The following is a 57,671-nucleotide window of genomic DNA, read 5'->3' as shown; positions in this document are numbered from 1 at the left end:
GCGTATTCGTTGGTCTTGAAGTCGCTCATGCGCACGATAACCTCGCGCGGGTAAAAGGCCGCGGCCACAAAGCCAATGGCCTGCGCCAGCTTATCCACAAAGTAGGCCGGCTTGCTGTCGTAGTGCGCAGTAAGCTGCTCAATCACGTCGCGCGCCTGCGAGTCCTGCAGCTCATCAAACTTCACCAAGGCCATGGGGTGAATTTGAATGGCGTTGTTGATGACGAACTCCATGCGCATCAGCCCCACCCCCTGGCTGGGGTAGCGGGCTAGCTGCAAGGCTCGGTCGGGGTCGGCCAGGATCAGCATGGGCTTGGTGCTGGGCAGCTGCACCTTCTCCAGGTCGATTTCGGTTTCCTGCCAGGCCAACTTACCATCGAACACCTTGCCTTCGTCGCCCTCGGCGCACGACACGGTGATGAGCTGCCCGTCCTGAATTTGCTCGGTGGCGTTTTGGGTGCCCACCACGGCCGAGAGGCCCAGCTCGCGCGCTACAATGGCGGCGTGGCTGGTGCGGCCGCCTTTATTGGTTACAATTACGGCGGCTTTCTTCAGGATAACGTTCCAGTCGGGACTAGTGCTGTCGGTTACCAGTATTTCGCCTTGCTGCAGGCGGTGCCCTTCGGCCGGCGAGCTGATGATGCGCGCCACGCCCGAGGCAATCTGGTTGCCCACGGCTTTGCCGGTGGCCAGCACCTTGTGCTTTTCGGTTAGGTGGTACTCGTGCAGGCGCAGCGCCCGCTGCCCGTGGTGAATGGTTTCGGGCCGGGCCTGCACAATGTAGAGCTGCTGATCGTGCCCGTCTTTGGCCCATTCAATGTCCATGGGCATGCCGTAGTGCTCCTCAATCTGCAAAAACCAACGGCCCAGCTGCTCCACCTCGGCATCGGTGAGCACGTACACCGACTGCTTTTCGGCGGGAGTATCGGTGTTTACAATGCCGGTGCCCTGCTCCACGTAGCGCATGGTCTTGGCTTTGTCGCCGAGCTTTTTGGTAACCAGCGCCCGAAAGCCGCCGCGCAAAGCGGGCTTGAACAGGTAAAACTCGTCGGGGTTGACGGCGCCTTGCACCACGTTTTCGCCCAGGCCCCAGCTGCCGGTCAGGTAAATAAAATTATCGTGCCCGGTTTCGGGCTCGATGGTGAAAGCCACGCCGGCCGAGGCGAGGTCGGAGCGCACCATCTTCTGCACACCCACCGACAATGCCACGCGTAAGTGGTCGAAGCCGTTTTGCAGGCGGTACTTGATGGCGCGGTCGTTGAACAGCGACACGTAGCACCGCAGGCAAGCCTGCAGCAGCGCCTGTTCGCCCTGCACGTTCAAGAACGAATCGTGCTGGCCGGCAAAACTGGCGGTGGGCAAATCTTCGGCGGTGGCGCTGCTGCGCACGGCCACTTGTATTTCGCGGTCGTAGGAGGCGCATAGCTCGCGGTAAGCATCAATAATAGAAGCAGCCACCGGCGCCGGAATGCGGGCCGAGCGCAGCAGCTCGCGGGCCTGCGCGCCGATTTGCTGCACATTGCTGTACTCCTGCTTGTCTACCTGCGCCATAAGCCTGGCCAACGGCTCGCGCAGGTTGTTCTCGTCGAGGAAAAGCCAGTAGGCCGCCGCGGTGGTGGCAAAGCCGTTCGGCACGTTGATGCCCTGCGGGGTGAGGCGGTTGAACATTTCACCTAGGGAGGCATTTTTGCCTCCTACCAGCGCAACCTTATCGTTGGCCAGCTCGCGGAAAAAAAGCGCGTAAGCTTCGTGTGACATGGCAGTATGGGGGAATAGTTGAGGTGCCGAAAACAAGTTGCTGCCCGCCCACTACTGCGGCGCGAAGCAGCCCTAGGTAGCGCATGGGGCAGCGGCGCCGGGCAGCTATGCCGGGGCCGATTCAAAGGGGCCGCGCCGGCATCTGGCTATAGCAATCAATTTACCCCACCAACCCATACAATCACAGCGAGTTATGTCAGCCACTTACATGATTTACATCATGCTTGGGCATCACCCCTTCCCTGCTCAACCAACCAGCATCTTACCCTAGGCCGAACGTATTACAGACCTTAACCAGGGGCAGGCTTTGCTTAACAGCAGCAAAGCATCAAAAGCCGCTAGACCGCTCTTCCCAACGTCAACAATAAGTCTTAACCCGCGTACAAAGCAGGAGCCCGTTTCTACTTCCCCACCCCTATGCTACTCCTGTTGTTGGCGGTTCTGGTGCTTGTCGCACTAGGCGCCTTGGTTGCTTACAAAGCACTATTGCATGCGCAACCCGGTACAGCGCCACGCACTACTTTCAGCCCAGGCAGCCAAGCCGACTACTACTCTTTCCGGGATTTTTACAACGGCTACGGATATACCAAAATACCCCGGCAGTAAATCTGCCGGGGTATTTTGGTAGCCGAGCGTAATTGCTACTTCCAGAGAATGAAAGCAGCTACGAATGCTGCCCCAAACAGGCGCTAAACAAAAAAGCCCCGCAGTGCGAGGCTTTGGAGTGATTCCGCTGGGATTCGAACCCAGGACCCATACATTAAAAGTGTATTGCTCTACCAGCTGAGCTACAGAATCGTTTTCTTTGTGGTTTCAGCGACCTGCTGTCGTTGATTGTGGCACAAAAGTAGTAGGTCGGATTTATTGATGCCAAACTTTTCGGCAAAAAAAGTCGTGCTTTTTTGGCTCCTGTGGGCTTTTTCCAGCCAAGTAACTCAGGCTCAGGAGCAAATTTTCCTCACAAAAAAAGCCGACTCTCTTTTCAACGCGGGTAAGCCCGCGGAGGCATACCAGCTTTACAAACAGGTGCTTGGCCAAGGGCAAGCCAGCCCGCAAATGCTGCTGCGGCTGGCGGCGGTGCAGGAAAGCCGCGACCAGTACCCTTCGGCGCTGTACTACCTCAACCTGTACCAGGCGCACTACCCCAGCACGGCCGTGTGGCGCAAAATGACGGAGCTGGCCGTAACCCACCGGCTCACGGGCTACCCAAGCACGTGGCGCCAGCAGGTAGCGCTTACTTTCCGCCGCTATTACCCCACGGTGCTGCAAAGCTTGCTGGGGGTTGCGGTGGCGGCGGGTACCTTGCTGGTGCTCCGCCGCAGAGGTGCAGCGCGCGGGTGGTGGCTCCTCTACGGCGTGTACCTAGTGCTGGTAGGCGCCTTTCTGAACGTGTTCGATACGCCCGCTACGGGCCTGGTGTGCAGGCCGCGGGCCGTGCTCATGACGGCGCCAAGCGCAGGCGCGAGCTGGCTGAGCACCGCCGCCGCCGGCGACCGGCTGCTGGTGCAGGGGCGGGAAGATATCTGGATTAAGGTGCTCTGGCGCGGCCGTACCGCCTACATCCGGCAGCACGATTTAGTGCTCATCAACTAGCCCGAACCAACCCTAGGTGCTACCCGGGGCAGCACCCGTTGGGGGCTGAAACAGCCTGGCCCGGGGTGCTATTGGGTTGGTGCCGAAAATTAATGAGTCCTGCCAAAGCCAAGCCGGCGCCCCACCTAGGGGCGCCGGCTTGGCTTTGGGGTATGCGGCACGTAGGCTTACCGCACCGGCGAGTCCTTTTCTTTTTTGAACTCGTTGAGCACCAGCTTATCCATAATGCTGGCGGGCAGCCACTTGTTCAGAAACACGGTAAGCTTGCCTTTGCCGGTAAGCACCAGTGTAGGGCGCCGCTGTTGCACCGCGCGCAGGATGTGGTCGGCCACTTCTTCGCTGGTCATCATGCGGGCTTCGTCGCGCGGCGACTCGCCTTGCTGCGAGCCATCGGCGGCCAAAGCGGTGTTGCGGATGTTGGATGCGGTAAAGCCCGGGCACGCCGTGAGCACGTGCACGCCCTGGGGCATGAGCTCGGTGCGCAACGATTCGAGGAAGCCGTTCATGGCAAACTTGGAGGCCGAATAGCCCGTGCGGCCCGGCAGGCCACGGTAGCCCGCAATGCTCGAAATTCCCACGATGCTGCCGCGGTTGCGCTGGATGTGGGGCAGGGCGTACTTGGTAGTGTAAACCGTGCCGAAGAAGTTCGTTTGCATCAGCTTGCGGATTACCTCCACCGAAGCATCGGCAAAGGTGGCGCGCATGGAAATGCCGGCATTGTTGATCAGCACATCGAGCTGCCCGAACGCTTGCACCGTTTCGGCCACGGCGCGCTGGCAATCGGCTTCGTCGCCCACATCGGCCCGAATAGCCAGGTTGCGGATGCCCAGCGCCTGTAGCTGCTGGCTGGTTTCCTGCAGACGGGCTTCGTCGCGGCCGGTGAAGGCTATGCGGGCACCGGCGCGCCCAAAAACCACGGCGCACGCCTGGCCGATGCCCGAGGTGCCGCCTGTAATAAGTACTACTTTTCCTTGCATGCTTGGTGGCTGGCTGTGCCTTTCACCTGGCGAAGGCGCAGCCCGGCAAAGCTACAGGCTTTTTGGGAGGTGGCCGGGTAGCAGCCGCCTGGCTACGGCAAACTTGCATTTACGTTACGTCCAGCTGCATTTAGTCGCTACATTTAGGGGAAAGATTGTACCTGCCTTTACGGCTTTGATATGACAACACCTCTACGCCTGCGGCGCTGGTCGTCGGCTTGGTTTTTACCCGTGGCCTTGCTCTGGGCCGGAAGCGTACAAGCACAATGCCCCGCGGCGCAAAGCGCCTGCACGCCGGGCTCAGCACCTAGCACGTCGTACGCCTTCAACATGGGCATTTTCAACGTAACGCTGGGGAACATCAGCAACACAACGCTGGGCGTACAGGAGGGCTACCGCGACTACGCGTGCACGCTTGGCACCACCCTGGTGGTGGGCCAGGATTACCCGATTGCGGTACGTACCAACAGCTCGGTAAACGAGAACGTGCGCGTTTGGATTGACCTGAACAACGACGGCCAGTTCAGCAACACGCCAACCAGCAACGGCGGCGAGCTGGTGTTCAGCTCGTTGGGGAAAAACGTACAGAGCGGCACCGTGCGCGTGCCGGCCGGCGCAACCCTTGGCACGGCCCTGCGCATGCGCGTAGCTGCCGATTACGAGAATGCCACCGAGCCTACCCCCTGCTCGACCTCGCAGTACTCCCAAACCGAGGATTACCGCGTAACGCTGCAGGCCAATACGCAGGCACCGGTGGCGGCCCTCGTGGCCGACCGCACCACCACCTGCTCGGGCTGCGTGCAGTTTACCGACCAAAGCACCAACGCGCCCACCAGCTGGCTCTGGAGCTTCGGCGACGGCACTACCTCTACCCAGCAAAACCCCAACAAGTGCTACACCCAACCCGGCACGTATAGCGTTACCCTAACCGCTACCAACAGCGCCGGCACCAACACCGTAACGCGCAGCAACTACATCCGCTACGATAACCAGGTGCCCGTGGCGGCCAGCTGCACGCCGCAAACTACCAATGCCTGCTGCGGCTACGGCATTACGCAGGTGCAGCTGGGTACGCTCAGCAACGTTACCAGCAACTCCAACCTTGGCTACCAGGACTTTACCTGCACGGGCAAAGTAACGCTCACCGAAGGCAACCGCTACCCCATCAGCATTGGCACGGGCACCCAAAACCAGGACACGCGCGTGTGGCTGGATGCCAACAACGACGGGCAGTTTGCGGCGTCGGAGCTGCTGCTTACGTTGCTAAACCAGGCTACGCCGGTAAAGGGCACCATTGCCATTCCGGTTTCGGCCCTCAAAAACGTGCCGCTGCGCCTGCGCATCATGTCGGATTTTGTGGGCTCGGTTTTCAACGCCTGCTCCAACCTGCAGCACGGCCAAACCCAGGACTACAGCGTGCTGGTGCAGGCCAACACCCAGCCGCCCGTGGCCGAGTTCAGCTCCGACTACGCCGGCACCTGCTCGAGTACGGTGCGCTTTACCGACGACAGCCAGAACGCGCCCACCAGCTGGCTCTGGAACTTCGGCGACGGCACTACCTCTACCCAGCAAAACCCGACGCATACCTATACCAAATCGGGCGTGTTTGATGTAAGCCTGACAGCCACTAACGCCTTTGGCGTGCAAACGGTGGTGAAGCGGCGCAACATTGCGCTTACGGTTCCGTGCGTGCAGTATTGCGCCTCCAACGGCACCAACCAGGGCGTTTGGATAACCAACGTGAGCGTAAGCGGCGGGCATTTCACCACGCCGTTCAGCAACACCTCGGGCGCCAACAGCGGCGGCTACGGCAACTACACCCGCGAGGTAATTGACCTGCGCACCGGCCTGAACTATACCCTGAGCGTGGCGGCCTCCACCAACTTTGGCCGCACCGTAACCGCCTGGATTGACTACAACCGCGACGGCACCTTCGACCCGGTTGAAATGGTGATGAACGCTACCACCAACGGCACCACCACCAACGCCTTTGTAGTGCCCGGCACGCCTGCCACCATCGGCTTTACGCGCATGCGGGTGGTAATGCGCCTCAACACCAACTTCGCCTTCCCGTGCATCACCAACCAGCTAAACTCCGAAACGGAGGACTACTCGGTTAATATCACCTCGGCGCTGCCCGCCCGCGAGTCGAAGGCCATGGCGAGCCTGTCGGTTTTCCCGAACCCCACGCCCGATGGCCAGCTGACGCTGCAATTGCCCACGGGCCCAACGGGTACCTACACCGCCACCCTCGAAACCCTCCTAGGTAGCGAGGTGCAACGGCAGGTGGTGCAGCTGGGTGCTGCCAAAGCCGCTACCCTCGATTTATCGGCCGTGGCGCAGGGCGTTTACCTGCTGCGCCTTACCGCCCCCAACGGCGAGCAGGCTACCCGGCGCGTGGTGCGCAATTAATCCGGCCGCCGGCGGCTGCCACTCAGCAAACAGGTGGCAGCCGCCGGCGCGTTTTTTCGCTTCTCTCTTCGGTACTATATGATGAAAACTTTACTCCGCTTTGGAGCTTTGTGGTTTGTACTGGTTTTGCTGAGTGGGGGCTCCGCCCTAGGTTCGCACTTGCTCGGCGGCGAAATGCAGTACAAGTTTCTGGATGCCAACGGGCCGCAAGCCGCCCCGTTTCGCTACCAGCTGACGGTGGTGGTGTACGTGAACTCCGACAGCCCGGCCACGCCCAGCGGCCTGGGCCGGCCCGATGTGGAGGTATCCATCTACAACAAGTCGCAGGGCAACGCCCGCATTCCGCTTACCACCATCAACAGCCCGTTGGCATCGGGGGGGTTGCTGCGCATACCGCGCACCAGCACGGTACGCATCAACCCGAGCCTGCCCGGCGGCTGCACCATTCCGGGCGGCAACGTGCCGGTTACGCTGGCCAAGTACACGGCCGTGGTAAACCTGCCCGTGTCGTTTGATGGCTACTACGCCTTTTACAGCGACATTGCCCGCAACAACGACGTGAACAACATTGTTAACCCGGGCAATACCAACATGTCGTTGTACACGGAAATGGCCCCGCCGCTGATTCCGAATACCTCGCCGGTGTTTTCGGATACGGCGGTGGTGGTGGTGTGCCAGGGCGATACCACTATCCTCATCAACAACGCTTTTGATGCCGACGGCGACCGGCTGATTTACACGTTTGGCACGCCGGCGGCCGGCAACCCGCCGTTCCCGAGTTTTGTGCTGCCGCCCGTGCCGGTTAATTACCTGCCGGGCTACAGCGCCGTGAATCCGTTTGGCCCCGGCGCCGGCAACTACGCTGCCCTCAACGCCAGCACCGGCATTGCCCGGTTTGCGGCCACCACCATGGGCAAGTACGTAGTCGCCATCGATGTGAAAGAGTACCGGCGCATCAACGGCACCGAGGTGCAGGTGGGCACCACCCGCCGCGACGTGCAGCTGGTGGTGCGGCCCTGCGCCCCCAACCGGAGTCCGCAGTTTACGCCGGCCACCCTAGGTCAGCGCGCCTTTACCATTGAGGAGGGCCAGACCCTGAACTTTAACCTGAGCGCCACCGATGCCGACGGCAACCCCGTGAGCCTGCGCGTGAACAGCGGCCTGCTCGACGGCGCGGGCGGCTTTAACGCCACGTTTGCCGGCTTGCCGGGCACTATTGCGCCCGGCGCCAGCACCGGCACGGTTACCGTATCGGGCAACGGCAGCGCCAGCGGGCAGTTCAGCTTCACGCCCCGCTGCGGCGAAGCCCGCCCCAACCCCTACGACGTGGCCGTAACGGCTACCGATGCGGCTTGCGGCTCCAAAACCGTGGCCGAGGTGTTTCAGATTTTCGTGACGAAAACCACAGCCCCCACCGGCCTGACGGGCACCCAGGAGCTCTGCGACCTTTCGCGTACGTACACGTACACCGCCACCGGCCCGGCCCCCACCAACGGTTACAGCTGGCGCGTGCAGGGCGGGGTTATTCAGGGCGCCAGCAACGGCTCGTCGGTGCAGGTGCTGTGGAATGGCAGCGGCCAGGGGCGCGTTTCGGTGCGCAACCGCTCCACGTTGGGCTGCCTGAGCGACTCAGCCACGAGCGTCGTCAACATACTGCCTGCGGTTACGCTGGGCGTTACGCCCTCCTCGCCGACTATTTGCCCGGGCCAATCGGTAACGCTTACGGCCAGCGGCGCCACGTCGTACGTTTGGTCGGGCGGCGGGCAAACCTACACGGGCAGCAGCATTACGGTGTCGCCCACCCAAACCACTACCTACACCGTAACCTCGCCCAATGCGCAGTGCTCCAACGGGCGCGTAACGATAACCGTGAACCCAGCCGTGGTGGCCAATGCGGGCGCCAACCGGGCGCTTTGCTCGGGCGAGCAAACCACCTTAGGTACGGCAGCCGTAACGGGCTACACCTACCAGTGGAGCCCCGCCGTGGGCCTGAGCAGCACCACGGTGGCCCAGCCCGTATTCAGCCAGACGCTGGCCGCCGGCCTGGCCCCGCAAACGCTTACGTACACGGTGGTGGCCACCTCGCCGCAGGGCTGCAGCGCTGCCAGCCAGGTGGTAATTACCCTGAACCCCGCCGCCGCGGCCGATGCGGGCCCCGACGTAACGGTGTGCGCCAACCAGCGCGTGCGCCTGGGCACGGCGGCCCTAGGTGGTTACACTTATCAGTGGAGCCCGGCAGCGGGCCTGAGCAGCGCCGGCGCGGCCCAGCCTACGTTTACGGCGCCTACCGTTAGCACTGCTCAAACGCTGAAGCTATACCTCACGGCCACCACGGCGCAGGGCTGCTCGGCCCGCGACTCGGTGCTGGTGCGCATCAACCCGCGCCCCGAGGCCGATGCTATTCAGGGCAGTAGCTCCGTTTGCCCGCAGGCCGGCGCAGTGGCTTACAGCATCCGCAACCCGCGCGGCACGGCGTATCAGTGGCTTATCGAGGGCGGCACCATCGGCAGCGGCCAGGGCACCGGCAGCGTTACCGTAAACTGGGGCAGCACCAACGCCAATGCCAGCCTGAAAGCGTTTCGCCTGAACGCGGAGGGCTGCTCGTCCGACACGGTGGTGTTTCCGGTGCGCATCAATCAATTGCTGGCCACCGAGCGCCCCACCGGGCCCACGCGCGTGTGCCAGACGGATGGCCCCTTCACGTACCAAACCCAGTTTACCAACGGCTCGAGCTACGCCTGGCAAATTATTGGCGGCACGCAGGTGAGCACCAACCAAGCCACGCTGCAAGTGCAATGGACGCGCCCCGGCACGGGCAAGATCGTGGTAACCGAAACCAGCCAACCGGGTTCGGTGCGCTGCCTGGGTACTTCCGATACCTTATTCGTAACGGTGCTGCCCTCCCCTGCCGCCGCACCCATTGCCGGACCTAGGCGCGTGTGCGCGGGCGCCGGCACGGTAAGCTTCTCGGTGGCGGGCGCCAGCACCTCCACCTTCCAGTGGACGGTGCAGCAAGGCACCAGCGCCCCGGTAGCGCTGAGCGCAGCGGGTACCACGGCCACGTTCGCGGTGCCGGCTCCGGCGGCGGTTACGGCCCCCACCAGCTACACCCTAACCGTGCGCGAAACCAACGCCCTGGGCTGCACCGGCGTGGCCTCCACCATGCAGTTTACGGTGGTGCCGCAGCTTACGGCGGCCGCCGTTACGGGCCCGCGCAGCGTGTGCCCGGGCTCATTTGCCGGCCTGGGTTATTCGCTGGCCGGGGCGCCGGGCAGCACGTACCAGTGGGCCATTACGGGCGGCGCGGTAGTAAGCGGCCAGGGCACCGAGCGGGTGCAGGTCGATTTCGACCCGAACGCCACGGCCCGCAGCGTGTCGGTAACCGAAACCTCGGCCGTGGGCTGCGCTGCCAGCTTCAGCGTAGTGCTCGATAACGCTACGGTAGCGCTGAACACGGCCTCGGTTGATTTGCAGGACGACCGCCGCATTACGCTTGCGCTGAATGTGCCCAACAACGCCAACTCGCCCAACCAAGTACGCATTATGCGCCGCGACGCGGGCAGCACGGCGGCCTTTGCGCAGGTGGGCACCGTGGCCAACACAGCCGCTACTTACACCGACACCGGCGTAAACACCGACGACAAAGCCTACGAGTACCGCCTCGATTTGGTGAATGCCTGCGGCACCACCCTCAGCAGCACCAACCACACCACCATGCGCCTGGAGCTTACCAACGCCGAGCCCGGCCAGGGCCGCACCGAAGGTAAAGTTGCCCTGCGCTGGAGCGCCTACCTGGGCTTCCCGGTAGCCCGCTACGAGGTGTACCGCACCGCCGACGGCGGCCAGTTGCAGCTGATGACCACCGTGCCGGCCACCGCCAGCCCCACCTACACGGCCGGCTTTGCCAGCAGCGCGGCGGGCTTCAACCAGGGCTTCCGCATCAAGGCCATCAGCGCGGAGGCGCAGGCCAGCCAGGCGTGGTCGAACCAGGCTGATGCGGCGTTCGAAAACAAGCTCGGTTTCTACAACGTGATTACGCCCAACGGCGACGGGCTCAACGACGTGTTCTTTATCCGGAGCGTGGAGCTGTACCCCGGCAACAGCTTCGCAGTGTTCAACCGTTGGGGCAAAGAGGTGTACCGCACCAGCAATTACCGCAACACCTGGGGCGCCGATGGCCAACCCGCCGGCACGTACTACTTCGAGTTTAAGCAGAGCAACGGCCAGATTAGCAAAGGCTGGTTTGAGGTGGTGCGCTAACACGCGTTGCTCGACACTACCAACAAAAAAACGCCCCCAACCGGGGGCGTTTTTTTGTTGGGGCTTGCGCCCAATCTCGACTTATTCGTGTACCTAGGCCCTATGCGTTTTGTGCTACTATTTCTCGTGTTGCTGACCGGTTTTCCAGCCGCAAGCCAGGCCATTCATAATCTTAGCTTCGAGCCCGATGCCAACCGCCGGCAGCCGCTGCTGCTGTGGGCGCACAAGGGTGGTCAGGCCATCCGGCTTTCCATCGATACCACGCAAGCCAAACACGGCCGGGGCAGTTTGCTGATTGATGCCACCCGCGCCCCCGAGCCGGTAGGCGCCGCCATTTACACCACCCTCGAGCCCATCGACTCGCTGCGCGGGCACGCGGCTACCATCACGGGCTGGGTACGGACCAAAGGCTTTGCTGGCAAAGTGTGGCTCTACGCCCACGCCCAAACCGCCGGGCACGGCGCCAATCTGGCCTCGCACGACACCCCGCCCGCCGCCGAACTTGCCCCTGCGGCCGATTGGCAGCGCCTGCAAATTCAGCTGCCCGTGGGCGCGGAGGCCGAGCAGCTGCTGCTGGGCCTGCGGTTTTGGGGCCAGGGCACCGTTTGGCTCGATGATTTGCAGGTACACTACAACGGCCGCACGTACCGCAATGCGCCCCTGCCAGGCACCGAGCCGCTGCTGCTGAGCACCACCACCCCGTTGCCCGATTGGAATTTCGAGCGGCGCGGCCCCGCCACCGCTACCCCACCCACGCAGTACCGCTGGCGCCTCGATTCGACGCTGGCCCAAAACGGCCGCTCCAGCCTGCAGCTGCTGCCGGTGCCGGGCGCTGCCGCCCCCTACGCCTACCTAGGCGTAGTGCCGCTCGATACGCTGCACGGCCAAACGCTGGTGGTGCGCGGACACGTGCGTTACTCAGCTGGTCGGGCAACCAATAAACCTCTCGTGCTCTACCACGCCATGCTCACCCACGACGACCGTTCTGGTTGGCCGTTTCGTGAGCGCGAAAGCTTTTCGGCAACGCCGGTAACTGCCGGCGCCCCGGCGGCCAACGGTTGGCAAGCCTTTGAGCTTTCGGTGCCCATTTCGCACAACTCGTTTGCGAAGCAACTGGCCCTGGGCGTGCGCCTCGACGGCGGCGAGCCAATTTGGATCGACAACGTGCAGCTGCTTATTAACGGGCGCCCCTACACCCCGCGGCCACCTAGGGCGGCCGGCCTACCCACGGCGGCCGAGCTGGCGTGGCTGCGCCAGGCCGCTCGGCCCCTGCGCACCGTGCAGCCCGATGGCGGCGACGTGCGCTATTTGGCGGCCTTTGGGCAGCTGGTAGGCGCGGCCGAGGTAATCGGCCTGGGCGAGGTAACGCACGGCTCGCGCGAGATTTTTCAGGTAAAGCACCGTTTGTTTCGCTACCTGGTAGAGCAAAAAGGCGTGCGGGCGCTGGTGCTGGAGGCCAACATGGGCACGTGCCTGGCCCTCAACCGCTACGTGCTCACCGGCGAAGGCGACGTGCGCCAATTGGTACGGAGCCTAGGTGTGTGGAACACCGCCGAGGTGCTGGAGCTGGTGCAATGGATGCGCACCCACAACGAGCGCGCCAGCACCAAAATTCAGCTGCTGGGCATGGATATGCAGCACCCGTACGACGCCATTGCCTACTTGCGCGCGCAAGTACCCGCCAAGCGCACCGACCTGCACGCCCTGCTCACCCGCATCGAAAACCAGGTGAAAGAGCTGCGCCGAAGCGAATCGCCCCTGAACCCGTTTGCCGCCGACAGCCGGCCAGGTGCTGCGCTGCAAGCCCTGCGCAGCCAGCTGGCCGAGCTGCGCGGCGGTTTCGAGATGCAAAGCAAACTGCGCGACGATACCGACCTGCCCGATGTGGCCTGGCAGCGCCAGATGCTGCACCTGATTGAGCAATACAGCACATTTATCAGCCTGAAAAAAGTGTTCGGCAGTGCGTACCGCGATGCTTGCATGGCCGAAAACGTGCACTGGCTGCGCGGGCAGCTGGCCGGCGCCAAGGTGGCGGTGTGGGCGCACAACGCCCACGTAGCTGCCGAGGGCGAAGGCGCCGAGCGCAACCTAGGCGAATGGCTGCGCCGCGCCTACGGCCCGGCGTATTTCGCCGTGGGCATGGCTTTCCACGAAGGCTCGTTTCGGGCCGAGGACCAAAGCACGAGCACCTTTGTGCGGGCCGAGGCCACGGCCGCGCCGGTGGGCACCTACGAGTACTACTTTCATGCGGCCAAGCTGCCGTTGTCGTTGCTCGATGTGCGCAGCCCCGCCCTGGCGCCCGGCACGCAATGGCTCTATCAAAACCTGCTGCTGCGCGACGTAGGCATTTTCGAATCGAAAGCGCCTTTCAACCGCCACAATCTGCGCCGCGAGTTCGATGCCCTGATTTTCATGCCGCGTTCCTCGCCCGCCCTGGCGGCGCCCTAGGTCGCGTAGCGTCGTCATTGGCTTAGCAGTGGTCATGTTCTGTCGCCGCGTCTGCTCGTTTCGAGCCAAGCAAATAGCGTTGGCTTGAGCAGAACAGTTAGTCGCCCTGTGGGACAACGGCCCTAGGTTCATTGGCCCGGCATATCGCTTGGGCTTCAAGGGTTAAGGCAAGGGTTGGTACGAGGATGCAGGCGCAGCCTAAAATCCATGCATTCCGGCAAATCCGCAAAAATCCGTGGGTTATCTTTGCGCTTGTGAATCAAGTAATGCCCAATCCGAAGAAGATCCCCGCGGAGGACCTCCGCGAAGTGGTAATACAAGACATGGTAGCCGAGGGCAAGTGCCTCGTGCGCCACAACAACCTCGTCATTTTCGTGTCGGGCGTAGCGCCCGGCGACGTGGTCGACCTGCGCATCACCAAGTCGAAAAAGAGCTTTCTGGAGGCTGTACCCGTGCACTTTCACAAGTACTCGGAGCTGCGCGTGCAGCCCTTCTGCATGCACTTTGGCACCTGCGGCGGCTGCAAGTGGCAGCACCTAGGCTACGAAACCCAGCTTCAGTACAAGCAGCAACAGGTGGAGGACACGCTGCAGCGGATCGGCAAGGTTGAGTTGCCCGAGATTATGCCCATTCTGGGTTCGAAGGAAACCACCTACTACCGCAACAAGCTGGAGTACACCTTCAGCTACAACGGCTGGCTGACCTCGGAGCAGATTGCCGACGAGTCGCAGCAGTACGACCGCCGCGTGCTGGGCTACCACCTGCCCTCGCGCTTCGATAAGATCATCGACATCCAGCACTGCTGGCTGCAGCCCGACCCGAGCAACCAGATTCGCCTGGCCTTCCGCGATTACGCGCGCACCAACAACCTGCGCTTCGGCAACCTGATGAAGCACACCGGGTTGCTGCGCACGCTCACCATCCGCACGGCCAAGAGCACCGGCGAAATCATGGTGGTGGCCGCGTTCTACCGCCAGCACCAGATGATTCCGGTTATTCTGGACCACCTGCTGGAGCTGTTCCCGGAAATCACGTCGATGAACTACGTGCTCAACGACAAGGGCAACGACTCGCTCGACGGCCTGGAAGTGGTGTGCTACAAGGGTCTGCCCTACATCCACGAGGAGATGGAGGGTCTGCGCTTCCGCGTGGGGCCGAAATCGTTCTACCAAACCAACTCGGAGCAAGCGTACGAGCTGTACAAAATTGCCCGCGACTTTGCCGGCCTCACCGGCACGGAGCTGGTGTACGACCTCTACACCGGCGCCGGCACCATTGCCAACTTCGTGGCCAAGCAGGCCCGCAAGGTAATCGGCGTGGAGTACGTGGCGCAGGCCATTGAAGACGCGAAGCTGAACTCGGAAATCAACGGCGTGCAGAACACCAAGTTCTACGCCGGCGACATGAAGGACGTGCTCACCAAGGAATTTACCGACGAGCACGGTCGCCCCGACGTCATCATCACCGACCCGCCCCGCGCCGGCATGCACGCAGATGTGGTAAACCGCCTCATCGAGCTGCGCGCCCCGCGCGTAGTGTACGTGAGCTGCAACCCCGCTACCCAAGCCCGCGACCTAGAGTTGCTGGCCGACACCTACCGCGTAACGCGCGTGCAGCCGGTAGATATGTTCCCGCACACCCACCACGTGGAGAATGTGGTGCTGCTGGAGCTGAAGTAGTATTTGACTTTATCTATGCGGCTGCTGTTGCTAATCTGCCTGTCTTTAAGTGTTAACTCCAGCTTCGCCCAAGGCTCGTTGAAGAAAACATTACGACAAGATTTCGCAGAAAGCAGAAAGAAGCCTTATTCACTGCACCCAAACTGGATTGCCGAGGATACTTCTAATATCAGCACCAGGGACACTGTCTCTTTCCACAATTGGAATTACTACTTGGCAGCACAAGGGGTTTGTAAGTTTCTGGATTGGTCTTTCACTTCAAGATCAACCATCAGCCAGTCATCTTACTTTCCTTGTGTAGGTCATGGCTATTTTACTTCAGCAATAAATGGCAGTGGATTATATTGGTTCAAGATTAAGGAAGTTTCTGGCAAGACATACCTCAAACTTATGGATCATAAGTACCGGGTATACTGGTTTGAAGTTTTCCGCTCGTTAGAATATGACCCTCAAAACGTTGCTCACCCAGTACTTACTTTGGTGCGTTTGAAACTTAAGCCGGCATAATTTGATGCTTCCGAAATAATTCAGGCACTAAAGCTCAACCCACTCCCGACCTCTGGCAGCTATGAGCTTCTGGTACCCCAACCTCAGCGAAGAGCAAGTAGCCACGTCAGTCCGCGAAAACCGGCTGGCTATTCCGCCCAATTGGTCAACCAAGGTATTTGCCGCGTTGCTTTTCCTGGTGTACTGGGGCCTGTGTGGGTATTTTGTGGGTAATGGCCCTACGGCTTTCTACCGGACGATTGCGCTTTTGCTGTTTCCGTTTTTGGGCTGGCTGTTTTTCTACGCCGTGTACTGCCAGCTTCGCGAAAACCGTTTGACAACCCTCGAAACCGGGCTGAGCGCGGAGGCCAATTGGCAGCTGATCCAGACAGTTTTTGGAGAGTTGAACTGGAACATCCAGCAAAACACCCCGCAGGTAGTACGGGCTTTTACCGATGGCTATATTAGCCAGGTGGGCATTGCTTTAATCCAGCCAAACCGGTTGCTTTTGAACGTTTTGCACATTGGCCACCGCCGCGGCAGACTCCCGTTCTCCTTCGGCCAGAACGAAAAGATGATGCGTCTGCTCGTGTCCCGCCTCAACCAACATCTGGCTGCCGCTTAACACGCCTTGCCGCCCAACCTAGGGAATGGTGCCGCCGGGTGCGGCGACCAACCGGGCAGCTCCCGTAGCAACCAATTCGGCTGTGCAGCAGATATGTGCAGCGGCCCATACGCTATACCCGGAAATTCTGCGGATTTTTGGCGGATAAACAGCGGGCAGATAGCGCGCTGGCAGTATCTGTGAGCCACGCTGCGTATGCGTCGAGTTGAGTATCTGGATAGTGTGAGAGGCCTGGCGGCCTTCTCCGTGATGATTTATCACTTTATCGGTTGGCGCTGGGCCGAAACCCTAAGTTACAAACTGGGTTCGATGGTGTTCAACGGCAGCGACGCGGTTTCGCTGTTTTTTGTGCTTAGCGGCCTGGTGTTATCGTGGAAGTACTTCCACCCCGACGAGTCGGTAAAGATTAACGGCTCCCACTTCCGGCAATTTGTGCTCAACCGCATCGTGCGCCTGTACGTGCCCTTTTTGGCGGCGCTGGCCCTGTACTACCTCTACAACCACCGCGCCGATGACCTAGGGCTGCTGGTGCGCCAATTCGTTACCAACGAAACCCATTGGGTTGAAGAGGCTTTGCTGATCAGGGGCAAGCACGATTTGTACCTGCCGGCCTGGACGCTCGAAGTTGAAATGGTGGTGTCGTTGCTGGTGCCATTCCTGACCTTGCTGCTGCGCAACAGCCGCGTTCTATTCGTGAGCCTGATGGCGGTGATTCTGGCCACCGGCACCATCAGCTGGGCCGTGCTGCATTTTGGGCTGGGCATGCTGCTCACGTACTATTTCCGCGACATCGAGCAGTACGACATCAAAAAAGCCCGCTGGTACCCGTACCGCTACGGGATTTACGTGCTGATTTTCGCGCTGTATTCCATTCGGCACATTACGCGCATTTACCCCCTGGGCGACGTCGCGAATTATTGGCTGGGCCTGTTCCGCCTCGATTTGTTTCACTTTACGGGCCTGGCCGCAGGGGCTATTCTGGCGCTGGTTATCAACCAGCCGCAGCTGCAACGCCTGCTCACCATCCGCCCGCTGTTGTTCCTGGGTCGCATTTCGTATAGCCTCTACTTGCTGCACTGGCTGTTCGTCATCTTCGTGATGGACCGCTGGGATTATCTTGCCTCCCTGATCGGCGGCGAGCGGCGCGTGTACTGGATACTGCTGGCCTTCGTGGTAGTCGGAACCCTCGTTGCCTCCACCATCTTTAACATATTGGTCGAGCGGCCGGCGATTCGCTTGGGTAAAAAAGTGGCCGACCGCTTTGCCCCCAAGCCGACCTACCAAAAGGCTGTTTAACCCGAACTTCAAGCCCTGAGCTTCACCACCATGGATTACGCCAACGACCCCGAGCTGAGCGGCAAATACCTCGGCACCATCACCAAGGACTTTGCCGTAGTAGCCGACACCCTCAAGGAAGCCTCGTACCAGATCCGGCGCCGCGACATTTCGAAGCACCCCATCTTCGTGTTCGCGCGCATACCTGTGCCTTTCGGCTCGCTGCTCATCTCGCCCGACGAGATGGAAACCGAGTGGTACGTGCTAGCCTCGTACCTCGACATTTTCGTGCAGCAAGGCGTGATTTCGCCCGAGCACGTCGAGGACTTTCAGCGCGCCTACAAAGACCCCGACGAGTTCTGCTGTCTGTTCGTGGTTGATGGGGAGTTCACGAAGTTCGTGTTCGTGCCCTACCCCGAGGATTAACCTAGGTACCCACCAGCAAAAAGCCCGCGGCAGCTGCCGCGGGCTTTTTGTTTGCATGCGCTTGTTGTTACTGCTGCTTGCCGAAGTGCGACCAGCCCTGCGCCCGCAGCGGCACGGCGTTGCCGCCCTTGGTGGCCAGAATAGCGCCTTCCGAAGCCTCCGTTATTTTGCCGATGATGGTGATGTCGGGGTGGTTCTTGAGCTTGTCGAAATCGGCGAGCGGTACGGTGAAAAGCAGCTCGTAGTCTTCGCCGCCGTTGAGTACGCACATCACTGGGTCGAGGCGGAACTCGTCGGCAACGTCGTACACCTGCTGGTCGGCAGGCAGGCGGTCGGAGAAGATGGTGGCGCCCACGCCCGAGGCCGCGCACAGGTGCATTATTTCGGATGCCAGCCCGTCGGAAATATCAATCATGCTGGTGGGCACCACCTCCATCTCGTGCAGCATGTGCACCACATCCATGCGGGCTTCGGGGCGCAGCTGGCGCTGCACCACGTAGTCGTAGGGCGCCAGGTTGGGTTGAGTTTCGGGGTCGGCGAGGTAAGCTTGTTTTTCGCGCTCCAGAATTTGCAGGCCGAGGTAGGCGCCGCCCAGGTCGCCGGTTACGCAAAGCAGGTCGTTTACCTTGGCCCCGCTGCGGCGCACGGCTTTGCCGCGGGCTACGGTGCCCATGGCGGTTACCGAAATAACCAAGCCCGCGCGCGAGGCCGTGGTATCCCCGCCGATTACATCGACGCGGTACGCCTCCGAGGCCAGGCGCACGCCTTCGTAAAACTCTTGCACGGCTTCCACCGAAAAGCGCGCCGGCAAGGCCAGGCTCACGGTAATCTGGGTGGGCAGCGCATTCATGGCCGCAATGTCCGATACGTTCACGGCCACGGCCTTGTAGCCTAGGTGCTTCAGGGGGCAGAACATCAGGTCGAAGTGGACGCCCTCCACCAGCAAATCGGTGCTGACGACCACCTCGTGCTCGGCGGGCGGCGCAATAATGGCGGCATCGTCGCCGATGCCGAGCACCGTGCTGGGCTGGTGCAGCGTGATGGTATCCTGGATCAGGCGAATCAGGCCGATTTCGCCGACTTGATTAAGCGGGGTGACTTGTTCTGACATAACGGTAGCACTACGGTGCAAGGGGCGCAAAGGTAGCCCCCGGCGGTGTTTTTGTGCCAATGCCCAAACACTTCGCCTGTTTTGCGTGCGGCCAGCCCCATCGACCTAGGCAGTCGGCCACCGCAGAGGCTGCGCGGCTCGCCTCCATTGTTCAAGCTGAATGAGGTTGTGCCTGAAAAGGCATTTTACGTTTCCTGAACGTCAGGCTGAGCTTGTAATAGCTTACATGTTGCCTTACCCAAACGCCTTCGCACAAAGCCCTCTGCAATCGTTTGCAAAAAAAGCAACCCAACCTTGCTAACGAACGTTAGGAACCATACATTTGTTAGCATATAGCAAATATGGAAACTACGGCTCCTAACCTTTCGCGCAAAGCCCAGATCGACCAAACGGCTACGGCCCTGTTTCGTCGGCGCGGGTACGCTGCTACCAGCATGCGCGAGTTGGCGGCGGCCCTGGGTATTGAGGCGGGTAGCATTTACTCGCACATCCGCTCGAAGGAGGAAATCCTGCACCGCATTTGCTTCCGGCTGGCCGACGAGTTTATGGCCGGTTTGCGCCACGCCACGGCCGATGCCTCGGCTTCGGCGGCTACGCGGCTGCGCCGCGCCATTGAGAGCCACGTGCGCGTGCTTATCCACGATGCCGATGCCTCGGTGGTGTTTCTGCACGAGTGGCGCCACCTCAGCGAACCGGCTTTGTCGGAGTTTCTGAAGCTGCGCCACGATTACGAAGCCGCCTACCGCGAGCTGATTGCCCGCGGCGTGGCGGCCGGCGAGCTGCAAACGCCCGACCCGGCTTTTGCGGCCCTCACCCTGTTTGCCAGCCTCACGTGGTTGCCCAACTGGTACCGCCAAGATGGCAAGCTCGGGCCCGATCAGATTGCCGAGCGCTTAACCGATCAGCTACTGGGCGGTTTAGCCAAGTAATTCCTCACGCAAACTCCCAATCAAGATACCATGTACGGCTCCGTCAGCACCCACGATATCCCGGCGCAGGCAACCACCGGCCTCGAAAACGAAGACCCGCAACTGCTGGCCGAGTTTGAGGCCCGCATTGCCCGCGGCGAGAAAATCGAGCCCGACGACTACATGCCGGCGCTCTACCGCAAGCAGCTCATTCGCATGATTGAGCAGCACGCGCACTCCGAAATCATCGGCTCCTTACCCGAGGGCACCTGGATTACCCGTGCGCCGGGCTTCCGCCGCAAAATGGCCCAGATGGCCAAGGTGCAGGACGAAGTGGGCCACGCCCAGCTGCTGTACTCGGCCGCCGAAACCCTAGGTAAGACGCGCGAGGACATGATTACGGACCTGATCAACGGCAAGTCGAAGTACTCCAACGTCTTCAACTACCCCACGCCGACCTGGGCCGACTCAAACGTAATTTCCTGGCTGATCGACGCGGGTGCCATCGTAAACCAAATGGCCAACGCCAAAGGCTCGTACGGCCCGTATTGCCGCGCCCTGGAGCGGATTTGCGCCGAGGAGTCGTTTCACCTGAAGTACGGCCACGATGCCGTGGTGCACATGGCCACCGGCACGCCCACGCAGCGCCGCATGATGCAGGAAGCCCTGAACCGTTGGTGGCCGCCCATCATGACGTTCTTCGGGCCGGCCGACAAAATGAGCCAGCACACCGAAATCCTGATGCGCTGGAAGGTGAAGATGGCCTCGAACGACGATTGCCGCCAGCAATTCCTCGACATGTACGTGCCGAAGATTCTGGAAATCGGCCTTACCATCCCCGACCCCAAACTGCGCAAGAACGAAGAAACCGGCAAGTGGGAATACACCGAGCCGGATTGGGACGAGCTGCGCCGCGTGATTAACGGCGACGGCCCCTGCAACAAAGAACGCCTGGCGGTGCGCCGCGCCGCCGAAGAAAACGGAGCCTGGGTACGCCGGGCTCTGCAGGCCAAGCAGCAAGCCGCCAAGCACGTGCGGCCTCTGGCCTAAGCATCTGTCGTTGGTCGTTTACGGGCTGCATTCCCGTTCCTACATCCCGCCCGAGCCGGTAAACGATCAACGGTAGATGTTCGCTGCCACGAGCGCGGCGGGGCTTCCAAACCTGCATTCCCCCAGCATTTCCCCGAACCTGGAAGCCCTGCTGCTGCTCTGCGCTACTGCGAATGAGTAAGTGAGTGAATGAGTGAGTTGGCCGTTGGCTTTGCTCCTCGTTTCCGCTCATCCACTCGTTTGCCCATCCACTCATCCCCCTCAATGCTCACCTCTCTCGATCCTCGTATTACGCGCTTGCACCTGCCCGATGCGCCCCCATCCATCGAGCCCAAAGAAGCGTTCGACCAGTTTGAAACGTACGAGGCGTTCCACCAGAAGAAAGAAGGCACCGCCTACACCTACGTAGGTCCGGTGCATGCCCCCGCGGCCGATGTGGCCTTCTTGTTTGCCAAGGAGCAGTACAGCCGCCGCTTTCCGTGCACGGGCATGTGGGTGGCGCCTACGCGGGCCATCAGCCTGACGCGCTACGTGGGCGACACCGAGTCGGTGTACGACTTTGTTACCGAGCATCTGCCCGCGCAAACGGGTGCCGAGCCCGATGAGAGCGTGCAGCAAGCCGAGGCCTACGCCCGCGGCGAGGAGGATTACGCCATCTTCCACCTGAAGAAGCGCGGCAAGGCGCACGTGCATGTAGGCATGGTGCGCGCCGCCTCGCCCGAAGAGGCTCTGCTGCAAGCCAAGGCCGTTTTTGGCGAGCAACGCCCCGTGGTAAACGTATGGGTGGTACGCTGGGCCGATGTGCTGACCTCCGACGAGGACGACCGCGACATCTGGAGCACCACGCCCGAGAAGAAGTACCGCGACGCCATTGCCTACAAAGTGCAGGACCGCATCGACCGCTTTAAGCAGGAGGGTAACAAGTAAGGGGTAACAGGTAACACGTTTTTCCGCTCCGCACCTTCCCGCTTGTCACCTGTTACATGTCACTTGTAACCCACCCCATGAACACCACCGCGCTCAAAGACCTGCTCTACCGCCTCGCCGACGACCAGTTGATCCTAGGTCACCGCAACTCCGAGTGGAACGGCCTGGGTCCGATTCTGGAAGAGGACATTGCCTTCTCGTCGATGGCGCAGGACAAGCTGGGCCACTCGCTGCAGCTCTACACCTTGCTGCACAACCTGGGCGAGGCCGAGCCCGACACGGTGGCGTTTACGCGCAACGCGCCGCAGTTTCACTGCTCGCAGCTGGTGGAGCTGCCCATCGGCGACTACGCTTTCAGCCTCATCCGCCATTTCCTCTACGATCACGCCGAGCTGCTGCGCTTTCAGCTGCTGGCTACCAGCTCGTACGAGCCCCTGGCGCAGGTAGCGCGCAAGCTGAAGGGCGAGCTGAAGTACCACGTGCTGCACGCCAACACCTGGGTAAAGCAGCTGGGCACCAGCACCGAGGAGGCCATCGAGAAGCTGCAGACGGCACTGAACGAAACCCTCCCCTACGCCCTAGGTCTGTTCGAGAAAACCGAGCACGAGGAGGCCATTATTGCCGATGGCGTTTTCGCGGGCGAAGACGCGCTGAAGGCGCAGTGGCTGGAGAGCATCAGCAAAGTATTGGCGCAAACCAACCTCGAGCTGCCCGACCTCGCCACCGTTGCGCCGGTGTACGGCGGCCGCCACGGCGAGCATACCGAGCACCTGCAGCCCCTGCTCGACGAAATGGCCGAGGTATTCCGCCTCGACCCTACCGCCGACTGGTAAGGGCTTAATTATTAATTAGTAATTAATAATTATTAATTGAACGCAGTCGTGGACAAGGCTACCATTCTGACGTGGCTGGAGGTGGTTACCGACCCCGAGATTCCCACGGTGTCGCTGGTCGACCTGGGGGTGATTCGCGACGTGCGCGTGGCCGACGATGGCTACGTAACCGTGCGCATGACGCCTACCTTCTCGGGCTGCCCGGCCATGGACTACATGCGGCGCGACGTGGAGCGCGTATTGCGCGAGCACGGCGTGGCGCGGTTTGCCGTGGAAATGTCGCTGGAAGAAGCCTGGAGCAGCAACTGGGTAACCGAACGCGGGCGCGCCGCGCTCAAAGCGCACCGGTTGTCGCCGCCGCCCATGCACCAGGGCATCGTCGATTTGGACATTCTGGAGTACGCCGAGTGCCCCAACTGCGGCAGCCACAACACCACCCTGCGCAGCCCCTTCGGCCCTACGCTTTGCCGCGCCTTGCACTACTGCAACGATTGCCGCCAGGGCTTCGAGCAATTTAAGCCGGTATAAGGCCGGATTTTAGCTGTTAGCAGGTAGATTCAGGGAATATTCAGGCCAATTCTTGCGTTCTAGCTGCTATGCGTAAACTGCTGACTTTTATTCCGCTGGTAATGCTACTGGCGGCGGCCTCGTGCCGCAAAACTGGCGATACTCCTACTACCGCTGCGGTTGTCGACCCGACCTCGCCCGCGGCTGCCCGTGCCCAGCTCCAGGTGCTGCGCGACTCCGTGGACTCGCGCTGGAAGCAGATGATGAACAGCGACAACCAGAAGTTGGTAGCCACTACCGCTGTGCTGGCCGAGCTGCAACGCCTGCCGGGCGCCAACGCCGATCAGGCCAAGCAACTTACCAAAGCCAACGAACGGCTCCTCGGCTTGCGCTACGACCAGCAAACCATGTCGGTTTCGGAGCGCATAGATGCTTACGACATGGCCCAGGACTCGGTGCTGCAGGCCGTGTACAACCTGGCGCAGCCGCATTACGACAAGAACCAAGATGTGCAGGCCCTGACGGAAACCATTAAGGTATCCGACAGCGAAGTGGCCGGCTACCGCGTGCGCTACGATCAGGCCGTGAAGCTCTACAACAACTACATTCAGATGCACGGACAGTCGCTCAAAAAAGCGGGCCGCAAGTATGCCAAGCTGCAGCCCCTGCCCTTGTTCGAGCTGAAGTATTGACCTAGGGCCACTTTCCGGAAGAACCGACGCAGCCGCTCGAGCCCAGGTGCTTGAGCGGCTGCGTCGGGTTAGTGCCCACCGCAACGCCGTGGTGGCAAACAACCCTGCAACCAATTGGCTGGCTGGCTACTCTTAGGTATACACTTATGCCATCCTAACCTACCCTACCTATGCCCCGACCTGCTCTTTGGCTGTTTGCTTTGCTGCTGACGCAAGCGGCTTTTACCTGCGACAAGAACAATCCGGAGCCAACCAGCTGCGAGGATTGCGCCACCATTGCCACCGTACGCAACCTGACCGGGCTCGACGGTTGCGGCTACGTGCTCGAGCTACCCGACGGCAAACGGTTGGAGCCGGCGGGCCAATTGTGGCAAGATCTTGTGAAGCAAGACGGCGCCAAAGTTATGGTTAGCTACGAGCCGGAATCGCGCGGGAGCATTTGCATGGTGGGCGAGTCCGTCAGGATAACGTGCCTCCGCACCATGCAGTCGGCTGGCAATTAGGCACTTGACGCTTACAAAGCCCTAGGCACTAAAAAGCCGGGGCCCGAATCAAGCTTGATTCGGGCCCCGACTTTTTAGCTTGCTTGCACTAGAGCTGCGCCATTTCCTGCCGCACAAAGTCGGCGAGGCTGCGCAGGTACTCGGTGCTGAAATCGAACCGGATGCCGGCCGCCTCGTAAATCTCGCCGATGGTAGCCGTATACCCTAGGGCCAGGGCGCGCTTGTAGGCTTCGAGGCCGGCTTGCGGATCGTGGCGGAAGTTGCGCCATACCGCAATGGCTCCCAGCTGCGCCATAGCGTACTCCACGTAGTAAAATGGCACTTCGTAGAGGTGCAGCTGCTTTTGCCACAACCACGGCTTGTAGGCCTCAATGCCCTCCCAGCTCACGGTGCGCTGGTTGAACGTGTCGAAAATCTCCACCCACTTGGCCTGCCGCTCGGCCGGGCTGTGCTGCGGGTTTTCGTAAATCCAGTGCTGAAACTTATCGATGGTGGCCACCCACGGGAAGGTTTCGAGCACGCTCTCGAGGTGGGTTTTCTTGGCCCGCCGCAGCTCGTCGTCGTTGCCGAAGAACACGTCCCAGTGGTCCATCGAAATCAGCTCCATCGACATCGACGCCAGCTCGGCTACCTCGCTCGGCGGGTGCTTATCGGCGCCCATGGGCAGGCGGCGCGTCAGGAAGGAGTGCACCGCGTGGCCGCCTTCGTGCAGCATGGTAATCACGTCGCGCAACGACGAGGTGGCGTTCATGAAAATGAACGGCACGCCGGTTTCGTCGAGCGGGTAGTTGTAGCCACCGGGTGCCTTGCCCTTGCGCGACTCCAGGTCGAGGTGGCCCATTTCGCGCATAGTGGTAAGGCAGTCGCCCAGAAAGGGGTCGAGGCGCTGGAATACGGTAATGGTTTTGCCCAGCAGCTCCTGCCCGGTTTCAAAAGGCCGCAGCGGCGCCTTGCCCGAGGTGTCCACGTCGAGGTCCCAGGGGCGCAGCTCGGCCAGCCCTAGGTCGTGGCGGCGGTGCTGGTCGATTTCGTCGATCAGGGGCACCACTGTTTCCCGAATGGCCGCATGAAAATCGAAGCAGTCCTGCGGGGTGTAGTCGAAACGACCCAGGGCCGCAAACATATAGTCGCGGAAGTTCGAAAAGTCGGCGTTCAGGGCCATCTGATGGCGCAGGCCAATCAGCTGCGTAAACAGCCCGTCGAGCTTCTGGGCGTCCTGCACGCGGCGGTCTTGCACGGCGCGCCACGCCTCCTCGCGCTTAGCGCGGTTTGGGTCTTTGAGGCGGTCGGCGGCCCGTTGCAGCGTCATTTCCTCGCCGTCGAGGGTTACCGTCATGGCGCCCACGGTGGCGGCGTATTCCTGCTGCTTGGTGCTGATTTCCGTTTTGAGCGGAATGTTTTCGGCCCGGTAAATTTCCAGCGCGCGGCGTACCGAACGCAAGAAAATGCGGTAGCGGTCCTGGTTCAGCTCGTCGATGTAGGGCGAGGCAACCAGCTTTTCGTTGAGGGCGTGGTCGTAGGGCGCGGCGTTCGGCTCAATCTGGCTCACGAAGTACTGAAAAGCCTCGGAGCGGTTCTGGTCCTGCGTGTCGCAGGTCATGCGGATATAGCGCCACGCCAAATCCTCGCTCAGCACCGATTCCAGCTCTGAGCGGTCGAGCAGCCACGCCTCCAGCTCTTCGGCGCTGTTCACCGGCCGGTCGCGTAGCTCAACAAAATACGGTTCGAGCGCGGCCCAATCGGTTACGGTAAATGCCTCGGGCAAGTACCGGCGGGGCGGCCGGGTGGGCGCCGTAACGTCGGCGGATATTTCCGGAAGGGAGTGAATCATGGGCGAAAAAGCAGCAGCAAACGTTCGCAGCAACAAATTATGTACCTACGCAGATCGGGCCTCTAAGGCTAAAGCGGCCGGGCGCAATTTTCAGTATACGCCCGGCCGCCTAATAAGCGCAGGTAATTACCCGATTTCGATAACCACGTCGTTGGTGAGCGGGTGCCCTACGCACACCAGCACGTAGCCTTGCTTGAGCTCGGAGTCGGACAGGCCCTCGCGCTCGTCGAGGTGCACCTTGCCCGACAGGCACTTGCCGCGGCAGGCCGTGCACAGGCCGGCCTGGCAGCTGTATGGCAGGTCGATGTCCTGATCGAGGGCGGTTTCGAGGATGGTTTTGCCGGGCGGCACTTCCAGCACGTAATCGGTACCCTCGTACTGCACGGTTACTTTGCGGGCCACGATTTCATCCGAATCGTCGGCCGAAACGGTGCCGTGGCCGCCGGGCTGGGCGGCAGCGGTTTCGGCCGAATCGGCCGAAGCCACGAAACTCTCGCGGAAGATTTGGCTGCCCGGTACGCCCAGCAGCTCCAGCGCTGCTTTGGCTTCCGACATCATGCCCTCGGGGCCGCACATGTAGTACTCGGCCTGGGCCGCAGGCTGCTGCTGGCGCTTCTCCAGAATGCGCAGCAGCATGGTGCGGTTGAGGCGGCCCGAGTGCTGGTGCGGCGCCACGGGCTTGGTGGGCTGGCTGAACACGTGCTCTACCTGCAGGCGGCCGGCGTACTGCTGTTCCAGCTCGGCCAGCTGCTGCTTGAAAATCACCGACTCCTCGTTGCGGTTGCCGTACACGAGCAGCACCTGGCTTTGCGGCTCCTGCTGCAGCACGGCTTTGAGGATGGACATAAGCGGCGTGATGCCCGAGCCCGCCCCAATGAGCACCAGCGAGCGGGCCGCGGCGGGGTTGCATTGCACCGTGAAGTTGCCCATGGGCACCATGGCCTCCATGGTTTGCCCTACCTGCACGTTATCAAGCAGGTAGTTGCTCACGAGGCCACCGGCTACGCGCTTAACGGTTACGGAGAGGCGCGGTGCCTCGCCCGGCGTGCTGCTGAGCGAGTACGAGCGACGCTCGGGGCGGCTGCCCGAGCCACAGGGCACAATGAGCGTTAGGAACTGCCCGGGCTGGCAAGCCACGGCCTGGCGGTCGGCACGCTCGAGGTGGATGGTGATGGCGTCGTCGGTTTCACGGGTGAGCTCGACAACGTTCAGGGTCAGATACGGACTTGTACTCATGCGGTTCTCGGCCAGTGGAAGGCGTTCGAAAACAGGGTTCGGTGGAACAACAAGCAGCGCTGCCACAGGTTGCGGCAACGGGCGTGCAAGGTACGGTAAAAGCCGATGTTAGTTTATAGTTAGAAGCTAACACTTGTTAGTTGTGCGGCGCATGTTGTTAGTTGCAGCCGAAAGAGCAAGGCTCGCCCGTCTTTCAGCAACTTCCACCCGCTAATTCCCTGCCCTCTTTGGCTACTTCCCTAACCGAGCTGCTGCAGCGCCACGCCGCCGAATTCGGCCCCGTACTGCCCGTCGACCTGAACGGCGCCGACGTAACCCGCCTCGATTTTACGGCCGGCAACCCACGGCTGCACGGCGCCGATTTGCGCAATACCGAGTCGTTCGACGAGCTCGTGAACCAGTTGCTGGCCGCTGAAAATGCCCGCATCGGCGTAGGTGGCTACTTGGAAAACCGCGTGATTTACCGGCGCAGCCCTACCCTTTTTGGCGATGTTGCCTTGCCCGCCCGCTCCCTGCACCTAGGGGTGGATGTGTGGCTGCCCGCCGGCACGCCCGTGCTGGCGCCGCTGGCCGCCACCGTGCACAGCCTCGCCGACAACGACAACTTCGGCGACTACGGCCCCACCGTGATATTGCAGCACGAATTGGCGGGCACCACGTTCTACTCGCTCTACGGCCACCTAGGGCGCGCCGAGCTGGTGTATTTGCAGGAGGGCCAGCGTATTGCCAAGGGCGAGGCCTTTGCCACCGTGGGCCCCTGGCCCGAAAACGGCGACTGGCCCCCGCACCTGCACTTTCAGCTGATGGCCGATATGCAAGGCCGCCGCGGCGACTTCCCCGGCGTGGCTTTGCCCGAGGAGCAGGAATACTGGGCCGCGCTCTGCCCCAACCCCAACCTGGTGCTGCAAAGCCGGTGGCTGTAAGGTTTCCCGCAGAGGACGCAGAAGGTTAACGCAGAGGGCGCTGAGCTGTTCTGCGTCCTCTGCGGGCTAAAACCGAAACACCACTTAATCGAACTTGATAGCCACTACCGGCTTGATGCGGGCAATGAGGTACGTGGGGATGAGCACGGCCAGCTGCGAGGTGATGAACACGGCCGCGTTGAGCAGCAGAATGATGCGCGGGTCCCAGAAGATGGGCACGCGGTCCATGTAGTAGTTCTCGGGGTCGAGCGGGATGGGGTGGAAAAAGTACTGCACCGCGCAAAAGCCCAGGCCCACCACGTTGCCCCATAGCATACCCTTCACGGTAAGGTTGAGGCCGCGGAAGAAGAACATCCGCCGAATCTGATTGTCGGTAGCGCCGATGGCTTTCAGGATACCGATCATGTTGGTGCGCTCCAGAATCATGATGAATATCGTAGCCACCATGTTAAAGGTCGCCACGAAGATGATCAGCACCAGGAAGATGATAACGTTGCGGTTGAGCAGCTGCAGCCAGTCGAAGAGCTGGGCGTACTGATCGGTAATCTTATCGAGCTTGAGGTCGTAGCGCAGCGAGTTGTAGAGGTTGTCCGATACGGGGTCGAGCTGGCGGAAGTCGCGTAGCACCACCTCGTAGCCGCCCACCAGCGAGTCGGCCCAGGCATTCAGCTCGCGCACCTGCCGGATGTCGCCGATTACGTACACCTCGTCGAACTCGTCGAGGCCGGTTTGGTAGATGCCCGACACCACGAACTTGCGTACCCTAGGTGGATTCTGGATAAAGTAAAACAGGGCATCGTCGCCCACCTTCAGGCGCAGCTTGTCGGCCATTTTGCGCGAGAGCAGAATCTGCTCGGACGCGGCCGAATCGGGGAAGCTCAGGAACTTGCCCGCCAGCATGTTTTGCCGCATGGGCGAGGGGCCGTTTTGCTCGTCGATGCCCTTCAGCACCACGCCCAGCACCTCGTCGCGGGTTTTGATGATGGCGGTTTTGCGCGCAAACGGCTGCGACGATTTAATCTGTGGGTACCGCCGCAAGTCGCGCGTCAGCTCGGCCCCGTTGATGGGCTCCACCTCCAGGGAGTTATTGTTGTCGTACTTGCTGACGGTAAGGTGGGCGCCGAACGAAAATATCTTGGCCTGAATTTCGTTGCGGAAGCCTTCCAGAATAGCAAACGACACCAGCATCACCGCCAAACCGAGGGCAATGCTGATGATGGCTATCTTGGTCACCGACGAGGTGAAAGACCCCGAGTCGGAGCCTTCAATCTTCTGGGATATGTACCGCGAAACGTTCACTGGGCGTAAAGCTACGCGAAGCCGGCTAAGTTTGTGACGCTTTTCACCGCTAGAGTGCCAACGATGATACCCAACAGCCTTTCGGCGCTGTGTGCGCTTTTCCTGCTGCAAGGTCCGGCCTGTACGCCGGCTCGGCCCACAACGTTGCCGGCCTTGGCAAATAAGGCTACCGAGGCCGCCCTAGGTGCCGATGCCCCGGCCACCCGCCCGGCGGCCGCTACGCCCCCGGCCCCGGCCGGGCTGCAAGTGGGCGCTGCGCGCTTCGGCGAGTACCTGCCCCTGCTGCAAGGCAAGCGCGTGGGCGTAGTGGTAAACCAAACCTCGCGGGTAGGCCGGGCGCTGCTGCCCGATACGCTGCTGGCCAAGGGCGTAAACATCACGGCCATTTTCGGGCCGGAGCACGGTTTCCGGGGCGAAGCGGCCGACGGCGCCACCATTAAGGACGGCAAAGACGAGCGCACCGGCAAACCGGTGCGCAGCCTCTACGGCGCCACCAAAAAGCCCACCGCCGAAATGCTGCAGGACGTGGACGTGCTCGTGTTCGACATTCAGGACGTGGGCACGCGCTTCTACACCTACATCAGCACGATGCACTACGTAATGGAGGCCGCCGCCGAGCAGGGCAAGCCCGTGATTGTGCTCGACCGCCCCAACCCGAACGGCTGGTACGTGGATGGGCCCGTTTTGGAGCCGCAGCACAAATCGTTTGTGGGCATGCACCCCATTCCGGTGGTGCACGGCCTTACCGTGGGCGAGCTGGCCCAAATGATAAACGGCGAAAAGTGGCTGGCCGGCGGCAAGCAGTGCCAGCTTACGGTGGTGCCCGTGCATGGCTACACCCACGCCACGCGCTACGCGCTGCCGGTGCGCCCCTCTCCCAACCTGCCCAACCCGCACGCAGTGGCCATGTACGCCACGCTGTGCTTGTTCGAGGGCACCGATGTGAGCGTGGGCCGCGGCACCGATTTTCCCTTCGAGGTGATTGGCGCGCCCACGCAGCCGAGCACCCGGCCGTTCAGCTTCACGCCCAGGCCCAACACCGGCTCGCCCACGCCGCCCCAAAACGGCAAGCTCTGCTACGGCGAGGATTTGCGCAACACCGGCAACGACCTGGGCTTTACGCTGCGCTACCTCATCGACTACTACCAGAAGAGCTCGGCCAAGGACAAGTTCTTCGGCAAGTACTTTGAGCAGCTGACCGGCACCCGCTCGGTGCGCGACATGATTGTGGCGGGTAAGTCGGAAAAGGAAATCCGGCAGGCCTGGGAGCCGGCCCTAGGTCAGTACAAGCAGCTGCGCAAAAAGTACCTGCTGTACCCGGATTTTAAGTAGGCTTTTTTATTGAGCCCGCAGCAGGCGCAGCAGTTGGGCGCAGAAGACGCAGAACAACTCAGCGCCCTCTGCGCAAACCTCCGCGCCCTCTGCGGGCTAAACCCCATCCGAACCAACATGCTCCGAATAGTTTTCATGGGCACGCCCGATTTTGCGGTGCCTACGCTCGAAGCCCTGCACGGCTGGCCGGGCTGCCAGGTGGTGGCCGTGATTACGGCGCCCGATAAGCCCGCCGGCCGCGGCCAGAAGCTCAACGAATCGGCCGTGAAGCAGGTGGCCGTGCAGCTGGGTTTGCCCGTGCTGCAGCCTACCAACCTCAAGTCGCCGGAGTTTCAGGAAGAGCTGCGCAGCTACGCAGCCGATTTGCAGGTGATTGTGGCCTTCCGGATGCTGCCCGAAGCGGTTTGGAACATGCCGCGGCTGGGGTCTATCAACATCCACGCCTCGTTGTTGCCGCAATACCGCGGCGCGGCGCCCATCAACTGGGCCCTCATTCAGGGCGAGCAGGTTACGGGCGTAACGTCGTTTTTCCTGCGGCACGAAATCGACACCGGCGACCTGATTTACCAGGACGAAGTGGCCATTGCGCCCGACGACGATTTCGGCACGCTGTACGGCAAGCTGAAGCAAGCCGGTGCCGCCCTGGCGCTGCGCACCGTACAGGCCATTGCCGCCGGCACGGCCCCCAGCACGCCCCAACCCGACCGCGGCGACCTGCGCCCGGCGCCCAAGCTGCAAAAGGAAACCGGCCGCCTCGATTTCAACCAACCGGCCGAAGCACTGGTGAACCTGGTGCGGGGCCTCTCGCCCATTCCAACGGCGTTTACCAACCTGCCCGATGGCCGCGGCCTGAAGGTGTTTCGGGCGCAGGCCCTGCCGGGCGCCCCCACCGCCGAAACGCCCCTAGGTGCTTGGCTTACCGACGGCCGCAGCCACCTGCGCGTACAAACCGCCGACGGCCAACTCGACCTGCTCGACGTGCAGCTCGAAGGCAAAAAGCGCATGCCCGTGGGCGACTTCCTGCGCGGCTTTAAGCTGGAAATGAGGAAGGAGGAATGAGGCAGGACGAGGTTACTGCTTCTTGACGTCGTTGTTGTGCGTCAGTGCGTAACTGATGCCAACAACGCCAGACGAGGTTACTGCTTTCCCTTTCTTCCTCATTCCTCCTTCATCCTTCCCCCATGATTGCACTTGTAGTAGCCCGGGCCGACAACGGCGTAATCGGCCGCGACAACCAACTGCCCTGGCACCTGCCCGCCGACCTCAAGCACTTTAAGCAGCTCACCTCGGGCCACCCCATCGTGATGGGGCGGCGCACGTACGAAAGCATCGGCAAGCCCTTGCCCAACCGCCGCAACATTGTGGTAACGCGCCAGGCCGATTGGCAGGCCGAAGGCGCCGAGGTGGCCCACTCCGTGCTGGGCGCGCTGGAGCTGGCCCGCCAAACCGACGAAGACGTGTACGTAATCGGCGGGGCCGAAATTTACCGCCAGGCCCTGCCCGCGGCCGATACTGTTTACCTCACCGAGGTGCACTACGCCGCCGAGGGCGACACCGTGCTGCCCGACTTCACGGCCGATACCAGCTGGCGCGAAACCAGCCGCGAACGGCACGGGCCCGACGAAAAACACGCCCACGCGTTCAGCTTTGTAACGCTGCAGCGGCGGCGCTAGGCCCCGGGCACCTAGGGCAGTAGGGCCAACGCCCTAGGTGCCGCCACCCGCCAAATACCTAGGCGGCAGTACGTAACACTGCTGGCACTATCCCGCAAACGGAAACGGGGCCGCGACTAACAAGTCGCGGCCCCGTTTCCGTTTTAGGCCGATTACCGAAGCGTTTAGCGCAACAGCACCAGCTTGCCCCACCCCTTCTTGAAGGCTTGCTCGGCCTTGGAGTTGGTAGTGCGGTGCTCAAATTTGTTCTGGGGGTCGTCCATCACCACGCGGTAGAGGTAGGTGCCATTGGCCAGCTTGTCGCCGTACTGGTCGGTGCCGTCCCAGGCGTACTCCGTGATGTTGTTGCCGATGTGCAGCGGGCCCAGCTCGGCCTGCATGATTTCGCGCACTACCTTACCCGAAATGGTCAGGATCTGAATCTTCATGTTGCGCGGCAGCTCGCTGCCCGTGAGCGTGAACACAAAGCGCGCCCGGCTGGTAACCGGGTTCGGGTACGGGAAGATGTTGGTGATGCTCGACGTATTGATTACCTCGAAATTCACCGCGTAGCGCTGCGCCCCGGCCTGGTTATCGGCCATGTCGCGGGCCTGCACCTCCAGCTTGTACACGCCATCGGCCAGCAGGCCGGGAGTGTAGTACACGCGCGTGCGGCCCGAAGCGGCATCGGGCACAAAGCGAATCAGCGAAGCATCCGTCATCGACACCTGCTGCGGGGCCTGGTTGGGGCGCGTCAGGAATACCTGCACCTTGCTTGGGTCGTCGATGGGGCGGCGCTTGTCCTCGTACTTCACGTCAACCAGGATTTCGGGCCGCGCCGATACGATGTCGCCGTTGAGGATGTGCACGCCATCGAAAGCCACATCTACCACCGGCGGCACCGACGTGTTGGGCGACTGGAAGCTCAGGTTCAGCTCGTTGTTGAAGTAGTACTGCTCGGGCACCTGGCGCGAGTTCACCTGAATGCGCACGGCGCCTTCGCCTTTAAACGTGCGCACATCGAGGCGGAACACGTAAGTAGCCACCGAGTCGGCTTTCAGCACGCGCGCCGATTGCAGCTCCACCTCTTTGCTCTGGCCGTTGGCGGCCGTTTCGCGCACGGTGGCTTTGGCCCACAGGCGCTCCGGAAAATCCACGGCCGATACGTTCTCAAACTTCACCGGAATATCGAGGAAGCCCGAGCTGGCGGCGTCGGCACTCAGCTTGGCCGGGGCGTACACGTTGGCGGGCAGCGTGGGGTGGTCGCGGCGCACCACGCCTTCGGGCAGCGGCGTGTAGGTTACCAGCCATTGCTTGAGCTGCGGGGCCGTGCGGTTTACGCTATCGGTCAGCACGGCTTCGAGCTGCAGATACGGGTACTGCTGGGCGCTTACGCCCGCCAGCGAATATGCCAGGTTGGTAACGCTTGGCACCAGTACCGTGCGGTTGTTCTGGGCATCGTAGCCCACCAGGCGCAGCGTGTAGGCGTCGGTAGCTTCCTGCTTCTTGATGGTGTGGTGAAGCGTTTGCCATTGCTGGGCCGGGCCAATGCGCGTGCTCACCACCGTGCCGGTGCCTGTGCGGGCACTCACGGTAGCGCCCAGGCTGATTTCCTGGCTTTGGCGCGGCGTGGTGCTGCCGGCATCGAAGGTGCGCTCCTGCGCCTGGGCCGGGAAGCCCTTGCGCAGCATCATCACCAGCGGGTCGCCGTCCTGGGCTTGCTTGATGAGGCGCGAACCTAGGGCCTCCAGCTCGTCTTTGAGGGCGGCATCCATGCTGCCGAAGCGCACGGTGTTCATGCTCACCAACGCCACATAGTGGCCGGCCGGCACATCGCGCAGAAACTGCAGCAGCTTGGCCTGCCCGCTGGCGGTGTTGATGTTGTTGCTGCCATCGGCGTAGAAGTGGTACAGCGGAGCCCCATTCTGGCCGCACAGCAGGTAGCCCGAGCCTAGGTTGCCGAGCTGCTGCAGCGTGCGGCCATCGTACACGGCGGCAATGATGTTGGGCGTGCCCGAGCGGATGGAGCCGCAGTTGTCGGTTTGGGTCGAGATATTATCGGTGAGCACGCCGTAGCCGGGGCGGAACGTGTTGCCGCCGCTGCCGCCACCGGCGGTTTTCAGCAGCACCGGCCGCGTACGCTCCTCAAACTGCCAGCGGCCCGAGGGCGCGTCCTGCGTCAGGCCGGTTTTCTGGTTCGAGGCCATTTGCCCGTAGTGGCTTTGCGACCACCCGCCGGGGCTGTTGCCGATGTAGCGGAACGAGTTGGTGGCCCAGCTTTCATCGAGCCCCTGGTTGGCCCCGAAGCGCACGCGCCAGTAGTACACCACCGAGTCGCGCGGGGCAGTGGGCGCCGGCAGGTTGGGGCGCCACTCCACCACATCGGTGGCCTGCACCGTGGTGCTGCGCACGAAGGGCGAGTTGAACGTGGCCACCGTATCGAGCTGAAACTCGAAGGTGCGCGGCTGGGCTTGCGGCAGGTTGCTTTGGGCCACCAGGCGCACGTTTTGCTTGCCCACAATGGCGAAGTTGTGGGGGTTGAGCGCCGTTACGCCGCCCTGCAAAAAGTTGAAGGTGGTGGTAACGGAATTGTTGTTTTCGTTGAGCTCGTCGATAGCGTTCGGGTCGTCGAGGCGCACCGTAAAGGTGTTCAGGCCAAACACGTTGCCGGTGTTGGTCAGCTCAAAATCGAGCACCTGGTTGTTGCGCCAGCCAGCAAACGTTTTGGAGGTGCGCGTGATGGTGCTGCCTACCTGGCGCTCCACCGTCACCTTTACCTCGTCGGAAGTGAATTTGCCGAAGTTGCTGGCAGCAATCTGCAGCTTAAAGCGCTGCGACGAGGCCAGCACCGGGCCGGGGTCGAGCGGCAGCACCTGCGCGCTGTTGGCAGCGTAGTCGGGCTTTTCGGGCGCGTACAACGACACGGCCGGGTCGCCCTGCCACGTGGTGTTCATCAGCATGCTCACCGCGTAGCGGCTGTTGGTGTACTGCGGAATAGCCATCAGGCGCTTGTTCACCTCGGTCTGAATCACCGTTAGCGGCTTGCCGTACCATTGCGGGTCGTTAAACATCAGCTGGTACAGGCGGTCGGCGTAGTCGTTCAGCTCCTGATCGATACCAAAGTCGGAGTCGGCCAGAAAGCCGATAGCACCTTTTTCGGGCACCAGCACCCACGATTCGCTAATGGAGCCGTAGGGCGTGTAGTTGTTGCCCACAGCGCAACCGAATGCCATAAACACGGGGTACTTGCCCTTGTTGGCGTAGCCGTTGCTGGCTACGGTAATGTCTTTGGGATTCAGGTCGAGGTAGCTATTGGAGGCGTGGCCGAAATAAGTAATCAGCGACACGCCTTTGTTGAGTTGCGGCGACAAGTCCACTTCAACCGGGTAAGGCCCTAGGTTGCTGCGGAAGATGTTTTCGACGTTGGCCCCGAACAGCGGCGCCTCGGCGCGGCTTTGGTAGCGGCGCAGGTATCCGTGAAACTGATCGAACTCGTTCTGGCGGATGCCGCCCCCTAGGTGCAGCACGTTCTTGCGCCAGGGCTCAACGCCCAGGGCCTCGTGCTCCTTCAGCTTGTTGAGGTAGCTGAGCACATCGGTGGGCGTTTGGGCGGCCAGGCGCCCGGTAGGTATTCTCGGGAAGTAGGAGTCGTTCTGCCAGTCGGCCGTGAAGAAGATATCGGAACCGCCGCGGGTACTGGCCGGTACCAGATCGGGGAACGTGGCGCGGGCAGCCGTGGAGGCTTTGCGGTAGAAGGTGCCGCCCCAGCCTTCGGTAATCATTACGCCCTTGCCCAGCAGCAACAGGTAGCGGTTGGCCACCGGCGCCGTGAGCATGTACTGCGCAAAGCGCCGCACCGCCAGCGGCGACCGTTCGCCGTAGTGAAACTGGTCGTAGAGCAGGTCGCTGGTTACCACCAGGGTATCGTAGCGGCCGCCGGCGTTGGAGGCGCGGTAGTTGGCGTATTCGCGCACGGGGTTAGCCACGTTGCCCACCGAGCGCATCAGGGCACCGCTGCTTACAATCAGGAAGTTGTGCGAACCCGGCGAAATGGGCCGGAACCGCACGCGCACGGCGGGCATGGGCACCTCGGGCTGCGCGGCATCGGCCAGCAACAGCTGGCGCGTGCGGCCAACGGCCGAGGGGAACGTGAACACGCGCGCATTACCGGCTCCGGCTGCGCCAGCGATGCGCTGCACGTTGGCCGGATCGGTTACGTCGTACCCGATTACCGAAGCCGGAATACTATCAAGCTGGTAGCTGGCGGGCCCGGCCAGGGTAGAGTCGTTGAAGACCTGCAGCGCCGCCTGCCCTGCCTGCCACGTGGCCGTTTGGGGGTGCACCACCCGGATGTAGCCTACCCGAAACTTGTCGGCAAAAGGGGCGGCGGGGTTGCTCACCGCCACTTTGATGCCTACCCGGCCGTTGGCTCCAATGTCGCTGCGCTGCAGCTGGTACCGCACCCGGCGCACGGCATAGGGGCCGTAATTAACTGGTGTAGCCGTAAGCAAACGTTCGGCGCCGTTGCCACCGGCCACGGCCGATACAAGGGTGTTGTGGATCGAGGGCGAAGCCCCTACCAGCAACACTTCTACCCAAGGCATAGCGCCCTGGGCCGAACGGCGGCCAATGCCGTCGAGCTGATACGTGAAGCTGGTGAAATTATCCCTGCCGATAGCACCGCTTAAGAAACCCTCGCCGCTATCAGCCCAGGGCATAAAGGCCACTTGCGCATCGGTTTGGCCGTAGTGGTAGTCGCCGTTGTCGAGCAGCAGGCGCGGCTGCAGCCAGTTGCCGTGGCTGCCGCTGGCCGTGGCAGCGGGCTCGGCCATGCGCTTACCGGCCGAATTGGCCGACCACGTCAGGAAGTAAGCGGCCGTGTCGGTAAACAGGCTGTAGAGCTGGTGTGGCTGCTCGGCGGCCGTTTTGTACATGTCGCGGTCGAGCTTGCCGTCGTTGCGCTGGCCGTAAAACTCGAGGTAGGTGGTGGCGTCGAGCTGGGTCTGGTTGCCCCCGCCGTACATAGCCACCTCCTGCCCGCGGCGCCACAGCTGCAGGCGCCGGGGCTCCACGCCGCTCAGGCCCAGCCGCGAGAGGTAGGCCTGATCGAGGCGGTAGAGGCCGTCCTTGATAATCTTGATCTTGTAATACGTCTTGTTGTGGTCGATCCACTCGTTGCCGTATTGCCGCGATTGGGCCAGCGTCGACTGGGCTGCCCCCAGCACCAACATCACCAGCAACATGCTCCACCGCCACAAGCGGGGTGCGTATAGGTTGTTCATAGCCTTGCTATTCATAAAGCCAGCGGCGGCACCTAGGCGCCACCGCTTCCTGCAAATCCTGTTTTACTTAAATGCGTAGCCCAACGACACCATAATGGAGTTGGCCTGCGAGCTTTGGCCCAGCCGTTCGATGGCCAGCCGCGACAACGCCAGATCGAGGCGCAGGCCGCTCAGGGCCACGCCCACACCCAGGGTTGGCTGCACCTTCCATTCTTCCTTACCGCTAAAGGCCTGAATCTTTTGCACATTGGTGGCCCCGCCGCGCAAAAACAGCAGGTTGCGGTAGCCGATTTCGGCTCCCACGTGCGGCGCAATGCTCACGAAGCTGCTGGAAATAGGCGTGTTGCGCTTGCCGTCGGTGGTAATTTCCAGATCGGTAGCCACCACGGCAGTTAGCTCGCCGGGCAGCTTAAACGAGCGGCTTACGCCCAGCACAAACCGCGGCAGCGTTATCTCGGTGCTGTTGCTAGGCACGAAGTCAAGCGTATCGATGGTGGGCTGAAACTTATCGGCGTTGATCTGCCAAGTGTTGTAGGTGGTGGTGATGTCGCGGGCCATCAGGCCGAAGCGCCAGTTGTTGCGCTCGTACTGCGCGCCGGCATCAATGCCAAAGCCCCAGGCGTTGGCGTAGTCGCCCACGTTGCGGTAAATGATTTTGGCGTTGGCGCCCACCTGTAACCCCTCCACGGCCTCCAGCTTGCGGGCGTAGGACAGCAGCAAGCCGTAATCGGCCACCGAGAAGTACGTAATGCGGTCGTAGGAAACCTGGTTGTACTCGTTCACCAGCGCCCGGGTATCCGGAATATCATCAACCCCTACCCGAATGATGCTGGCCCCGATGGCGCTGCGCGCGTCGAGCGGCATCGAGAAAGCGGCGTAGTCGTTCTTTACGATGCCCGAAAACAACTCCGAGTGCATCAGCACGGCGTCGTACTTGGTTTTTTGGCGCAGCAGGCCGGCCGGGTTCCAGTAGCCGGCCGTGGCGTCGTCGGCCAGGCTTACCTGGGTGCTGCCCATGGCCAGGGCGCGGCCGCCCACTCCTATCGACAGAAAGTCGTTGCTGTACTTGGGGGTATTGTCGCGGGGAGGCTGGGAGGATTGTGCCTGCGCCGCCGCTACCCCCAACAGCGGGGTAACCAGCAGCGCGGTGATAGAACGACGGAAGAAGTGTGTCATAGAATAACGAAAAAGCCTGCTTACCAACGGGCTTTCACAACGCAAGTTACTTATTTCTAGTGCAGCGCTGGGCCCGGGCCTCCTCCTTTCCCACCATGGCAGGTCAGCTGCAAGCCAAAGCCGATTTGGGCTGCAGAAGTTTCAGGCCTAGGTGCATTTTGCTGCCGCGGCCCCCCTGAGCTGCAAGGCTACCCGGCACCTAGGGCAGGCGCGCCGCAAACAAGCAGCTGATTGTCAACGGCCTTTTTAATCGGAACATCGTGAAACAAAAATTATTTTAACCAAGTACCTTGCTTTACAAAGTACCTGCTTTTATATTTGTACCATACTTCACCGACTACTGCCCGCAAAGCCTATGAAAGTCGAAAACACCCAAGTGCAGATGCGGAAGGGCATTCTGGAATTCTGCATCCTGGAAATCATTGCGCGGGGCGAGGTGTATGCCTCCGACATGCTGGAGGAGCTAACCCAAGCCCGCATGATTGTGGTGGAGGGGACGCTGTACCCTCTGCTCACCCGCCTGAAGAATGCCGGCCTGCTCGATTATACCTGGAAGGAATCGAGCAGCGGACCGCCCCGCAAGTACTACACCCTCACCGAGGTGGGGCAGCAGTTCTTGCACGAGCTGCGCCTGACGTGGGAGGAGATTGAGGACTCGATCCAGATCATCCGCTCCAAGCCCAACGGCAGTTCCTCCCCCAGCGTCGCGCCGGCCGGCGCCTCCATCTGACTCACCACCCCTACAGTTGCAGCACTGCGATGAAAAAAAATATCAGCATCAATCTGCAGGGCCTGATCTTCCACATTGAGGAAGATGGCTACGAAGTACTCCAGCGCTACCTGCAGGACGTGAAGGCGTACTTCAGCACTTACCGCGGACACGAGGAAATCGTGGCCGACATCGAAGGACGCATCGCCGAAATCTTTGCCGCCCGCCTTTCCAGCACCAAACAGGTTATCACGTTTGACGACGTGGAGGCCATGGTCGCCAAAATGGGCCGCGTGCAGGATTTTCAGCAGGATGGCCAGCTCGACGATGACGACGATGCCGCCGACACCGCCAGCTACGGCCAGCCCCTAGGTGGCGGCGCCTACGCCGGCACCAGCACCGCCACGGCCCCCGCGCCTACGGTGGTGGAGGAACCCCGCCGCCTGTACCGCGACATGAGCAACCGCCGCGTGGCGGGCGTGGCCGCCGGGTTGGCGCGCTATTTCAACATCAACCCGCTGTGGGTACGCCTCATCTTCGTTGGCTCGCTGTTTTCGCCCATCATCGGCGACTTTGTGGGTGCCTTGCCGGCCATCAGCCTGCTCACCTACGCGGTGCTCTGGATTGCGCTGCCCAAGCGCTACGACGACCGCCCCATGCCCGACGATGACGTGACGCGCAAGCTCTTCCGCGACACCGACAGCGGCTCGATTGGCGGCGTGGCCGCCGGCCTGGCAGCCTACATGGGCATCGAGGTAGCCATTCTGCGCATCGTGTTTGTGCTCAGCATCTTCCTGGGTGGCACGGGCCTGCTGCTGTACCTGATTCTGTGGATGGTGGTGCCGCCTGCGCGCACCCTGTCCCAGAAGGCGCAGATGCGCGGCGAAGCCGTAACCCTGTCGGGCCTCGAGCAAAGCCTGCGCAACCAGGGCACTACGCCCGTCAGTAATCGCCCGGTAGGTGCTTTTATTGAAGAGCTGGGCCGCGCCATTCGGCCGGTAGCCCGGGTGCTGGGCACCGTAGTGCGCGTGTTCGTGGGCCTGATGTTTATCCTGACGGGCTTTGCCCTGCTCATGGGCCTGTTGATTGTGGCCGGCGTGGCCGTAGGCCTGCTGCCCGAGTCGCAAAACATACAGTTGGGCAACGGCCCTGCCTATGCCGTGCTGGCCGGCGTGCCGTGGTGGTTTGTGGTAAGCGGTTTTCTGGCGGCTGGTATTCCGGTGCTGCTGCTGCTCTCGTCGGGCATTGGCCTGCTGATGCGCCGCTGGTTGCTGGGCCGCACGCCTACCCTGATTTTGCTGGGCCTCTGGATGCTGGGCATCGTGGGCTCGATTGCCGGCGGGGTTCGTACCTCGCAGGAGTTTCAGGAAGAAGGCAGCTACACCGTAAACCGCACCCTGGGTGCGCTGCCGGGCAATACCGTTACGCTGGATGCCCGCCGACTTGACTACGATTGGGATATGCAGCCCGAAATCATGTTTGCGGCGGCCGATAGCGGCAACGTGATTGCCTTTACGCAGGAAGTGCGGGCCCACGGCCGCACCTTCGAGGATGCCACCAACACCGCCCGCAACTCCATTGCCTACCGCGCCGTGCTGCGCGATTCGAGCGTGGTACTCGATAACCGCTTCTCGTTCCGGCCGGGCGCTATTTTCCGGGCCCAGGAGCTTGATGTAACGCTGCGTCTGCCGCGCAACAAGCAGTTCCGGATTACGCCTGCTTTCGCGCATTTGCTCGACGATTACAACTTCCTGAACGACCAGCGCCCCGACGATGCATCAAAGCACCTGTACCGCCTGCGCGGCAACCAGCTCGAATGCATCGACTGCACCCCCACCGATTTTCCGCAACCCGACGAAGACGGCGAGGAAAGCTACGAGGGCGAGTTCGACAGCAACGGCGTGCGCATTGACGTGGACACGGACAACGACGAGGTGGATATCGACGTGGACCTGGGCGACATCGACGAGTTCTCGACCGACCCGGCCGATTACGGCGACGCCCGCCGCAACTACACCGAACGCGACTTCAGCAAAGTAGAAGTCAACGGCGCCTACCACGTGGTGCTGCGCCAGGGCAGCGAGTACAAAGTGCACGCCTACGGCACCGACCGCGAGCTGAACCAGCTGGACGTGCACCGCAACGGCGACGAGCTGGTGGTGCGCCCCCGCCGCAACAACCTCTTCGGCAACTGGCGCCGCACCGATGGCGACGAAGTACTGGTGGAGGTAACGCTGCCCACGCTGCGCAACCTAGAGCTGGCCGGGGCCGTGAAAGCCGAAGCCTCGGGCTTCGACGACCTGGGCAGCCTGGAGGTGGAGCAGGCCGGTGCCAGCCACCTGCGCTTCAACGGCAACTGCAACCTGCTGTCGCTCGATTTGGCCGGTGCCTGCAAATCGTCGCTGAGCGGCCGCGCCGAGCAGCTGCGCATCGAAGGCAGCGGCGCCTGCCAGGTGCAGGCCAGCGAGTTTCCGGTGAACAACGCCGAGGTGGAGCTGACGGGCGTGAGCAAAGCCCGTTTGCAGGTAGTGCGCCAGCTGCGCGCCGATGTATCGGGCGCCAGCCAGGTGGCTTACAGCGGCAACCCCACCAACGTGCGCAACAACAAGTCGGGGGCTTCCAAAATCACGCGCGTGGAGGAGTAGCCTCCAAAAACAAAGCCCCGCGCCAGGTATTCAATTACTACGCTACTCCTTAACTTACAGGTGTATCCTTCGTCGGCCAACTGCGTAAGCAGGGGCATGAGACTGAACACCTACCGCTACAACTCGACGAGTTTAGGGGCTCCTTGGTGAGTGAATGGTTGCCCCCGAGGAGACCTTTAACCTTTCGCGCTGCAACTGGAAGGTGACGGTTTCCTCGAACTCGCAGCGGGTGCTCTGTCTGACAGAAAAACAAAACGACGTGCCAGTGCTGGCACGTCGTTTTGTTTTTCCTAGGTAGTTAGGCGCGGCTTTAGGGTTGGGGCTGCGCGGCAGCGCCCGCCGCACCGGCGGGCTTGGGCTCGAGCCCTTTGCGGCGGCCCAGCGCCAGCAAAAAGGCGTAGGCTTCGTCGAACTCGTTGCGCACCTGCCCTTCCAGAATGGCCTCCAGCAAAGCGTCCTTCAGCTCGCCCACGGTTTTGGAGGGCGACAAGCCGAAGGTTTGCATAATTACCTCGCCGGTAATCACCGGCTTAAAGTTGCGCAGGTGGTCTTTCTCCTCTACTTCTTTCAGCTTCTCCTCTACCCGCTCGAAGTTGCGCAGGTAGCGCGCCACGCGCTGGTGGTCCTTGCTGGTAATGTCGGCGCGGCAGAGGGTCATCAGGCGGTCGATGTCGTCGCCGGCCTCGAAGAGCAGGCGGCGCACGGCCGAGTCGGTAACGGTTTCTTTTACCAGCGCAATGGGCCGCAGGTGCAGCTTCACGAGCTTTTGCACCATGCGCATTTCCTCACCTAGGGGCAGCTTCAGATCGGCGAAGATGCCGGGCACCCAGCGGGCCCCTTTGTCTTCGTGGCCATGAAACGTCCAGCCTACTTTCGGGTCGAAACGCTTGGTGGGCGGCTTGGCAATGTCGTGCAGAATGGCGGCCCAGCGCAGCCACAAGTCGGCTCCGGCCTGCACCACGTTGTCGAGCACCTGCAGGGTGTGGTAAAAGTTGTCTTTGTGGGCGTGCTGTCCGCGGCGCTCCACCCCTTGCAAGGCAGCCATCTTCGGGAAAATGAGCTGCAGCAGCCCGCTGGCAAACAGCAGCTTAAAGCCGTAGCTGGGCGTGGGCGCCATGATAATCTTGTTCAGCTCGACGGTAATGCGCTCCTGCGACACAATCTTGATACGCTCCTTGTTGCGGACGATGGCGTCGAAGGTGTCGGGGTCGATGTCGAAATTCAGCTGCGTGGCAAACCGGATGGCGCGCATCATGCGCAGCGGGTCGTCGGAAAACGTAATGTCGGGGTCGAGCGGCGTGCGGATGATCTTGTCCTTCAGGTCCTGCACGCCGTTGTACCGGTCGATCAGGGTTCCGAAGTCCTCAGCGTTCAGGCTCAGACCTAGGGCGTTGATGGTGAAGTCGCGGCGGGCTAGGTCTTCCTCAAGCGTTCCAGCCTCTACCTCCGGCTTGCGGCTCTCGGCGCGGTAGCTCTCCTTGCGGGCGCCCACAAACTCCAGCTCAATCTCGGGCGTAGGCAGCATGGCCGTACCAAAGTTCTTGAACACGGTTACGCGGGGCCGGTTGGGCAGCTTTTTGCCTACGGCCTGCGCCAGCCCGATGCCGTCGCCCACGCACACCACGTCCACGTCCTTGCTGGGGCGCTGCAGGGCCAAGTCGCGCACGTACCCGCCAATTACATACGCCGGGTAGCCCAGCTCCTGGGCCGCATCGGCAATGGTTCGGAACAAGGGCAGGTCGGGCAGCTGGGGCGGCAGATTCATGCGCGGGTAAGTAGGTGAAGCCACAAAGGTACGGCAGATAGCCCAGGCCTTCGGTTTTGACGTCGGCTACCTAGGGCCAAATGCGGGTGTAGCGCAGTCCGAGCACAGCCAGCGCCACCAATGCCAGTTGCTGCTTCGTACCACACCCCGACAACGGCAGGTTAGTCGCGCAAAACCTCCAGCGAGCCGTCGGGCAGCACGCGCACCACCCGCGAGGGCACGGTGCAGGTTTCGTCCTGGCGCCAGCTTACCACGTGGTCGGCGGCGCGTACAATGGCCGGGTCGATGTCCTTATAGGAAGCCGGCGCCGGCTCTCCGCTGCGGTTGGCCGAGGTAGATACCACCCCGTGACCCAGGCGGCGCACCAGCTTGTGGGTAAACTCGTCGTGGCGCACCACGCGCAGGCCCACGGTGCCATCGGGGGCCAGCAGGTTGGGTGCCAGGTGGCGGCTGCCCTTTACTACGTAGGTGGTGGGGCGCTCCTGCCGGGCCAGCAGCTCGCCTAGGTTGGCGGGCACCTGCTCGGCGTAGCGGCCAAACATGGTTTCGTCGGCTACCAGCACAATGCAGCCCTTGCCTTCGGGCCGCTGCTTCAGCTTGTAAAGCTTCTCGACGGCCCGCGGCACCTCGGCGTCGCAGCCCAGGCCCCACACCGTATCGGTGGGGTGCAAAATAACGAGCTGCATGATCAGCGCATCCACGGCGGCGTCGACCTCGTTCAGCATCTGTTTTGTACTCATGGCACTAGTCGACTTCGATGTCGGCCGAGGTGATTTCTTGGCACAGCTCTACCAATACGCCGTGCGCGCTTTTGGGGTGCACAAAGCACACAAGCTTGTTGTCGGCCCCGCGCTTGGGTTGCTCGTTGAGCAGTTGGAAGCCCGCTTCGCGCAGGCGCTGCATCTCGGCCCGGATGTCGCTCACCTCAAACGCCACGTGATGAATCCCCTCCCCTTTCTTCGCCACAAACTTGCTGATGGCGCTTTCGGGCGTGGTACCGCCCAGCAGCTCAATTTTGGAGCCACCCACCCGAAAGAACACCGTATCCACGCCCTCGCTCGCCACGGTTTCGCGCTTGTAAGGCTCCATTCCGAGCAAAGTGGTGTAGAGCGCGGTGGCCGCTTCCAGGTCGTTAACGGCCAGGCCTAGGTGTTCCAGATTGGTAAACATGGGGGTTCAGATAAAGGCTACGGCCGGTATGCCGAGCTTATTTGGATTGTGTCTACTTTTGTGGCGTAAAAGTAAACCTACGCGTCAACTTTGCTGTTCTAGTGGCGAATCATTCTCCGCTAGCTACCTTTACGCCGACAATAGTAAGCACCATGCTTAAGCTGCCCATTTACCTCGACAACAACGCCACCACCCCGCTCGATCCGCGCGTGCTGGAGGCCATGTTGCCTTATTTCACCGAGCATTTCGGCAACGCCGCCTCGCGCAACCACGCCTTTGGCTGGCAAGCCGAAGAAGCCGTGGATTATGCCCGCGAGCAAATTGCGCAGCTGATCAACTGCGACCCCAAGGAAATCATCTTCACCTCGGGCGCAACCGAGTCGGATAACCTTGCCATCAAAGGCGTGTACGAGATGTATGCTCAGAAGGGCAACCACATCATCACCGCCACCACCGAGCACAAAGCCGTGCTCGATACCTGCAAGCACCTCGAAAAGCTAGGTGCCCGCGTTACCTACCTGCCCGTAAACGCCGAAGGCCTCATCGACCTAGGCGAGCTGGAAGCCGCCATGACGCCCCAGACCATTCTGGTGAGCATCATGTACGCCAACAACGAAATCGGGGTAATTCAGCCCATCCGCGAAATCTCGGCCATTGCCAAAAAGTACGGCGCGCTGTTCTTCACCGACGGCACCCAGGCGGTGGGCAAAATCCCGGTCGACGTAATTGCCGACGGCATCGACCTGATGTCGTTCTCGGGCCACAAGATGTACGGCCCCAAGGGCATCGGTGCGCTGTACGTGCGTCGTAAGAACCCGCGCGTGAAAGTAACCGCCCAGATGGACGGCGGTGGCCACGAGCGCGGCATGCGTTCGGGCACGCTCAACGTGCCCGGCATTGTGGGCCTGGGCAAGGCCTGCGAGGTAGCTCGCCTGGAAATGGACGCCGACACCCAGCGCATTTCGGCCATGCGCGACCGTTTGGAGCGCGAGCTGCTGACGCTGGAAGAAAGCTACGTGAACGGTTCGCGCGAACACCGCCTCCCGCACACGGCCAACATCTCGTTTAAGTACGTGGAAGGCGAAGGCTTGATGATGGGCGTGAAAGACCTCGCCGTTTCGTCGGGCTCGGCTTGTACTTCGGCTTCGCTGGAGCCTTCGTACGTGCTCAAGGCCCTGGGCCTGAGCGACGACCTGGCGCACTCCTCGCTGCGCTTCGGCCTGTCGCGCTTCACCACCGACGAGCAGATCGACTACGCCATCGGCCACGTAAAAGAAGCCGTAACCAAGCTCCGCGAAATGTCGCCGCTGTGGGAGATGTTCAAGGAAGGCATCGACCTGAACTCGATCGAGTGGGCAGAACACTAAGATCAGTTGGCGAGTTTTGAGTTTGAGAGTTAATGAGTTGTCCTCAACTCACCTGCTCCGCTCTCAAACTCTTAAACTCCTAAACTCCATAACTCTCAAACTTTAAGTCCGTCATGGCTTACTCCGATAAAGTAATCGACCACTACAGCAACCCGCGCAACGTGGGTACGCTGGATAAAAGCAAGAAAAACGTAGGCACCGGCCTTGTGGGTGCTCCCGAGTGCGGCGACGTAATGCGCCTGCAGATCGAGGTTGACGAAACCACCAACATCATCACCGATGCCAAGTTCAAGACCTTTGGTTGCGGCTCGGCCATTGCCTCGTCGTCGCTCGCTACCGAGTGGCTGAAGGGCAAATCGGTGGATGAGGCCCTGGCCATCGACAACATGGAGATTGTGGAAGAACTGGCCCTGCCGCCGGTTAAAATCCACTGCTCGGTGCTGGCCGAAGACGCCATCAAGGCAGCCATCAACGACTTCCGCGTGAAGAACGGCCTGCCTGAACTGGAAGCCGCCAAGTCGCACCATTAATAGGGTTGTCAGTTGCGAGTTGTTAGTTGTCAGGGCGGCAAGACCGAACTGATGCACTGGCAGCTCGCAACTGTTATCTGACAACTGACCACATGGAGGTTTCGCACGACGTTCACGTTGAAAGCGCCCGCATTCAGCGGCTGATTGAGGACACGCTGGGTATGCAGCCCGGTAATCTGCTGTTCGACTACCGCCAGCTCGACGGGCAGGTGCGCCTCGACCTGATTACCGTTAATCCGCGCCACCACCAAAGCTTTCTGTTTCGCTACGAGGTTGGCTACGACAAGCTCGATGCGCTGCGCAAGATGCTGGCCTACGTCCAGAACTTCCGCGACAACGAAAGCTCCTACACCCTGCAGTGGCGGGCCCGCGGCGAAAAGGAATTGCAAACCTCCTATTTCCGCGCCCACAACGTGTACGAAGCGCTGGACAAGCTTTACTACGGCCGCGATTTAAACACCATCACGGTCTTTAGCGTTGTCCTGAATCCTTCTTCCTAGCGTAGTGAGTAATTAGTATAGGGCATCGAGACACCTTCTCTCGCTGCTTTATGTCTTACTACCGAGTACTCCATACTAAGTACTGCCAAACATGATTACCGTATCAGATAAAGCCAAGGAGAAAGTTGAGCGCCTGCGCAGCGATGCTGGCCTTACCGATGCTTTCCGCCTGCGGGCTTCGGTTTCGGGCGGAGGCTGCTCGGGCCTTTCGTACAAGCTCGACTTCGACGACGAAGTGAAGCCCATGGACCAGGAGTTTGAGGATAAAGGCGTGCGCGTGGTGGTCGATATGAAAAGCTTCCTCTACCTGGCCGGCACCGAGCTCGATTTTTCCGACGGGCTCAACGGCAAAGGCTTCTTCTTCAACAACCCCAACGCTTCGCGCACCTGCGGTTGCGGCGAGAGTTTCTCGGTGTAATTCTCTAGCTGACGCTAACAAAAAAGGCCTTCCTACTTTTGGGAGGCCTTTTTTGGTTAATGACCTAGGGCCTCTCGGCTGGCTGACTACAGTACAAAAAGGCTGAGTGCTTGGTTGTAGCCCTGCACGAGCTGGGCCTGCGCCCATGCTAAACGCAATAACACCGCCCCCCTATTGCTTCTGCTACTTAACACAAACGCCCCGGCCATGGCCGGGGCGTTTGTGTTAAGTAGTATCGAGGTTACCGCTTTACAAACCGATGTTTTACCTGTTGGCCGTTGCTTAATATGTGCAGGAAATACGCTCCGGCGGCGAGGTTATAAATTCTGATTTCTGCAGGCCCGGCAGCATTGCCCTGCAGTTGCACCTGCCCTAGGTTGTTGCGCACTTCCCACTGCCAAGGGGTAGCGGGTGCATCGATGCGCAAGACGTCACTTGTCGGGTTGGGGTAAATGCTTACCACTCCGGGCAGCAGCGCGGCTACCGTTACCACAGGCGAAAACTTCGATGAACCATCTTTATCAACCTGCAGCATTCGGTAATACAGCGTTCCGGCCGGCGCATAAGCATCCAGCCAAGTATACTCGCGCAGGGTAGCACTATGCCCTGCTGCGGCTACCCGCCCAACCAGCTCAAATCGTTTGCCATCGGTGCTGCGCTGCACCTCAAACCCGCTGCTGTTTAGCTCTTGCGCAGTTTGCCAGCGCAGTTGTACTTGATGCTTTTGCCGGGTAGCAGCAAAGGCAGTAAGCTCCACGGGCAACGGGTTGTTTGCCCCCACTGCACTTGCCAACGCAAACACGTAAGGCTGTGCGCTCAGCCCCGCCGGGGCAACGGCCGAAATAGCTCCGTTGCTAACCGTGCCCTCCAGGTCGCTGAAAGTGCTTTGCTCTTTGTTGGCAGCGGCTACGCGCAAGCCTGCAGGGTTGGTCACAAAATCGTCGTTGCTGATGGGCAGCGCAATGCTGGCCTGGGCAATGGCCGCGGTACCACCTAGGCGCTGTACCCGGTAATGCCGCACCGCCGACACGCGCTCGAGCGTGGTCGGCAAGCCTAGGGCAGGCGCGCCCTGCTCTAAAGCCTCTACCAGATACGTGGCGGTACCGGTGGAAGCCGGAGAAAGGGTAAGCGAAACGGTGCGCAGGCGGTCGGCGGAGCCTACCGGAAAATCCAACGTAGGGCTGCTGGCCGGTTGCTCAGTTCCCGTGGATGCCACCATGGCTACCTCCCGGATCATGGGGCCGCTTACGTAACTGCTGGTTGCGCTAGCAGGGCTCAGGACCACCGCGTTCGGAGCCAACGTTAGCGGAGCGCCTGCGTTGGTGGTGAGTTTGCCGCTAAGCAACTCCAGGCCGCCATTATTAGTGGCCGTGGCAGCGCCTGCGTTGAGCGTAACGGGCGTGGCCAAGGTCAGGCCATGGCTGTTGTTGAGTTGCAACAATACGTTGGTTCCCAGGTACGATGCCCCCGTGGTGGCACCTAGGGCGGTGCCGCTGATGGTTTGCGGCGCACTTCCGCCGAATATCAGGCGCGGACGAGCGGTGGCGCTGCTCGGCGAAAAACGAAAGTTGCCGTTGTTGATCAGGTTTCCGCGCAGCGTAACATCGGCGTTCAGGTTGACCACCAACGTCGCACCCGCGTCGATTTCCAGGTTGCCCCGGATGGTAAGCGCGTTGGTGCCCGACGACGAGTAAATGATATTGCCCGCCACAGCCCGAAAGGCTAAGCGCCCGAACGTACGGCCGTTTAGCGAAAGGGTGGAGCTGCTGGTCCCAACGGTTTCGAAGGCAAATAACCCATTTTCGGTACCCTCGATAGCCGAAAGATTATCAAGCAATGCGGATACCGAACGGTTGGTCCGATGCACGTACGCGCCACCGTTGTACAGCACAAAATTGCTTCCGGCAGTGCTCACATCCACGGGCGTACCTGTGCCCGAGCCCGAGTTGTTCACGAACGTGGCCCCGCTGTGCAGTACCAAGGCATCGGTGCTGCGTGTAAAGCGGAGGTACTCATCGGTAGTATTGCCGCTAGGCAGCGTTACCGTGATGGCTGCGCCACCGTTGGGGTTCACCACCATCGACGACAAGCTCAACGGTGCTGGCGCTCCGGTTGGCAGCACCACTTGGTAGGCCGATGTCACGAACGTATGATCCAGCAACAGGTCGTAGCCGTCGGCAGGTTGTAGGTCGGGGCTCCAGTTGTTGGCATCGGCGAATGATATTTTGTCGCCGCCGCCATCCCAACGCAACAAGGTTTTGGGCAAGGTTACGTTTACCTGCACCACGTTGCTTCGTACGGTGGTATTGCAGGGCGCTCCGTACTCCGATTGCACTACAACGAAATACGAACCTGCCGCCGAAATATTGGGCGTGTAAGTAGGGCCAACTTCGCCAGCAATAGCCGTAAACGGCCCCGCAGCGCTGGTACCCACAGCCCATTGCCGCCTGATGACCCCGGCCGCTTCGGTGGCCGTAAGGGGGGCACCGCTGCTACCTAGGGCCACGCTCTGCGCGCCGACAGGTGATATGCTCACACTGGGTTTTGCCACTTGCAGCGCCGCCGAGCTGGCACTGCTGATGCTAGGGTTGCTGGCAACTACCCGCACCAGGTAGCCCGAACCGGCCGCAACGGTTGCCGGCACAACAGCCGCAATAGGCGAAGCGCCAGCACTGCCAATGCTGGTTGGGTTGGCAAAGTTGCCGCTGGCATCGGAGAGCTGGGCCGTAAATACGTTTCCGGTTCCGAAGTTGCCGCTGGCAGCAAACGCCACGCTCAGGTTAGCGCCGGCACATACCGTGGCCTCTGAAAGCGTAGGAGCACTAATGCTGAAATTGGCGGTGTTGATACTGCCGGTAATGGCAATGTCATCAATGCCAAGGCCCACCACCCCGTCGGAACCTAGGCTCTGAAAGCGGATTTTCACCTGCGTTGCGCTGATGCCCGACAGATCGATGGTACTCACGGCCGTAAGCGTGCTGGAGCTTGGCGTGCGGGTGTAAGTACCAGCCGTCCAGGTAGCGCCGTTGTCGGCCGAAACCGTAACGGTAATGGTATTCTTAGTCGCGTCCGTCCCGTTAAAAGTGCGCAACCTAAAGTTGAGCGACTTGGAAGTATAGTTAGCAAAGTTGAGCGTGGGGGTAATCACCGTAGCCGCACTGTTCTGCAGGCGCAGGTAATCGTTGCTACTTACGGTTTGCGTCGTCACGTCGCCGCTGTAGCTCCAGGCTCCGAAATCGGAAAGCCGCCCGGTGTGTACCGGCGTAATTGCGGACTGGCCAAACGCCCGGCCGCTGCCTCCGATAAGGAGCAACAGCCAGCACACCCTTAGCACAAACCCAAACGCCCGAAAAGTAGAAGAGGTTGAAATCATAGAACGACTATCTGGTTACAACTAATTCTGGATAGCAGCCCTAACACTTCCTGATTTACAGAGTTCAACCAAATTGCATTATTCTTTTACTGTCGAGCTGTTTCACATTGATACACAAACAAAAAGCCCCTGCCGGCAGGCAGGGGCTTTTTATGTATGGGTGATGAGCGGTTAGCGCTTCGTCACCTTGCGGGTTACTTTCTCGGCACCGCTCGTGATGGTTACCACGTAGTTGCCGGGTTGCAGGCTGCTGGTGTTGAAGGTGCCGTTAGCCGACAGCTTGCCACGCAGTACAATGCGGCCCAACAGATCGGATACTACCACGTCGGCATCGGCACCACCCTGGCTCAGGCGCACGTTCAGCACGTCATCCACGGGGTTCGGATACACTGCTACGTCAGCCACGCGGCCGTTCTTCACGGTGAGCACCGGCGAGTAGTTCACCTTGCCATCGTTGTCGAGCTGCTTCAGGCGGTAGTACGAAACGCCACCTAGGGGCTGCTCATCAACAAGGCTGTACTCGTGGCGCTGGGCCGAAGTACCATGACCTGCTCTGAAGCCGATGCTGGCGAATTCGCTGCCGTTCTGGCTACGCTCTACCTCGAAGCCACGGTTGTTCTTCTCCTGCGCAGTAGCCCAGTTCAGGTACACCTTGCCGTTGCGCAGCTTAGCATCGAACGACACCAGCTCAACCGGCAGCGGAGGCTGCGGAGTGCCAGGCACGCGGATACCAATGATGGGGTCGGGTACCGTCGGGGTCTTGTAGTTCTCAGCCGTCTGCACCGCAAAGTCGGTGTTGCCCAGGCGGAATACGTTGTTGAACTCGAAGATGTAGAAGTAGTAGTCCTTCGTCGGATCGAGGTTCTCGATAACAGCTTGCAGGTTGGAGCCAGCGTATACCGAGAAGTAGCCAGGAGCCAGTTGCGGACCTTCGCCGTAGCGCTGGTTGCCGGTCTGGTACGAGGTGCCGTCAACGGGTTGGTTGGCAGGCGGCAGAGCTGCGCTTTCGCTGGCCACAATCAGGCGACCCTCGCCGTAGCCCTCGGCCACGTAGTTAGGCGGCAACAGGAACTCAACCGTAGCGGTGCTGCCCGAGCGGGTTACGCGCAGGGTGCCATCTTGTACGGTAGCCTCTTTCGTGGGCTGCGTGTCAATCGAGCGACCCGTAAGCAAGCCGTTGTTCTGGAAGAACTGCAGACCGGAAATCGCGAAGTCGCTGCTCTGGTAGCGCAGCTGACCTAGGGCGCTGCCCAGGTAAGTGGGCTTGTAGCGCACATAAATCTGCTGATTCACGCTGAACGTGGTAGCGTTCGGGTTGATCGTTACCGAGCTCTGGTAAGACCCTTCGACGCCGGTGAGCGAAAACTCGAATTGCTGCGTGTTGCTCGGGTTGAACGTGTTAGGCTCAACCGTAGTCGAAATGGTAATCGGACGACGCACGCGCTCGGCACGCAGGTTCAGTTGTTGCGCAGCCGAGGTAGTGTTGATAACTACCTGACGAACTTCGTTGAAGGCATTAGCCAGGAAAATCGTCGGCTGGCTGGTGCCCGTTACGGGTTTGGCCACACCCTGCGCAGGGTCGCTCGAGTGCAAAATGCTTTCGGCATCGTCGCGGGCGTTCGGCGGCAGGTAGCGGATATAGATTGTTTTCGCAATCAGGTCATTGCCACGGTCTGCCACAAACTGCAGCGAGTTACCGGTAGCGCCATTCAGGAAATCAAAATCAGATGATTTGCTGATCTGGAAGAAAGGCGGCGCCTGCACCGTCAGAGGCTGGAGCAGGTTCGAACCCTCAACCGTATAGGTCTGCACAGCAGAAGGTTCGCCGGGTACCGTTGAGAACTGAACAAGGTCGCCAGATACGTTGATCACCGAGTTGCCGGCCAAAACAGGCGAGGCCGTAACCGTTACAACGCGGTTGATAGCGCCGGCGCTGCTGGCCGTGATGTTGCCGCTGAAGCTGGTAGTGCCAGTAGCGAACGGACCAGCCAACCGAACTTCAATCACGCGTACCAACGATCCATCAGCTTCGGGGTTGATGCTCAAAGTACCGTTCACGAAACCGCCGCTAGCCGTAGCATCGCGGAATACGATGTTGCTCGACGAGCCCGTGAGCACCAGCGGTTCGGTCAGGTTGATGGCGCGAACAGTAAAGCTGAGCGTTTGCCCCGAGCCCGAATTCGAAACCGTCTGGAAGTTTAGGTTGTCGGGGTTTACCGTAATGGTGGGCGTAGTAACGGCGTTTGCCTGACCTTGCACCGACACATTGCGGGTGATGCGAGGCGCTACAAACGAGATATTTCCGCTAAACGACCCAGCCGTATTAGGCGCAAAAATTACGTCAATAGTAGTTTGCGCCACGCTGCCGTTTACGATCGGCAAGGCAATAGGACCGGGACCGAAGTTGTTGGTGCCCGTACGAATCAGGAAGCCGTTCGGAGCTCCTACCGAAAGGGTACCAGTGCCGTCGTTCGAAAGGAAGCTGCCGCTAACCTGAATGCTCTGTACCGGGCTGCTCGAACCCTGATCAATGGTGCCGAAGTTCAGGCTGGTAGGCGACACGTTAAGCACAGCTGCCGGAGCTTCGCCCGCACCGGATACCGAAACGGTTTTGCTGGGAGCTCCCGCGCTGCTGAAAGTTACCTCGTCAACGTAGTTCTGCACCACGGTGGGCGCGAACACTACATTTACGGTGCCACCGCTTGCTGGCAGCGTAGTGGTGGTACCGTACGCACCGCCGTTGCTAACCTGGAAGCCAGCCGGAGCCGTCACCGTAATCGGATTGGTCAGCGACAAGCCCGTTACCGTGATGGCCTGCGGTGTGGAGGTAGTGTTGATGGTTTGGGAGCCAAAACCCAGTGCCGTGGGGCTTACCTGAATTTCGGGCTGAGCTGCAGTACCCACGCCAGTTAAGCGGATAAAATCCGAATAGGCGAATGCGGGCGGCGGCGAGGGACGCGTATTCGATTGCGCGTACAGGAAATTCAGATCCGGATCAATCGTACCTACCTGCGTCGGGCGGAAACGAGCGTACACAGTGGTGTTGCTCACGCTGCCGGCAGTGGGAGTAAGCGAAATTGTGCTTGCGAAACCGGAACTCGGGCTCAAGCTTACCTCGAACTGGTCGGGTGCGATCAGTTGCAGGGGGTTACGTAGGCCCGATGCCGATAAAGTGAAAGTTCTGTTGCCCGACACTTGGCCAACGGCCACACTGCCAAAGTCTTGCGGGTCGCCAGCCTGCGTTGGCGTTAGCGTAATCGTCTGCGCAAAGCTCGCAAACGACACGCTTAGCAACGTGAACAAAAGCGCGCAAAACTGCCAGCTGCTAGCTCGCCTGATTGCGCTTAAGTAAGCGTTTTTCATATATAGGGAAGGAATTGGTTACAAATGTTTCGTTTTTGGTTTGAGCGTGATTACGCTTGACATTGAAAAAGGGTATTTACTTTTCCAATAATTAGTTTTACTTTTTCTGTTTTAAGAAAACTATTCTGTTCAAAGCAGTACCTCGCCCCTCATATCTTGTGCCACAATGCTGAGCAAAGGCTTTAAGTGTAAAATTAAATTCCTTTGTCCCAAATTTTATGTACGGATTGAATTTCTTACCGTTCAGCTAGTTATTCATTCCTTTCACTTGCAAAGTTGGGGAACGTAACGCTAAGTACCTAAACCTACTTTACTCCTTGCATAGCTCGGATAAACACGCCCACAAAATGAACTCCGCCGCGCGGGCCCTATGCCTAGGTCCCGCGCGGCGGAGTTCATTGCCGACATGGCTAGTATTACTTCCAATCCGGCAGCGTAGCGTTTTGGAACAATAGTTTACGGTTGCCCCCATCAGCGTCCATAATCCAGACGTCAGGCGGCGTGATGTTATCATTGGCAACATTCACGAAAATAATCTTCGAGCCGTCGGGCGAGTAGCGCGGGTACAAGTCGTTGGTGCCCGCGGCTTTCTTAGCCGATAAGTCAACTACCGCCGAGCCGTCGGTGCGGGCAGCGAAAACGTGGGCGTCAAGCTGGCGGCCGGTAACGTTATTCACCCCCGATACATCCCGGGTGTACAGCCAGTTTTTGCCATCGATGCTGTAGCAGGGCGAGTCGGTGCGGCCGGGCAAATTACCTAAGGCCATGCCCAGCAGGGTGCCGTTGGCGCGGTAGGCATACACCTCGGCATCGAACACGTTCGATCCGATGGTTTGCACCATAATTTCGTTTTGCAGCTCCGACCAATCCATCTCCCGGAAGTGGCGCCCCACGGGCGCCGTGGCCAGAAGCGTAAGACCGGTGCCGTCGCGGTTGATGCGGTACAGCCGGTCGTAGTGGGCGTAGATCAAATGGGCCCCATCGGGCGACCAGCGGTAGGCGTTGCCGGTGTTGTGGTAGCCGTCGAGCGGAATGGAGGTGATACGCCGGCCATCGGAGCCGTCGCGGTTCATGGTATAGAGCTGAAACTGCCCGGTAACGTTGCTAACGTAGGCAATCCGGTCGCGGGTGGGGCTGAGTTGCGGGGCCGTTTCGATGCTGGCCGCGCTGGTAAGCCGAATCGTTACGCCATCGGCTGCCCCATCGGAGGCGTACACATCGGTGTTACCGTTGGCTTCGCGGGCAAACAAATAGCGCAGCTCGGGCATGGGCTTGGTCGTGAACGTCCAGACGTCGCCGCGCACGGTTTCGCCGGCCTTATCGCGCACGGTTACCTGCCAGAAATACGTGGTACTAAACTTCAGGCCGGTTACTTGCACGGTGGTGTCGCGGCTGTTGGTGAGCAGTGCCTGCTGCTGGCTGGAGTTGCTCTGGTACAGCACCACATCGTAGCGCAAGGAGTCGCCCGCGTCGGGGTCGGTGGCTTTCCACTTCAGCTTCAGGTTTACGTCCTGGTTGGTGGCGGTATTGCCGGGGAAGGGTTTGGTGGGGGCGTTGGGGCGCTGGTTGTTCGTCGATTGCTCGAGCACTACCGTTACAGCGGTGGCTTTGCCCTCGCTCACGGTCACGTTTACGGTTTCGGTACGGTAGCCGGCGCGGCGCACGTTCAGGGCATACTTACCAATCTCTAGGTCGCGGAAGCTGAATTGACCGGCGGCATCGGTGGTGAGCGACGTGGAGGCCGGGTTGGTGCTGATGGCCACGTTGGGAATGGGCGCGTTGGTGCGGCTGTCGCGCACCACGCCTTCGACGTGCCCAACCAGCAGAGGCTCCACGGGGTCTTCGGTGCAGGCTGTCAGCAGCAAGGCAAACAGCCATGCCCACATGCGGAGCGGGCGCCAGGCCAAAGCATAGCGAGTAAAAGAAACAAGCATGGTGGAGGGAGTAAGTGGTAGAGGTAGCAATACAGCGGGGTAAGCATGCATGGGGTAAGCCGCTGCCCGCACGGGCCGGTTGTCCGGGCACCTAGGGCGTGGCAGCCTGAGCGGCCAGCGCTGGGCCGGCTAAGCGCACCACCTTGTGGAGTTCTGCGTGCGTCGGGTAGTGCAGCGAAAGCAAATACCGAAGCGCGCGCACTACAATTGACTGGGCGGTACGGATGAGGTAAGGTAAAATATAAATTCAATTATTCATATGTATTTGCTTTTAGCGGCCACCGGGCCTAACCCGGGCCAGCGCCACCTAGGCGGTGCGCTGGCCCGGGCGGCCGGTAGCTACCAGGCCTTGCCCTGCTCAATCGTGATGTTGATGCCGTTGCCGCGCATCTCCACGGTGTAGCCTTTGGGCGAGGCAGGCGAGGTTTCCACCTGATTCAGCCGGTTGTTGCTGCCTTGCTGCAGTATGGTGTACTGCCGCCCGTCGTTCACCACTTCGCTGCTCACAACGTTCTGGCTGCCGCGTTGCACCACTTCAATTTCGTTGTCGTTGCCGACTACCGAACTGGCTACGCGGTTGCGACTGCCCCGCTGATGCACCGAGGAGCGGTTGCCGCTGCCGGTTTGGCTTAGCTGGGCCTCGTTGCCGGCGCCTACTTGCCGGATGTAAGCCAGATTGGAGAGCAGCCCCGGGTTG

General features: G+C 60.9%; 42 protein-coding genes and 1 tRNA gene (2 of these 43 only partly in view). 27 read left to right on the top strand and 16 right to left on the bottom strand.

Annotated elements, in window-relative coordinates:
- On the bottom strand, positions 1 to 1,757 hold the 5' portion of the coding sequence (ppsA, locus tag OIS50_RS02390; protein ID WP_264692730.1) for a phosphoenolpyruvate synthase. It extends 667 nt beyond the left edge of the window; 1,757 of the gene's 2,424 nt are visible here — the first part of the coding sequence; the start codon lies at positions 1,755 to 1,757; its stop codon lies beyond the left edge, outside the window.
- A gap of 417 nt (positions 1,758 to 2,174) precedes the next feature.
- Here ppsA and OIS50_RS02385 point away from each other — a divergent pair, with 417 nt between their 5' ends.
- Positions 2,175 to 2,363 (top strand): hypothetical protein, encoded by a 189-nt coding sequence (locus tag OIS50_RS02385; protein WP_264692729.1) that lies wholly within the window; start codon positions 2,175 to 2,177, stop codon positions 2,361 to 2,363.
- Between the two features lie 119 nt (positions 2,364 to 2,482).
- Here OIS50_RS02385 and OIS50_RS02380 read toward each other — a convergent pair.
- Positions 2,483 to 2,555: transfer RNA gene (locus OIS50_RS02380), tRNA-Lys, on the bottom strand.
- A 69-nt stretch (positions 2,556 to 2,624) separates the two neighbouring features.
- Here OIS50_RS02380 and OIS50_RS02375 point away from each other — a divergent pair.
- Entirely contained in the window at positions 2,625 to 3,350 is a 726-nt protein-coding gene (locus tag OIS50_RS02375; protein WP_472850091.1) for a tetratricopeptide repeat protein, read from the top strand.
- Between the two features lie 167 nt (positions 3,351 to 3,517).
- Here the strand turns inward: OIS50_RS02375 and OIS50_RS02370 are convergent, their stop codons facing one another.
- The gene (locus OIS50_RS02370; protein ID WP_264692727.1) at positions 3,518 to 4,327 is read right to left on the bottom strand and encodes an SDR family oxidoreductase; all 810 of its coding nucleotides are present in this window, start codon (positions 4,325 to 4,327) and stop codon (positions 3,518 to 3,520) included.
- 180 nt (positions 4,328 to 4,507) lie between these two features.
- On the opposite strand from OIS50_RS02370, the gene OIS50_RS02365 reads away from it, so the two are divergent.
- The 8 genes from OIS50_RS02365 (at position 4,508) to OIS50_RS02330 (ending at position 17,938) form a co-directional block, all read left to right on the top strand.
- On the top strand, positions 4,508 to 6,739 hold the full coding sequence (locus tag OIS50_RS02365; RefSeq protein ID WP_264692726.1) for a GEVED domain-containing protein: 2,232 nt from the start codon (positions 4,508 to 4,510) through the stop codon (positions 6,737 to 6,739).
- 81 nt (positions 6,740 to 6,820) lie between these two features.
- Positions 6,821 to 10,999 carry a gliding motility-associated C-terminal domain-containing protein gene (locus OIS50_RS02360; RefSeq protein ID WP_264692725.1) on the top strand — a complete coding sequence of 1,393 codons (4,179 nt, stop codon included), beginning with the start codon at positions 6,821 to 6,823 and terminating at the stop codon, positions 10,997 to 10,999.
- A 102-nt stretch (positions 11,000 to 11,101) separates the two neighbouring features.
- A complete protein-coding gene (locus tag OIS50_RS02355; protein ID WP_264692724.1) occupies positions 11,102 to 13,447 on the top strand; it encodes an erythromycin esterase family protein in 2,346 nt (781 codons plus the stop codon).
- A 266-nt stretch (positions 13,448 to 13,713) separates the two neighbouring features.
- The gene (gene rlmD, locus OIS50_RS02350; RefSeq protein ID WP_264694317.1) at positions 13,714 to 15,126 is read left to right on the top strand and encodes a 23S rRNA (uracil(1939)-C(5))-methyltransferase RlmD; all 1,413 of its coding nucleotides are present in this window, start codon (positions 13,714 to 13,716) and stop codon (positions 15,124 to 15,126) included.
- Positions 15,127 to 15,141: 15 nt separating this feature from the next.
- Complete coding sequence (locus OIS50_RS02345; protein ID WP_264692723.1) at positions 15,142 to 15,633, top strand: hypothetical protein; 492 nt, start codon at positions 15,142 to 15,144, stop codon at positions 15,631 to 15,633.
- Positions 15,634 to 15,694: 61 nt separating this feature from the next.
- Positions 15,695 to 16,237 (top strand): hypothetical protein, encoded by a 543-nt coding sequence (locus OIS50_RS02340; RefSeq protein WP_264692722.1) that lies wholly within the window; start codon positions 15,695 to 15,697, stop codon positions 16,235 to 16,237.
- Between the two features lie 195 nt (positions 16,238 to 16,432).
- Complete coding sequence (locus OIS50_RS02335; RefSeq protein ID WP_264692721.1) at positions 16,433 to 17,533, top strand: acyltransferase family protein; 1,101 nt, start codon at positions 16,433 to 16,435, stop codon at positions 17,531 to 17,533.
- Between the two features lie 30 nt (positions 17,534 to 17,563).
- Positions 17,564 to 17,938, top strand: coding sequence for a hypothetical protein (locus OIS50_RS02330; RefSeq protein ID WP_264692720.1), 375 nt, complete (start codon positions 17,564 to 17,566; stop codon positions 17,936 to 17,938).
- 67 nt (positions 17,939 to 18,005) lie between these two features.
- Here OIS50_RS02330 and thiL read toward each other — a convergent pair whose 3' ends face one another.
- Entirely contained in the window at positions 18,006 to 19,049 is a 1,044-nt protein-coding gene (gene thiL / locus OIS50_RS02325; RefSeq protein ID WP_264692719.1) for a thiamine-phosphate kinase, read from the bottom strand.
- Between the two features lie 341 nt (positions 19,050 to 19,390).
- Here thiL and OIS50_RS02320 point away from each other — a divergent pair, with 341 nt between their 5' ends.
- From OIS50_RS02320 to OIS50_RS02290, 7 genes are all read left to right on the top strand, one after another.
- Positions 19,391 to 19,978 carry a TetR/AcrR family transcriptional regulator gene (locus tag OIS50_RS02320; RefSeq protein ID WP_264692718.1) on the top strand — a complete coding sequence of 196 codons (588 nt, stop codon included), beginning with the start codon at positions 19,391 to 19,393 and terminating at the stop codon, positions 19,976 to 19,978.
- Between the two features lie 30 nt (positions 19,979 to 20,008).
- Positions 20,009 to 21,007, top strand: coding sequence for a 1,2-phenylacetyl-CoA epoxidase subunit PaaA (gene paaA / locus OIS50_RS02315; protein WP_264692717.1), 999 nt, complete (start codon positions 20,009 to 20,011; stop codon positions 21,005 to 21,007).
- A 264-nt stretch (positions 21,008 to 21,271) separates the two neighbouring features.
- The gene (locus tag OIS50_RS02310; protein WP_264692716.1) at positions 21,272 to 21,934 is read left to right on the top strand and encodes a phenylacetic acid degradation b; all 663 of its coding nucleotides are present in this window, start codon (positions 21,272 to 21,274) and stop codon (positions 21,932 to 21,934) included.
- A gap of 77 nt (positions 21,935 to 22,011) precedes the next feature.
- Positions 22,012 to 22,767, top strand: a complete 756-nt coding sequence (gene paaC / locus OIS50_RS02305; protein ID WP_264692715.1) for a 1,2-phenylacetyl-CoA epoxidase subunit PaaC — start codon at positions 22,012 to 22,014, stop codon at positions 22,765 to 22,767.
- Between the two features lie 36 nt (positions 22,768 to 22,803).
- Positions 22,804 to 23,295, top strand: a complete 492-nt coding sequence (gene paaD / locus OIS50_RS02300; protein ID WP_264692714.1) for a 1,2-phenylacetyl-CoA epoxidase subunit PaaD — start codon at positions 22,804 to 22,806, stop codon at positions 23,293 to 23,295.
- A 68-nt stretch (positions 23,296 to 23,363) separates the two neighbouring features.
- Entirely contained in the window at positions 23,364 to 23,966 is a 603-nt protein-coding gene (locus tag OIS50_RS02295; protein ID WP_264692713.1) for a hypothetical protein, read from the top strand.
- 170 nt (positions 23,967 to 24,136) lie between these two features.
- Positions 24,137 to 24,469, top strand: a complete 333-nt coding sequence (locus OIS50_RS02290) for a hypothetical protein (protein ID WP_264692712.1) — start codon at positions 24,137 to 24,139, stop codon at positions 24,467 to 24,469.
- A gap of 88 nt (positions 24,470 to 24,557) precedes the next feature.
- Here OIS50_RS02290 and OIS50_RS02285 read toward each other — a convergent pair whose 3' ends face one another.
- The gene (locus OIS50_RS02285) at positions 24,558 to 26,300 is read right to left on the bottom strand and encodes a M3 family oligoendopeptidase (RefSeq protein ID WP_264692711.1); all 1,743 of its coding nucleotides are present in this window, start codon (positions 26,298 to 26,300) and stop codon (positions 24,558 to 24,560) included.
- Between the two features lie 126 nt (positions 26,301 to 26,426).
- The gene (locus OIS50_RS02280) at positions 26,427 to 27,536 is read right to left on the bottom strand and encodes a ferredoxin--NADP reductase (RefSeq protein WP_264692710.1); all 1,110 of its coding nucleotides are present in this window, start codon (positions 27,534 to 27,536) and stop codon (positions 26,427 to 26,429) included.
- 227 nt (positions 27,537 to 27,763) lie between these two features.
- On the opposite strand from OIS50_RS02280, the gene OIS50_RS02275 reads away from it, so the two are divergent.
- On the top strand, positions 27,764 to 28,459 hold the full coding sequence (locus tag OIS50_RS02275; RefSeq protein WP_264692709.1) for a peptidoglycan DD-metalloendopeptidase family protein: 696 nt from the start codon (positions 27,764 to 27,766) through the stop codon (positions 28,457 to 28,459).
- Positions 28,460 to 28,543: 84 nt separating this feature from the next.
- On the opposite strand, the gene OIS50_RS02270 is transcribed toward OIS50_RS02275, so the two are convergent.
- Positions 28,544 to 29,758 (bottom strand): ABC transporter permease, encoded by a 1,215-nt coding sequence (locus OIS50_RS02270; RefSeq protein ID WP_264692708.1) that lies wholly within the window; start codon positions 29,756 to 29,758, stop codon positions 28,544 to 28,546.
- Between the two features lie 153 nt (positions 29,759 to 29,911).
- On the opposite strand from OIS50_RS02270, the gene OIS50_RS02265 reads away from it, so the two are divergent.
- The 3 genes from OIS50_RS02265 (at position 29,912) to OIS50_RS02255 (ending at position 32,763) form a co-directional block, all read left to right on the top strand.
- Positions 29,912 to 31,090 (top strand): exo-beta-N-acetylmuramidase NamZ family protein, encoded by a 1,179-nt coding sequence (locus OIS50_RS02265; RefSeq protein WP_264692707.1) that lies wholly within the window; start codon positions 29,912 to 29,914, stop codon positions 31,088 to 31,090.
- A 117-nt stretch (positions 31,091 to 31,207) separates the two neighbouring features.
- Positions 31,208 to 32,149, top strand: a complete 942-nt coding sequence (gene fmt / locus OIS50_RS02260; RefSeq protein ID WP_264692706.1) for a methionyl-tRNA formyltransferase — start codon at positions 31,208 to 31,210, stop codon at positions 32,147 to 32,149.
- 122 nt (positions 32,150 to 32,271) lie between these two features.
- Entirely contained in the window at positions 32,272 to 32,763 is a 492-nt protein-coding gene (locus tag OIS50_RS02255; protein WP_264692705.1) for a dihydrofolate reductase, read from the top strand.
- A gap of 164 nt (positions 32,764 to 32,927) precedes the next feature.
- On the opposite strand, the gene porU2 is transcribed toward OIS50_RS02255, so the two are convergent.
- On the bottom strand, positions 32,928 to 38,024 hold the full coding sequence (porU2, locus tag OIS50_RS02250) for a putative type IX secretion system sortase PorU2 (RefSeq protein ID WP_264692704.1): 5,097 nt from the start codon (positions 38,022 to 38,024) through the stop codon (positions 32,928 to 32,930).
- 63 nt (positions 38,025 to 38,087) lie between these two features.
- Positions 38,088 to 39,200: a putative type IX sorting system protein PorV2 gene (locus tag OIS50_RS02245; RefSeq protein ID WP_264692703.1), complete on the bottom strand. Its 1,113-nt coding sequence runs from the start codon at positions 39,198 to 39,200 to the stop codon at positions 38,088 to 38,090.
- Positions 39,201 to 39,555: 355 nt separating this feature from the next.
- Here OIS50_RS02245 and OIS50_RS02240 point away from each other — a divergent pair, with 355 nt between their 5' ends.
- Positions 39,556 to 39,930 (top strand): PadR family transcriptional regulator, encoded by a 375-nt coding sequence (locus OIS50_RS02240; protein WP_264692702.1) that lies wholly within the window; start codon positions 39,556 to 39,558, stop codon positions 39,928 to 39,930.
- A 29-nt stretch (positions 39,931 to 39,959) separates the two neighbouring features.
- Positions 39,960 to 42,554 (top strand): PspC domain-containing protein, encoded by a 2,595-nt coding sequence (locus OIS50_RS02235; protein WP_264692701.1) that lies wholly within the window; start codon positions 39,960 to 39,962, stop codon positions 42,552 to 42,554.
- A 310-nt stretch (positions 42,555 to 42,864) separates the two neighbouring features.
- On the opposite strand, the gene OIS50_RS02230 is transcribed toward OIS50_RS02235, so the two are convergent.
- The 3 genes from OIS50_RS02230 to mce all read right to left on the bottom strand — a co-directional run bounded on the left by OIS50_RS02230 (position 42,865) and on the right by mce (position 45,489).
- The gene (locus tag OIS50_RS02230; RefSeq protein ID WP_264692700.1) at positions 42,865 to 44,319 is read right to left on the bottom strand and encodes a CCA tRNA nucleotidyltransferase; all 1,455 of its coding nucleotides are present in this window, start codon (positions 44,317 to 44,319) and stop codon (positions 42,865 to 42,867) included.
- Between the two features lie 161 nt (positions 44,320 to 44,480).
- Positions 44,481 to 45,059, bottom strand: a complete 579-nt coding sequence (locus tag OIS50_RS02225; RefSeq protein ID WP_264692699.1) for an L-threonylcarbamoyladenylate synthase — start codon at positions 45,057 to 45,059, stop codon at positions 44,481 to 44,483.
- Positions 45,060 to 45,063: 4 nt separating this feature from the next.
- On the bottom strand, positions 45,064 to 45,489 hold the full coding sequence (gene mce / locus OIS50_RS02220) for a methylmalonyl-CoA epimerase (RefSeq protein WP_264692698.1): 426 nt from the start codon (positions 45,487 to 45,489) through the stop codon (positions 45,064 to 45,066).
- Positions 45,490 to 45,641: 152 nt separating this feature from the next.
- On the opposite strand from mce, the gene OIS50_RS02215 reads away from it, so the two are divergent.
- From OIS50_RS02215 to OIS50_RS02200, 4 genes are all read left to right on the top strand, one after another.
- The gene (locus tag OIS50_RS02215; protein WP_264692697.1) at positions 45,642 to 46,856 is read left to right on the top strand and encodes an IscS subfamily cysteine desulfurase; all 1,215 of its coding nucleotides are present in this window, start codon (positions 45,642 to 45,644) and stop codon (positions 46,854 to 46,856) included.
- A gap of 113 nt (positions 46,857 to 46,969) precedes the next feature.
- Positions 46,970 to 47,386 (top strand): Fe-S cluster assembly scaffold IscU, encoded by a 417-nt coding sequence (iscU, locus tag OIS50_RS02210; RefSeq protein ID WP_119443525.1) that lies wholly within the window; start codon positions 46,970 to 46,972, stop codon positions 47,384 to 47,386.
- A gap of 92 nt (positions 47,387 to 47,478) precedes the next feature.
- Positions 47,479 to 47,886, top strand: coding sequence for an ATP-grasp domain-containing protein (locus OIS50_RS02205; protein WP_264692696.1), 408 nt, complete (start codon positions 47,479 to 47,481; stop codon positions 47,884 to 47,886).
- Positions 47,887 to 47,977: 91 nt separating this feature from the next.
- Entirely contained in the window at positions 47,978 to 48,304 is a 327-nt protein-coding gene (locus tag OIS50_RS02200; protein ID WP_264692695.1) for a HesB/IscA family protein, read from the top strand.
- A gap of 241 nt (positions 48,305 to 48,545) precedes the next feature.
- On the opposite strand, the gene OIS50_RS02195 is transcribed toward OIS50_RS02200, so the two are convergent.
- The 4 genes from OIS50_RS02195 to OIS50_RS02180 all read right to left on the bottom strand — a co-directional run.
- The gene (locus OIS50_RS02195; RefSeq protein ID WP_264692694.1) at positions 48,546 to 51,677 is read right to left on the bottom strand and encodes a T9SS type A sorting domain-containing protein; all 3,132 of its coding nucleotides are present in this window, start codon (positions 51,675 to 51,677) and stop codon (positions 48,546 to 48,548) included.
- A 171-nt stretch (positions 51,678 to 51,848) separates the two neighbouring features.
- Entirely contained in the window at positions 51,849 to 54,728 is a 2,880-nt protein-coding gene (locus OIS50_RS02190; RefSeq protein ID WP_264692693.1) for a T9SS type A sorting domain-containing protein, read from the bottom strand.
- Positions 54,729 to 55,456: 728 nt separating this feature from the next.
- On the bottom strand, positions 55,457 to 56,974 hold the full coding sequence (locus OIS50_RS02185; protein ID WP_264692692.1) for a beta-sandwich domain-containing protein: 1,518 nt from the start codon (positions 56,972 to 56,974) through the stop codon (positions 55,457 to 55,459).
- Positions 56,975 to 57,313: 339 nt separating this feature from the next.
- On the bottom strand, positions 57,314 to 57,671 hold the 3' portion of the coding sequence (locus OIS50_RS02180) for a hypothetical protein (protein WP_264692691.1). Its footprint extends 224 nt past the window's final position; 358 of the gene's 582 nt are visible here — the last part of the coding sequence; the start codon falls outside the window, past its right edge; the stop codon is at positions 57,314 to 57,316.

This window comes from Hymenobacter sp. YIM 151858-1 (assembly GCF_025979705.1).
Classification (GTDB): Bacteria; Bacteroidota; Bacteroidia; order Cytophagales; family Hymenobacteraceae; genus Solirubrum.
This window is presented reverse-complemented; position numbering and strand designations above follow the sequence as displayed.

Bases quoted from the DNA above. Each gene is read 5' to 3' on its own strand.
- OIS50_RS02385 (WP_264692729.1), top strand. From the start codon at position 2,175: ATGCTACTCCTGTTGTTGGCGGTTCTGGTGCTTGTCGCACTAGGCGCC.
- OIS50_RS02375 (WP_472850091.1), top strand. From the start codon at position 2,625: ATGCCAAACTTTTCGGCAAAAAAAGTCGTGCTTTTTTGGCTCCTGTGG.
- OIS50_RS02370 (WP_264692727.1), bottom strand. From the start codon at position 4,327: ATGCAAGGAAAAGTAGTACTTATTACAGGCGGCACCTCGGGCATCGGC.
- OIS50_RS02365 (WP_264692726.1), top strand. From the start codon at position 4,508: ATGACAACACCTCTACGCCTGCGGCGCTGGTCGTCGGCTTGGTTTTTA.
- OIS50_RS02360 (WP_264692725.1), top strand. From the start codon at position 6,821: ATGAAAACTTTACTCCGCTTTGGAGCTTTGTGGTTTGTACTGGTTTTG.
- OIS50_RS02355 (WP_264692724.1), top strand. From the start codon at position 11,102: ATGCGTTTTGTGCTACTATTTCTCGTGTTGCTGACCGGTTTTCCAGCC.
- rlmD (WP_264694317.1), top strand. From the start codon at position 13,714: ATGCCCAATCCGAAGAAGATCCCCGCGGAGGACCTCCGCGAAGTGGTA.
- OIS50_RS02345 (WP_264692723.1), top strand. From the start codon at position 15,142: ATGCGGCTGCTGTTGCTAATCTGCCTGTCTTTAAGTGTTAACTCCAGC.
- OIS50_RS02340 (WP_264692722.1), top strand. From the start codon at position 15,695: ATGAGCTTCTGGTACCCCAACCTCAGCGAAGAGCAAGTAGCCACGTCA.
- OIS50_RS02335 (WP_264692721.1), top strand. From the start codon at position 16,433: ATGCGTCGAGTTGAGTATCTGGATAGTGTGAGAGGCCTGGCGGCCTTC.
- OIS50_RS02330 (WP_264692720.1), top strand. From the start codon at position 17,564: ATGGATTACGCCAACGACCCCGAGCTGAGCGGCAAATACCTCGGCACC.
- thiL (WP_264692719.1), bottom strand. From the start codon at position 19,049: ATGTCAGAACAAGTCACCCCGCTTAATCAAGTCGGCGAAATCGGCCTG.
- OIS50_RS02320 (WP_264692718.1), top strand. From the start codon at position 19,391: ATGGAAACTACGGCTCCTAACCTTTCGCGCAAAGCCCAGATCGACCAA.
- paaA (WP_264692717.1), top strand. From the start codon at position 20,009: ATGTACGGCTCCGTCAGCACCCACGATATCCCGGCGCAGGCAACCACC.
- OIS50_RS02310 (WP_264692716.1), top strand. From the start codon at position 21,272: ATGCTCACCTCTCTCGATCCTCGTATTACGCGCTTGCACCTGCCCGAT.
- paaC (WP_264692715.1), top strand. From the start codon at position 22,012: ATGAACACCACCGCGCTCAAAGACCTGCTCTACCGCCTCGCCGACGAC.
- OIS50_RS02295 (WP_264692713.1), top strand. From the start codon at position 23,364: ATGCGTAAACTGCTGACTTTTATTCCGCTGGTAATGCTACTGGCGGCG.
- OIS50_RS02290 (WP_264692712.1), top strand. From the start codon at position 24,137: ATGCCCCGACCTGCTCTTTGGCTGTTTGCTTTGCTGCTGACGCAAGCG.
- OIS50_RS02285 (WP_264692711.1), bottom strand. From the start codon at position 26,300: ATGATTCACTCCCTTCCGGAAATATCCGCCGACGTTACGGCGCCCACC.
- OIS50_RS02280 (WP_264692710.1), bottom strand. From the start codon at position 27,536: ATGAGTACAAGTCCGTATCTGACCCTGAACGTTGTCGAGCTCACCCGT.
- fmt (WP_264692706.1), top strand. From the start codon at position 31,208: ATGCTCCGAATAGTTTTCATGGGCACGCCCGATTTTGCGGTGCCTACG.
- OIS50_RS02255 (WP_264692705.1), top strand. From the start codon at position 32,272: ATGATTGCACTTGTAGTAGCCCGGGCCGACAACGGCGTAATCGGCCGC.
- porU2 (WP_264692704.1), bottom strand. From the start codon at position 38,024: ATGAACAACCTATACGCACCCCGCTTGTGGCGGTGGAGCATGTTGCTG.
- OIS50_RS02245 (WP_264692703.1), bottom strand. From the start codon at position 39,200: ATGACACACTTCTTCCGTCGTTCTATCACCGCGCTGCTGGTTACCCCG.
- OIS50_RS02240 (WP_264692702.1), top strand. From the start codon at position 39,556: ATGAAAGTCGAAAACACCCAAGTGCAGATGCGGAAGGGCATTCTGGAA.
- OIS50_RS02235 (WP_264692701.1), top strand. From the start codon at position 39,960: ATGAAAAAAAATATCAGCATCAATCTGCAGGGCCTGATCTTCCACATT.
- OIS50_RS02230 (WP_264692700.1), bottom strand. From the start codon at position 44,319: ATGAATCTGCCGCCCCAGCTGCCCGACCTGCCCTTGTTCCGAACCATT.
- OIS50_RS02225 (WP_264692699.1), bottom strand. From the start codon at position 45,059: ATGAGTACAAAACAGATGCTGAACGAGGTCGACGCCGCCGTGGATGCG.
- mce (WP_264692698.1), bottom strand. From the start codon at position 45,489: ATGTTTACCAATCTGGAACACCTAGGCCTGGCCGTTAACGACCTGGAA.
- OIS50_RS02215 (WP_264692697.1), top strand. From the start codon at position 45,642: ATGCTTAAGCTGCCCATTTACCTCGACAACAACGCCACCACCCCGCTC.
- iscU (WP_119443525.1), top strand. From the start codon at position 46,970: ATGGCTTACTCCGATAAAGTAATCGACCACTACAGCAACCCGCGCAAC.
- OIS50_RS02205 (WP_264692696.1), top strand. From the start codon at position 47,479: ATGGAGGTTTCGCACGACGTTCACGTTGAAAGCGCCCGCATTCAGCGG.
- OIS50_RS02200 (WP_264692695.1), top strand. From the start codon at position 47,978: ATGATTACCGTATCAGATAAAGCCAAGGAGAAAGTTGAGCGCCTGCGC.
- OIS50_RS02195 (WP_264692694.1), bottom strand. From the start codon at position 51,677: ATGATTTCAACCTCTTCTACTTTTCGGGCGTTTGGGTTTGTGCTAAGG.
- OIS50_RS02185 (WP_264692692.1), bottom strand. From the start codon at position 56,974: ATGCTTGTTTCTTTTACTCGCTATGCTTTGGCCTGGCGCCCGCTCCGC.